This is a genomic window from Pseudomonas sp. AL10, assembly GCF_029960685.1.
Taxonomy (GTDB): Bacteria; Pseudomonadota; Gammaproteobacteria; order Pseudomonadales; family Pseudomonadaceae; genus Aquipseudomonas; species Aquipseudomonas lactis.
The window spans coordinates 1-41,977 of the sequence record NZ_JASBQZ010000045.1 but is presented as its reverse complement, the minus strand read 5'-3'; the positions used below and the strand labels follow the sequence as shown (position 1 = coordinate 41,977).

At 61.0% G+C, this 41,977-nt stretch carries 38 protein-coding genes; 28 read left to right on the top strand and 10 right to left on the bottom strand.

Annotation, left to right across the window (positions count from 1 at the left end):
• Positions 1–163 precede the first annotated feature (163 nt).
• The 5 genes from QK296_RS25480 to QK296_RS25460 all read right to left on the bottom strand — a co-directional run bounded on the left by QK296_RS25480 (position 164) and on the right by QK296_RS25460 (position 4,525).
• Complete coding sequence (locus tag QK296_RS25480; RefSeq protein WP_282391724.1) at positions 164–2,605, bottom strand: penicillin acylase family protein; 2,442 nt, start codon at positions 2,603–2,605, stop codon at positions 164–166.
• 246 nt (positions 2,606–2,851) lie between these two features.
• On the bottom strand, positions 2,852–3,052 hold the full coding sequence (locus QK296_RS25475; protein WP_282391723.1) for an SEC-C metal-binding domain-containing protein: 201 nt from the start codon (positions 3,050–3,052) through the stop codon (positions 2,852–2,854).
• Positions 3,049–3,531 (bottom strand): LEA type 2 family protein, encoded by a 483-nt coding sequence (locus tag QK296_RS25470; protein WP_003189237.1) that lies wholly within the window; start codon positions 3,529–3,531, stop codon positions 3,049–3,051. Before QK296_RS25470 ends, QK296_RS25475 begins: the two co-directional genes overlap by 4 nt.
• A gap of 21 nt (positions 3,532–3,552) precedes the next feature.
• Positions 3,553–4,023, bottom strand: coding sequence for a YchJ family protein (locus QK296_RS25465; protein WP_282391721.1), 471 nt, complete (start codon positions 4,021–4,023; stop codon positions 3,553–3,555).
• A gap of 4 nt (positions 4,024–4,027) precedes the next feature.
• The gene (locus tag QK296_RS25460) at positions 4,028–4,525 is read right to left on the bottom strand and encodes a DUF6231 family protein (protein ID WP_034134824.1); all 498 of its coding nucleotides are present in this window, start codon (positions 4,523–4,525) and stop codon (positions 4,028–4,030) included.
• Positions 4,526–4,704: 179 nt separating this feature from the next.
• Between QK296_RS25460 and QK296_RS25455 the strand changes: the two genes are divergently transcribed.
• The gene (locus QK296_RS25455; RefSeq protein ID WP_032900445.1) at positions 4,705–5,463 is read left to right on the top strand and encodes a collagen-like triple helix repeat-containing protein; all 759 of its coding nucleotides are present in this window, start codon (positions 4,705–4,707) and stop codon (positions 5,461–5,463) included.
• A gap of 103 nt (positions 5,464–5,566) precedes the next feature.
• Here the strand turns inward: QK296_RS25455 and QK296_RS25450 are convergent, their stop codons facing one another.
• Positions 5,567–6,031, bottom strand: a complete 465-nt coding sequence (locus QK296_RS25450) for a CopD family protein (RefSeq protein WP_003189242.1) — start codon at positions 6,029–6,031, stop codon at positions 5,567–5,569.
• Positions 6,032–6,130: 99 nt separating this feature from the next.
• On the opposite strand from QK296_RS25450, the gene dinG reads away from it, so the two are divergent.
• From dinG to QK296_RS25420, 6 genes are all read left to right on the top strand, one after another.
• Positions 6,131–8,275: an ATP-dependent DNA helicase DinG gene (gene dinG, locus QK296_RS25445; protein ID WP_003189244.1), complete on the top strand. Its 2,145-nt coding sequence runs from the start codon at positions 6,131–6,133 to the stop codon at positions 8,273–8,275.
• Positions 8,276–8,363: 88 nt separating this feature from the next.
• The gene (locus tag QK296_RS25440) at positions 8,364–10,661 is read left to right on the top strand and encodes a beta-galactosidase (RefSeq protein ID WP_169855413.1); all 2,298 of its coding nucleotides are present in this window, start codon (positions 8,364–8,366) and stop codon (positions 10,659–10,661) included.
• An 82-nt stretch (positions 10,662–10,743) separates the two neighbouring features.
• Complete coding sequence (locus tag QK296_RS25435) at positions 10,744–11,889, top strand: serine hydrolase domain-containing protein (RefSeq protein WP_057711882.1); 1,146 nt, start codon at positions 10,744–10,746, stop codon at positions 11,887–11,889.
• A gap of 142 nt (positions 11,890–12,031) precedes the next feature.
• On the top strand, positions 12,032–13,189 hold the full coding sequence (locus QK296_RS25430) for an OmpA family protein (RefSeq protein WP_282391717.1): 1,158 nt from the start codon (positions 12,032–12,034) through the stop codon (positions 13,187–13,189).
• Positions 13,190–13,216: 27 nt separating this feature from the next.
• Complete coding sequence (gene pdxH, locus QK296_RS25425; RefSeq protein WP_094775250.1) at positions 13,217–13,864, top strand: pyridoxamine 5'-phosphate oxidase; 648 nt, start codon at positions 13,217–13,219, stop codon at positions 13,862–13,864.
• Positions 13,865–14,129: 265 nt separating this feature from the next.
• Positions 14,130–14,594 (top strand): glycine zipper 2TM domain-containing protein, encoded by a 465-nt coding sequence (locus QK296_RS25420; RefSeq protein ID WP_003189251.1) that lies wholly within the window; start codon positions 14,130–14,132, stop codon positions 14,592–14,594.
• Positions 14,595–14,757: 163 nt separating this feature from the next.
• Here QK296_RS25420 and nhaA read toward each other — a convergent pair whose 3' ends face one another.
• Entirely contained in the window at positions 14,758–15,942 is a 1,185-nt protein-coding gene (nhaA, locus tag QK296_RS25415; protein ID WP_003189252.1) for a Na+/H+ antiporter NhaA, read from the bottom strand.
• Between the two features lie 216 nt (positions 15,943–16,158).
• Between nhaA and QK296_RS25410 the strand changes: the two genes are divergently transcribed.
• On the top strand, positions 16,159–17,253 hold the full coding sequence (locus QK296_RS25410; RefSeq protein ID WP_003189254.1) for a PLP-dependent cysteine synthase family protein: 1,095 nt from the start codon (positions 16,159–16,161) through the stop codon (positions 17,251–17,253).
• A 63-nt stretch (positions 17,254–17,316) separates the two neighbouring features.
• On the opposite strand, the gene QK296_RS25405 is transcribed toward QK296_RS25410, so the two are convergent.
• Entirely contained in the window at positions 17,317–18,315 is a 999-nt protein-coding gene (locus tag QK296_RS25405) for an AraC family transcriptional regulator (protein WP_003189256.1), read from the bottom strand.
• A 338-nt stretch (positions 18,316–18,653) separates the two neighbouring features.
• Between QK296_RS25405 and QK296_RS25400 the strand changes: the two genes are divergently transcribed.
• The 3 genes from QK296_RS25400 (at position 18,654) to QK296_RS25390 (ending at position 21,686) form a co-directional block, all read left to right on the top strand.
• Positions 18,654–19,985 carry a dicarboxylate/amino acid:cation symporter gene (locus tag QK296_RS25400; protein ID WP_003189258.1) on the top strand — a complete coding sequence of 444 codons (1,332 nt, stop codon included), beginning with the start codon at positions 18,654–18,656 and terminating at the stop codon, positions 19,983–19,985.
• Positions 19,986–20,118: 133 nt separating this feature from the next.
• Positions 20,119–21,105, top strand: a complete 987-nt coding sequence (locus tag QK296_RS25395) for an XdhC family protein (RefSeq protein ID WP_034134930.1) — start codon at positions 20,119–20,121, stop codon at positions 21,103–21,105.
• A complete protein-coding gene (locus QK296_RS25390; RefSeq protein WP_057711887.1) occupies positions 21,102–21,686 on the top strand; it encodes a nucleotidyltransferase family protein in 585 nt (194 codons plus the stop codon). The genes QK296_RS25395 and QK296_RS25390 overlap by 4 nt, the downstream gene beginning before the upstream one ends.
• A 656-nt stretch (positions 21,687–22,342) precedes the next feature.
• Here QK296_RS25390 and rne read toward each other — a convergent pair.
• Positions 22,343–25,492 (bottom strand): ribonuclease E, encoded by a 3,150-nt coding sequence (rne, locus tag QK296_RS25385; RefSeq protein WP_282391710.1) that lies wholly within the window; start codon positions 25,490–25,492, stop codon positions 22,343–22,345.
• 766 nt (positions 25,493–26,258) lie between these two features.
• On the opposite strand from rne, the gene rluC reads away from it, so the two are divergent.
• The 3 genes from rluC to QK296_RS25370 are packed head-to-tail and all read left to right on the top strand — an operon-like array spanning position 26,259 to position 28,872.
• Complete coding sequence (gene rluC, locus QK296_RS25380) at positions 26,259–27,218, top strand: 23S rRNA pseudouridine(955/2504/2580) synthase RluC (protein WP_003189264.1); 960 nt, start codon at positions 26,259–26,261, stop codon at positions 27,216–27,218.
• Positions 27,205–27,867, top strand: coding sequence for an HAD-IA family hydrolase (locus tag QK296_RS25375; RefSeq protein WP_003189266.1), 663 nt, complete (start codon positions 27,205–27,207; stop codon positions 27,865–27,867). The genes rluC and QK296_RS25375 overlap by 14 nt, the downstream gene beginning before the upstream one ends.
• Before the next feature lie 21 nt (positions 27,868–27,888).
• Positions 27,889–28,872 (top strand): S49 family peptidase, encoded by a 984-nt coding sequence (locus QK296_RS25370; protein WP_003189267.1) that lies wholly within the window; start codon positions 27,889–27,891, stop codon positions 28,870–28,872.
• Between the two features lie 133 nt (positions 28,873–29,005).
• Here the strand turns inward: QK296_RS25370 and QK296_RS25365 are convergent, their stop codons facing one another.
• Positions 29,006–29,584, bottom strand: a complete 579-nt coding sequence (locus tag QK296_RS25365) for a nucleoside triphosphate pyrophosphatase (protein ID WP_003189269.1) — start codon at positions 29,582–29,584, stop codon at positions 29,006–29,008.
• A 105-nt stretch (positions 29,585–29,689) separates the two neighbouring features.
• Here QK296_RS25365 and QK296_RS25360 point away from each other — a divergent pair, with 105 nt between their 5' ends.
• The 14 genes from QK296_RS25360 to QK296_RS25295 all read left to right on the top strand — a co-directional run bounded on the left by QK296_RS25360 (position 29,690) and on the right by QK296_RS25295 (position 41,701).
• Complete coding sequence (locus QK296_RS25360) at positions 29,690–30,220, top strand: YceD family protein (RefSeq protein WP_003175611.1); 531 nt, start codon at positions 29,690–29,692, stop codon at positions 30,218–30,220.
• A gap of 13 nt (positions 30,221–30,233) precedes the next feature.
• Complete coding sequence (rpmF, locus tag QK296_RS25355; RefSeq protein WP_003179396.1) at positions 30,234–30,416, top strand: 50S ribosomal protein L32; 183 nt, start codon at positions 30,234–30,236, stop codon at positions 30,414–30,416.
• Between the two features lie 4 nt (positions 30,417–30,420).
• Positions 30,421–31,431: a phosphate acyltransferase PlsX gene (gene plsX / locus QK296_RS25350; RefSeq protein WP_003189271.1), complete on the top strand. Its 1,011-nt coding sequence runs from the start codon at positions 30,421–30,423 to the stop codon at positions 31,429–31,431.
• Positions 31,432–31,557: 126 nt separating this feature from the next.
• The gene (gene fabD, locus QK296_RS25345) at positions 31,558–32,496 is read left to right on the top strand and encodes an ACP S-malonyltransferase (protein ID WP_192002004.1); all 939 of its coding nucleotides are present in this window, start codon (positions 31,558–31,560) and stop codon (positions 32,494–32,496) included.
• A gap of 24 nt (positions 32,497–32,520) precedes the next feature.
• Positions 32,521–33,264 (top strand): 3-oxoacyl-ACP reductase FabG, encoded by a 744-nt coding sequence (gene fabG, locus QK296_RS25340; protein WP_120247614.1) that lies wholly within the window; start codon positions 32,521–32,523, stop codon positions 33,262–33,264.
• Between the two features lie 191 nt (positions 33,265–33,455).
• Positions 33,456–33,692 carry an acyl carrier protein gene (gene acpP, locus QK296_RS25335; protein ID WP_003175607.1) on the top strand — a complete coding sequence of 79 codons (237 nt, stop codon included), beginning with the start codon at positions 33,456–33,458 and terminating at the stop codon, positions 33,690–33,692.
• A 110-nt stretch (positions 33,693–33,802) separates the two neighbouring features.
• Positions 33,803–35,047, top strand: coding sequence for a beta-ketoacyl-ACP synthase II (gene fabF, locus QK296_RS25330; protein WP_003189277.1), 1,245 nt, complete (start codon positions 33,803–33,805; stop codon positions 35,045–35,047).
• Positions 35,047–35,862 carry an aminodeoxychorismate lyase gene (pabC, locus tag QK296_RS25325; protein WP_034134970.1) on the top strand — a complete coding sequence of 272 codons (816 nt, stop codon included), beginning with the start codon at positions 35,047–35,049 and terminating at the stop codon, positions 35,860–35,862. Before fabF ends, pabC begins: the two co-directional genes overlap by 1 nt.
• A gap of 1 nt (position 35,863) precedes the next feature.
• Positions 35,864–37,000, top strand: coding sequence for an endolytic transglycosylase MltG (gene mltG, locus QK296_RS25320; RefSeq protein WP_003189280.1), 1,137 nt, complete (start codon positions 35,864–35,866; stop codon positions 36,998–37,000).
• A gap of 19 nt (positions 37,001–37,019) precedes the next feature.
• Entirely contained in the window at positions 37,020–37,652 is a 633-nt protein-coding gene (gene tmk / locus QK296_RS25315; RefSeq protein ID WP_282391702.1) for a dTMP kinase, read from the top strand.
• Positions 37,645–38,634 carry a DNA polymerase III subunit delta' gene (locus QK296_RS25310; protein ID WP_032893125.1) on the top strand — a complete coding sequence of 330 codons (990 nt, stop codon included), beginning with the start codon at positions 37,645–37,647 and terminating at the stop codon, positions 38,632–38,634. Before tmk ends, QK296_RS25310 begins: the two co-directional genes overlap by 8 nt.
• A 62-nt stretch (positions 38,635–38,696) precedes the next feature.
• Positions 38,697–39,482, top strand: a complete 786-nt coding sequence (locus QK296_RS25305; RefSeq protein WP_003189285.1) for a TatD family hydrolase — start codon at positions 38,697–38,699, stop codon at positions 39,480–39,482.
• Between the two features lie 445 nt (positions 39,483–39,927).
• The gene (locus tag QK296_RS25300; protein ID WP_003189287.1) at positions 39,928–40,593 is read left to right on the top strand and encodes a TetR/AcrR family transcriptional regulator; all 666 of its coding nucleotides are present in this window, start codon (positions 39,928–39,930) and stop codon (positions 40,591–40,593) included.
• 139 nt (positions 40,594–40,732) lie between these two features.
• Positions 40,733–41,701, top strand: coding sequence for a radical SAM protein (locus QK296_RS25295; protein WP_003189288.1), 969 nt, complete (start codon positions 40,733–40,735; stop codon positions 41,699–41,701).
• Positions 41,702–41,977 lie beyond the last annotated feature (276 nt).

The following is a 41,977-nucleotide window of genomic DNA, read 5'->3' as shown; positions in this document are numbered from 1 at the left end:
CAAGCCTGCGTTCGGCCAGCGTGGTTTAACGGGGCGCCTGAGATCAAGATCACAAACAGATCAAGAGCAAGATCAAGAGCGGCTCGCTTCGCATCGTGGTTACTCGGCTGCTATCGCAGGCAAGCCACACAGGGTTATCCGGTTTCGTCAGTGGAAACCCGGTTTACTTACCAGGCGTCAGGGTCAACCTTGTCTTGCCGTACACCTTCTCAAAGTTCTGCGGCTGCATCGGAAAGCTCAGATATTGCGCCTTCAACGACGGGTCGATGCCGTTGGCATAGTTCGGGCTGGCCGGGTTGCCGGATTGGCCGATGCCGCTCTGGCCCATCATTGGTTCCGCCTGGCCGAAGTCGATGATCATGCGCAGCGCCGATACTTGGGTCGCGTTGAAATCCTGGCCCCAGGTGTACGGTGCCGGGTTCAGGGTGTTGTGATCGCCACCGCTGGCGAAGGGGCCGCGGATGACCTGGCCGCTGGTGTTTTTCCAGGTGGTGCTGTGCAGCTTGCCCCACTGCCAGGCCTTGTGATCGGCGCCCAATTGGCTGTCGCCAGTAGTGATGGCGGCGGCCAGGGTGCGGGCCAGGATCGCGGGTTTGTCTTCTTTTTGCGCGGTACGCGTGTCATCCCAGAACGGGCTGTCTTCACGGCCCAGCAGGTGGTCGGCGATGGCCGAGTAGGACAGGCTGGCGTTGCTGACGAAGGCTTTCCAGCTGGCGCTGTTTTCCGGGCCGAGTTTGTCGAGGAAGATTTGCCGGGCGCTTTCTTGCAGGAACAGTTCATAGATCGCCGCGTCAGCCGAGGTGGTCGCCAGTCGACCATCGAAGGCCATCAGGCGCTCGAGTGCTTCGCGGGCCTTGGCGCGTTCCGCTGCCGGCAATGCATCGATGGCCTGCTTGAGGGGCTGGGCCATGCCCGGCGCCTGGAACATATTCTTGAGCTTGGCGGCGAAGAGGGTGGTCTGGTCGTATTGCATGGCAATCAGGCTGCGGCTGTCATGCTTGCCGGCGTTAGCCAGTTGCGCCAGGCGTTCGCTGCGTTCCGGTGCATCCCAGGCGTTGGACAGTTGCATGCCGTAGCCACGCGGTGCGGTGCGCTGGTTGGCGGTGCCGATCCAGCCCTGGGCCGGGTCTTGGTCGTACGGGTGCAGCATCGCGTCGGCGTAGCCGTCCCAGTCAAAGCGCGTGTCCCAGCCCGGCGATGGCAACAGGCCTTCGCCTTCTCGGCGGTTGGGGAAGCGGCCGGTGACTTGCCAGCCGATGTTGCTGGCGTCGGCGAAGATCATGTTCAAGGCTATGGCGCGAATCTCGCGGGTGGCATCCGAGGCTTTGCCAGCGTTTTGTGCGCGGGACAGGTCGAAGAATGCATCCAGGCTCTTGTCGTCCTTGAAGTCGGCGGTTTGCAAGGCCAGGCCAAGACCGCTGGTGAGCGCCTGGCTGCTGTTGAGCAGGGCGCCGTGGCGGGTTTCGTACACCACTTCGCGAATCGAGCGCTGGCCCTTGATGAAGAAGGTTTCGTTGCGCACGCCGGCCGGCAGCCATTTGCCGTTGTTCTCGTAGTACAGCGCGTTGCCCTGGCGTTTGACCTTCTCCAGGAACAGGTCCTGGGTGTCGCCCTTGACCGCGCTCATGCTCCACGCCACTTTGCCGTTGAAACCGGAGAGCAGGGTCGGCAGGCCGGCAATCGAAGCACCGGCGGCCTGGTATTTGGGCGCACGAATCTGCACGTAGTTCCACGGCGACGGTGCTTGTGGCTGCGCGGCGATGTCGTTGGCCAACAGGCTCTTGGCGCTGCGGCTGCGTTGCGGGCCAATGGCCCAGTTGCTTGAGGTGGTGACACTCAGGGCGTTGAGGCTGCGCAATTGCTGGCCTACGGTTTCCAGCCCGGCGAGGCCGGTGATCTGGCTCAGGTTGACGCCTTTGAGCTTGTCGGCTTCGGCCAGCGGGACAGGTTCGTCCGGTGCGCTTGGGGTGAGCCAGGCGAGTTTGTCGACGCCGACCTTTTGCGCCAGCACCAGGGACGAGAGCTCCCCCTGCAGGTTGCTCGACTGGCTGAAATTGAGCAGGCAGAACAGCAGCGCCGAATCTTCCGGCTTCCAGTACTCGGGCTTGTAGCCGCTCTGGGCCAGGTCCGCCGGCAGCTTGTCGCGGTAGCGGAACAGGTAGGCGTTGACGCCTCGGGCATACACTTCAAAGAAGCGTTTGAGGCGTGGCGATGAGGCATTGTACAACTCGCCAGCGCTTTTCTTGAGGTTGACCGCCCGCATGAAGCGGTCGACATCCAGCACTTGCGGGCCCGACATTTCCGCCAGACGGCCCTGAGCCAGCAGGCGCAGAGTGACCATCTGGGTGATGCGGTCGCTGGCGTGCACGTAACCGAGGCTGAACAGAGCATCGTGGAAAGTGTTGCTTTCGATCAGCGGCATGCCTTGGGCATTGCGGCGCACCGACACATTCTGTGCCAGGCCCTTGATCGGCTGCACGCCAGCAACGGGCGGCAGGGTGTCCTGGGTGTTCTGGAGCTGGCAACCGGCCAGGCCCAAGGCACTGACCACTGCCGCGGCAACGCCGAACCGGGGAAGAAAATGTAAGAGGGCTGGCGAGGCCATGGCAAAGCTCCTGCGGGGGGTAGCGTCAGTAAAGGCGCTACGTTAGTGAGCGCGGCGAAACGACGCAAGCGGGAGTTTTGGCAATTGCGTGAGAACTTGAAACAGCCGCCCATTGAGGTGGGGGCTGGTTTAAGGCTTTGTAGGAGCGAGCTTGCTCGCGAGAAACCCATGGGCGCTGTGTTTATTCAGGAAACACGCGTAATCGTTGACGTTTTTCGCGAGCAAGCTCGCTCCTACACGTGCGGTTTAAGCGCCGTGGCACTTCTTGAATTTCTTCTCGCTGCCGCACGGGCAGGGGTCGTTGCGACCGACGTCCTTCAACGCATTGCGCACCGGCTCTTGGTGAGCGTGGCCGCAGTTCGGGCCGTGGACATGGCCGTGGTCGTGATCATGGTGGTCATGATCGTGGTTGCAGTTAGGACCATGGACATGGGGTTGCTGTGTCATCGATGTTGCTCCGGAATAAAATCGCCGGGGATTATCTCGCCATTGTGTGCCACCTGCACGTCATTACCGATGAATAATCCGGTTTTCAGTTCGCCTTCCAGACGATAAGGCACGGGCCGGTCGGGATTTTTCAGCATCTGCACCACCTCACGCACCTGTGGCCAGAGGTTGGTGCGCACCGAGACCTTGAAGAATTTATGCCCGCGTGGCGGTACGGTCAGCCACTCGTTGGACTCGCCTTCGGTCAACACCAGGTTGCCCAGGCTGACCTTGTAGACCAGGCCGCGCACGGTCAGGTCGGCGTCGTCGCGGTTGTCCACGCGAAAGTACAGCTTGAATTTCTGCTCCAGCAGCTTGGCCCGTACCACTTCGACCTTGACCAGGGCAACGTGGGGCGGCGGCGCGTCGTCTTCGAACCAGGACGCGCAGCCGGTCAGGCCCAGGGTCAACGCCAGCATCAAGCTATACATCCGAAGCATGGCGTTATCCCCGTCCAGTGATTAGAAGTAGCTGGAACAGCACTTCTTGAATTTCTGCCCACTGCCACACAAACAGGCATCGTTACGTCCGGCCTTCACTTCTACCGTAGGGTCGATGAAGTACCAGCGCCCTTCATTCTGTACGAAAGAAGACTGCTCGCGGTGACTATGTTCACCGGTAGCGTCATGCCAGCGCGCCGTAAAGGTGACAAAGGCGTGTTCCGGCTGGCCGCCGAACACCTCGGAGCTTTCAACCTCCAGGCCCAGCCAGGTGCTTTTGGCACTCCAGGCGGCAATGGCGTCGCGGTCCAGGCCGGCCTGTTGCGCAGGCAATGTAGTGGCGACCAGGTAATCGACCAGGCCCAGCACATAGGCGCTGTAGCGCGAGCGCATCAACGCGCTGGCGCAGGGGGCCGGGTGGCCGGCGTGATAATGGCCGCAGCAGGCATCCAGCAGATTGCCACTGCCGCACGGGCAAATGGATGTACTCATCGGGTTACCACCAATACTTTCCGAAGTTTTCCGGGTTGGCCCAGAAGCGGGCGTTGAGCCAGTCCGGCACCTGTTTATAGTCAAGCAGATCATAGGTAAACAGCGTCAGTACCTGATCATCGCGTTGGAAGCGTTCGCCGGCTTGCAGGGCCAGGGAGAAAAAGTCGGTGTCCTTCCAGTCGCAGGCGCCCAGGTCGGCCAGCACGGCGATGCGGCTGGCATTGAGGTTACGAATGCCACCGAGCAGGGTCAGGCCTTGGGGTTTGGTCAGGTGCTCCAGGCAGTCGACCACCAGCGCGAGGTCAAAGCGCTGCACCGCGAGGTTTTCCGGCAACGGCCCTGGCGGGGCATAGAACACCTCGGTATCCGGGTGCGCAGCTTTGAAGGCATCCAGCGCCGGAAAATGGCTGGCGCCCACTAATAACAGGCGTTTTGGCCTGTGAAGGTCCAGCAGGGCCGCCAAGGCTTGTTGGGGCGTACGGGCAGAAATTCCAGCGGTCATTGCAGATCCTCGCATCAAGACCGTAGAGACTAGCGCGGCTGGGCGCGTGGGCCTAGAGCGCGGCGGTCGATAGCCGCCGGGGGAGAACTGAAGTTTTTTGATCCTTCACTGGCAAATCGCCTGTAGAAGTCGTTACTGTGCGCTCAAAGAAAAATTTGAAAACACTCAGGAGCCCCATGATGCGTAAGGTTTTTCTGCTGGCCCTGTTGGTCAGCCCCGTTGCCCTGGCCCAGAGCGTCAGTGTCGAAACCAATTCATTGATGCGCTTGCCCAGCAGCACCAGCGTGTTGCAGCTCGAGCGTCTGGACGTGGCGGATTACGGCACCTTGCTGATTCCGGCCACCATCAGCCAGGTTACGGTGGATGAGCTGCACTTGGGGCGCGACGCACGCATCACCATTGTTCCCGGCAATACCGCACTGCAAATGCAAGTGCGCGATGCGCAGTTGGAGCACGGTAGCCAGATCACCTCTCGGGGCGCTCCCGGCACCCACGAAAAACCCGCCAAGGCTGGGCGTGACCTGACCTTGCGCATTAACTCGCTGACTGCCGAAGCGCTTTCGGTAGATGCCCGTGGTGGCGCCGGCGCCCAAGGATATGCGGGCCTGGACGGTGCCAACGGCGTTGACCCGGGTTGCACCTGGGGCTCAGCCGGGCGCGGTTTTAATGGCGATAACGGCGGCGATGGCCGGCCAGGGGCGGCGGGCGCGCAGGTACGCCTGGAGTTGCCGCAGGCGTTCCCGGCTGAACAGATCAAGGTCTGGGTCGATGGCGGGCCCGGTGGCCTGGCTGGGGTTGCGGGCAAACCCGGCAAGGGCGGGCAGTCCAAGGGCTGCCTGGTATACCGCGCGGACGGCGGCGAAAAGGGCCGGCCAGGGTTGGAGGGGCAACCGGGGCCGGCTGGGCCTGCGGGGTCTGTGACTATCCAGCGGCTCTGAGTCGCCTGGCCTGACGCTATCGCAGGCAAGCCCGGCTCCCACATTTGGAATGCATTCCAGTGTGGGAGCCGGGCTTGCCCGCGATAGCGGTGTAAGGCTCGCCTCAGAACATCGGCCGAGCCGAAGCCACTGCCACCACCACCAATCCGACAATCAAGTTAATCCCCACCAACTTGCGAATCTGCCCCAGCGCAGCCGCGCCCGCCGGCCAATCTTCAGCTGCCACCGCTGCCTTCAGCTCCGGGAACTTCAACGCCTGGATGCGGATAAACAGCGCCGTCATCACCAGGTACAAGCCCATCATCACCTGCACATAGCGCGGCGCGGTTTCAAAACCACTGAAGCGCAGGTGCAGCAAACCCATGCCGCTGATCGGCAAAAGCACCACCGCCACCCATACCCACACAAAAAAACGTTGAAACACATTTGCCCATAGCTTGAGCCGGGCAGGGCCCTCAAGTGCCGCCATGGCGGCGGGGCGCAGGATCATCCAGGCGAAAAACATACCGCCGACCCAGATCAAGGCGGCCAGTACATGCAGGGTATAAGCGAGGCTAAACGCGGTCATTGTGGTACTCCGTTCTGCGCGGGATTAATTAGCGGGGTATGATAGCGGCCGATCCGAACCACTGAAAATTTATCCAGCGTTTTTTGCGCCCGACTATCCATGATCAGCACTGAACTCAAAACCACGATCCAGGGCGCCTATTCGCGTTTTCTCGAAGCCAAAAGCTTGAAACCGCGCTACGGCCAACGCCTGATGATCGCCGAAGTGGCAAAAGTCCTCGGGGATATCGACACCGACGACGAAGGCCGCCGCGAGGGTGAGCCTGCGGTAGTAGCCGTCGAGGCCGGTACCGGTACCGGCAAGACCGTGGCCTACAGCCTGGCCGCGATCCCCACGGCCAAGGCCGCTGGCAAGCGCCTGGTGATCGCCACCGCCACCGTCGCGCTGCAAGAGCAGATTGTCTACAAAGACTTGCCCGACCTGATGCGCAACAGCGGCTTGAGCTTTACCTTCGCCCTGGCCAAGGGCCGTGGCCGCTACATGTGCCTGTCCAAGCTCGACGTATTGCTGCAGGAAGGCCACGCCCAAACCGCCACCGCCTCCTTGTTCGAAGAAGAAGGCTTCAAGATCGAGGTGGATGAGGTCAGCCAGAAGCTGTTTACCAGCATGATCGAGAAGCTGGCCGGCAACAAATGGGACGGCGACCGCGACAGCTGGCCCACTGCCCTGGAAGACTCCGACTGGGCGCGCCTGACCACCGACCACAGCCAATGCACCAACCGCCACTGCCCCAACTTCGGCCAGTGCGCCTTCTACAAGGCGCGCGAAGGCATGGGCAAAGTGGACGTCATCGTCACCAACCACGACATGGTATTGGCTGACCTGGCCCTGGGCGGCGGTGCGGTACTGCCCGACCCCCGCGACACCCTCTACGTCTTCGACGAGGGTCACCACCTGCCAGACAAGGCCATTGGCCATTTCGCCCATTACACGCGCCTGCGTTCCACGGCCGACTGGCTGGAAACCACCGCCAAGAATCTCACCAAGTTGCTGGCCCAGCACCCGTTGCCCGGCGACTTGGGCAAGCTGATCGAGCAAGTGCCGGAGCTGGCGCGCGAGATCAAGACCCAGCAGCAGTTCATGTTCAGCGCCTGCGAGCAGGTGGCGGACTTCAAGCCCGGTGAAGACGTCGAGGGCCGCGAGCGCCCGCGCCATCGTTTTGTCGGCGGGATGATCCCCGAGCACATGCGCGAAATGGGCATCGAGCTGAAGAAAGGCTTTTCACGCCTCACCGACCTGTTCACGCGCCTGACGGACTTGCTCAAGGAAGGCATGGATGGCGAGGTCAATATCGGCATCGCCAGTAACCAGGCCGAAGAGTGGTACCCCTTGTTCGGCAGCCTGCTGTCTCGTTCCCAAGGCAATTGGGAGCTGTGGACCGCCTTTACCGTCGAAGACCCGGAAGACAACCCGCCCATGGCCCGTTGGCTGACGCTGTCGGAAAGCGGTGCGCTGTTCGATATCGAGGTCAACGCCAGTCCGATCCTCGCCGCCGAAATGCTGCGCCGCAACCTGTGGAACGTCGCCTACGGCTGCCTGGTGACCTCGGCCACGCTGACAGCCCTGGGCACTTTTGACCGATTCCGCATGCGCGCCGGCCTGCCGAAAAAGGCCGTTACCGCCGTGGTGCCCAGCCCGTTTCATCACGCTGACGCCGGCGTGCTGCGGGTACCAGACCTCAAGGCCGACCCACGGGACGCGGCCGCGCACACGGCGGCGATCATTCGCGATCTGCCGTCGCTGGTAGAAGGCTCCCGCGGCACCCTGGTGCTGTTCTCGTCGCGCAAGCAGATGCAGGACGTGTTCGACGGCCTCGACCGCGACTGGCGCAAGCAGGTGTTTATCCAGGGCAACCTGTCCAAACAGGAAACCCTGAACAAGCACAAGGCGCGGGTCGACGGTGGGGATTCCAGCGTGTTGTTCGGCCTGGCCAGTTTTGCCGAAGGCGTGGACTTGCCCGGCGCTTACTGCGAACACGTGGTGATCGCCAAGATCCCGTTCTCGGTGCCGGATGACCCGGTCGAGGCCGCACTGGCCGAGTGGATCGAAGCCCGAGGTGGTAACCCGTTTATGGAAATTTCGGTGCCAGATGCTTCACTGAAGCTGGTACAGGCCTGCGGGCGGCTGCTGCGTACCGAAGAAGACCGCGGCACCATCACTTTGCTCGATCGGCGCCTGGTTACCCAGCGCTATGGCAAGGCGATCCTCAATGCCTTGCCGCCGTTCAGGCGCGAAATTTCTTAAGCCACTGTGGGCGGATTCGCCCACTGCGTGGTCTATCTCATCACTATCGTCAGGCCAGTCATCGGCCGTTTGGGAGAACTTTGTTCGTATGATCCGCACGCTGCCCGCTCTTTTTGCCCTGCTGTTCGCTGCGCCGTTGATGGCGGCGCCCGAGGGGCAACAAACGCTGTTCAACTTCGTCAGGCCTGCCGATGTGGTCAAGGTGGCGACCCAGGACGCCAGCCTGCCGCAATACAACGCCGAACAAACCCCCGAAGGCGAGGTGCTGCGCCGCATCACCTTCAACCCAGCGGCCGAGCCGAGCCTGGTGCTCAGCCCGCAGACGGGGACGTGGGATTGGTCGCAATCGAGTGCCATGAGCCTGCGTATCCAGAGCGCGATGAACTGGGCGCTGACCCTTTACGTCAAGGTGCAGAGCGCCGACGGCAAGACGCTCGTCAGCCGCATCGACCTGCCGGCCGGCCCGGCCCAGACGCTGCTCGTCCCGCTGCAAGCCAATTCCCCCCTGAGCCAGGGCATGAAGGCCGGCCCGCCGATGCCAATGACCGTTGATGGCCAGCGGGTGTTGCTGGCCGCCAGTGCCGGGGAAATCGACCGTAGCCAGGTGGTATCGGTGACCTTGTCGATGCTCAAGCCCAATGCCGCCCAGAGCATCCTGCTGGAGCGCTTCGGTGTGCAGGACAGCGCGCCGGTATTGAAGGCCGCCTACACTGAACTGGTGGATGCCTATGGTCAGTCCACCCGTGCACGCTGGCCGGAAAAGGTCAGCAGCGACGAGCAACTCAAGGCATCGGCTGCCAAGGAACAACAGCAGCTCAAGGCCTGGCTGGCCGAGCGCGACAAGTCCTCCCTGGATCAATACGGCGGCTGGAAAAAGGGCCCGGGCTTCGACGCCAGCGGTTTTTTCCGCACCCAGAAGCGCGACGGCCGCTGGTACCTGGTGACGCCGGACGGGCATCCGTTCTACTCCCTGGGGGTGAACACCGTGGCGCCGGACAACAGCCAGACCTACGTGGCGGGGCGCGAGTGGATGTTTGCGGCGCTGCCCAAGGCCGGCGAACCCTTTGACAAGTACTACGGCAGCGACGACAGCCGCACCGGCAACGGTGCCGGCGAAGGTCGCGGCTTTGGCTCGGGGCGTTGGTACGATTTCTATGCTGCCAACCTGCAACGCACTTACGGCGGTGACGCGTTGGACCAGCCACGCTGGGTGACCCATACCCTTGATCGCCTGCAAGCCTGGGGTTTCAACACCGTGGGCAACTGGAGCGATCCGGACCTGGCCACTGCCGACCGCGTGCCGTACACCTTGCCGCTGTCGATTGTCGGTGACTATGCCAGTATCAGCACCGGCACCGACTGGTGGGGCGGTATGCCTGATCCGTTTGACCCGCGCTTTGCCATGGCCACCGAACGCGCCGTGGCCATCGCGGCACGCGATCACCGTGACGACCCGTGGTTGATCGGCTTCTTTGCCGACAACGAATTGGCCTGGGCCGGCCCCGGCGACGATGCCAAATCCCGTTACGCCCTGGCCTACGGCACCCTGCGCATGACCACCGACGTCCCGGCCAAGCGCGCTTTCCTCAAGCAACTGCGCGACAAATACCGCAATGAAGAAGGCCTTTCCAAAGCCTGGGGCATTCAACTGGCCGGTTGGGAACTGATGGAAGACCCAGGTTTTGAGCCGCCGATGCCTAGCCCTGAGCACCCGGAAATCGAAGCCGACTTCAAGTATTTCCAGAAGACCTTCGCCGATGCTTACTTCAAAACCATCTCCGACTCGCTGAAGTGGCATGCGCCCAACCAGCTGTTGCTGGGCGGTCGCTTTGCGGTGAGTACGCCGGAAGCGGTCGCTTCGTGCGCGCAGTATTGCGATGTGCTGAGCTTCAACATGTACACCTTGAAACCCCAGGACGGTTACGACTTCGCCGCGCTGCGTGCGCTGGACAAACCGGTACTGATCACCGAATTCAACTTTGGCTCTGCCGACCGCGGCCCGTTCTGGGGCGGCGTGACGCAACTGGCCCGCGAAGAAGACCGTGGCGCGGCTTACACCACCTTCCTCAAGCAGGCCGTGGCCGAGCCGTCGATTGTCGGGGTGCACTGGTTCCAGTACCTGGACCAGCCGGTCACCGGGCGTCTGCTGGATGGTGAAAACGGCCATTTCGGCCTGGTCGGCATCACCGATGTACCGTTCCAGGGCTTTGTCGAGACGGTGCGCAAGAGCAACCTGGCCGCGCTCGACCAGTTGGGCCGTGAGGCGCAAAAAGCCAAGGCCACCCAAGCGATGCGTGAAAGTGAAGCCGGCAAGCCGGGGCGCGACGGCAAAGGCGCGGGGCAGGGCGCTGGGCATGCTGGTGGGCACGCTGGGAATGGGCATTGATTCACCGTTGACGGGTTCACAAAACCTACAATGGCTGAAAGAATGGCGACCACTTTTCATGGTGTTTTCCGAGGGGACTTAGGTGCAGATTCAGGGTCATTACGAGCTGCAGTTCGAAGCGGTGCGCGAAGCCTTCGCCGCCCTGTTCGATGATCCTCAGGAGCGTGGTGCCGGGCTGTGCATCCAGGTTGGCGGGCAAACCGTCGTCGACCTGTGGGCCGGTACTGCCGACAAGGACGGTGCCGAGGCCTGGCACAGCGATACCATCGTCAACCTGTTCTCCTGCACCAAGACCTTCACGGCAGTGACGGCCCTGCAACTGGTGGCCGAAGGCAAGCTCAAGCTCGATGCGCCGGTGGCCGATTACTGGCCGGAGTTTGCCGCTGCTGGCAAGGAAACGATCACGCTGCGCCAGTTGCTCTGCCACCAGGCCGGGCTGCCCGCCATCCGCGAAATGCTGCCCACCGAAGCCCTGTATGACTGGCAATTGATGGTCGATACCCTGGCGGCCGAGGCCCCGTGGTGGACCCCGGGCCAGGGCCATGGCTATGAGGCGATCACCTACGGCTGGCTGGTTGGCGAACTGTTGCGCCGCGCCGATGGGCGCGGGCCGGGGGAGTCGATCGTGGCGCGGGTGGCACGCCCATTGGGGCTGGACTTCCATGTGGGCTTGGCGGATGAAGAGTTTTATCGCGTCGCCCATATCGCGCGCAGCAAGGGCACTATGGGTGATGAAGCCGCGCAACGGTTACTTCAAGTAATGATGCGCGAGCCTGCGGCGATGACTACCCGTGCATTTGCCAACCCACCGTCTATTTTGACCAGCACTAATAAGCCCGAATGGCGACGCATGCAGCAGCCTGCGGCGAATGGCCACGGTAATGCGCGCAGCCTGGCCGGGTTTTATAGTGGTTTGTTGGACGGTAGTTTGCTGGAAAGCGACATGCTCGAACAATTGACCCGCGAGCACAGTATCGGGCTGGATAAAACCTTATTGACCCAAACCCGCTTCGGCCTGGGCTGCATGTTGGATCAACCGCAGTTGCCCAATGCCACGTTCGGCCTTGGGCCCCGTGCATTCGGGCATCCAGGGGCAGGGGGCTCAGTCGGCTTTGCCGACCCTGAACATGATGTAGCCTTCGGTTTTGTGACTAATACCCTGGGGCCTTACGTACTTATGGACCCGCGTGCCCAGAAGTTGGTCGGAATATTGGCCGGTTGTCTATAAACCCCTTGCTGTTTCACAATTTTTTGTTACAAAGGCAAGTATAAAAAAGATGCTGAACGACATGTTGTAACTTGAATGTTCTTTTAGCGTCTGTTTAACGGGTCCCGCGACCCCCTGTTTTTTCTCATTTTGTGGATATCTCATGTTATCGAACAAGTCTTTGGCACTGGCGCTGTGCCTCACTATTACGGGTTGTGCACAAACTCCACAAAATGATGCCGAAGGTGGGCATTGGTGGTCATTTGGATCTGACAAAGCGGCAACCAAGGATCCAGTGGCTCAGATCGACGCCAAGCCGGATGCCAAGCCCGACGCCAAGCCCGACGCCAAGCCGACCGCGGGTGCCAAGCCTGTTGAACCTGTCGCCGCTGCAGCAGCGCCTGCCAAGGCTGACACCGGTTACAGCTGGTGGCCGTTCTCCACCAAGAGCGCCGAAGAAAAAGCTGCCGACGCCAAGGCTGACTTGAAAGCCGACCTCAAGGCCGCAACGCCGGCCTCGGACGTAGCGCCTGTCGTCGCCAAGACCGACAGCGAGCCGCGTTGGTGGTGGCCGTTCGAAAGCAAGCCAAAGCCGTTGGCCAAGGTCGACGTGACCAACGTACAAATGCCTGACCCGAAGATCACCCAAGCCTGGCTGGACGAATACGAACCACGCCTGCGTGCGGCCATCAAGGACAGCAACCTGCAACTTGAGCGCCGTGACAACACCCTGGTGGTGATTGCCCCGGTAGACGGTTCCTACAACCCCAAGCGCCCGGCCATGTTGCTGCCGGTGACCCTGGGCCCGTTCACGCGGGTGGCCAAGGCCGTTGAAGCTGACCCGAAAACCGCCGTACTGGTGCTGGGCCACGTTGATGCCACTGGCAGCGCTCCCGCCAGCCAGGCGTTGAGCAAGGAACGTGCGCAGTCCATTGCCTCGATTTTCAGCCTGAGTGGTCTGAAACAGGATCGCTTGATGCTGCGTGGCATGGGCGACCTTATGCCGCGTGCCGCCAACGACAGCAATCAGGGGCGTGCGCTGAACCGTCGCATGGAAATCATGTTCACTCAGCGTACAACGATGTTGGCACTGCTGAGCAAGTACAACTCGGGCAAAACTCCGCCCGTAGCTGAAATGGTCGCGGTGCAGAATGTGCCTGCGCCAGCACCGGCGGCAAAAGCGCCTGCCAAAAAGGCCACGGCCAAGAAAGCGGCCGCCAAGCCAGCGGCTAAAAAGGCTGCGGCCAAGCCGGCTGCCAAGAAGCCGGCTACTGCAAAAGCCAAGGCGGCACCCGCTTCGAACGACCAGGCGAAAAACTGAGCTGTTGAACCACAAGGATAAAGCCGCATGACCCAGGCACTGGCCGATATGCGCCGTGACTACACACGGGACGGTTTGAGCGAGGCCCAGGCCCCGGACGAGCCGTTTGCGTTGTTCCACCAATGGTTTGGCGATGCGGTTAAAACCGAACAGCCGCCAGTGGAGGCCAATGCCATGACGTTGGCGACGGTCGACCATGACGGTCGCCCGCACTGCCGCATCCTGCTGCTCAAGGGTCTGGATGCACAGGGCTTTACCTTCTTCACCAACTATCAGAGCGCCAAGGGTGAACAACTCGCGGCGCGGCCGTTCGCGGCCATGACCTTCTTCTGGCCAACCCTGGAGCGCCAGGTACGCATTGAAGGGCGCGTGGTCAAGGTCACGCCTGAAGAGTCGGATGCTTATTACCAGGTGCGCCCGTTGGGCAGCCGCCTGGGCGCTTGGGCTTCTCCGCAGAGCAAGGTCATCCGTGATCGCGAAGAGCTGCAGGCGCTGCTCAAGGCCACTGAAGAGCGTTTCAGCGATACCCAGCCCGATTGCCCAGAGCATTGGGGAGGGTACCGTTTACTGCCCGAGCGCATCGAGTTCTGGCAAGGCCGCGCCAGCCGCCTGCATGATCGCCTCAACTACCGTTTGCAGGACGGCCAATGGTCCCGCGAGCGCCTGGCGCCCTGAGCGGCACCTTTCGTCATCCCACCTGAATCAACACCGTTGCGTCGAAGTCTTTGTTCAAGAGACTTCGAGCGCTTTCGGCTGTGCGGCTACACTGATCGAGCCGGTTATGGCATCGTTCTGTACCCTGGCTTGGTTACCGTTCGTCGAGTTCTCTGGTGCTGGCAGTCTGTACTCAGGCTGAATGAAAGCAAGTTTCTGCCTGGCGCGCCGTGACACGCGCCAAGTCACAGCGTTTAATGAATACCTGTCCTTTGGAGTTGATGCTATGCGTAAGTCCGTTTTACTAGTTGCCTGCTTTACCACCCTGTCGTTGTTGTTGGGTGGCTGCGCCTCGAGTCTGACCGGCGACTCGTACTCTCGTGATGAGGCGCGTCGTGTACAGACCGTTCGCATGGGCACCATCGAATCCCTGCGTCCAGTGAAAATCGAAGGCACCAAAACCCCAATCGGCGGCGCTGCGGGCGCGGTCATCGGCGGCGTTGGCGGTAGCGCCATCGGTGGCGGCCGTGGCAGCATCGTCACTGCTGTGATCGGCGCAGTTGCGGGCGGCCTGCTGGGCTCGGCCACTGAAGAAGGCCTGACCCGCACCCAGGGCGTGGAAATCACCGTGCGCGAAGACGACGGCAGCATGCGCGCCTACGTACAAGCCGTGCAGGAAAATGAAATCTTCCGCATTGGCGACCGCGTACGCATCATGACCGTCGACGGTACCAGCCGCGTGACTCGCTAAGCCTTAAACTACAGGCGAAGAAAAACCCCCAACCGGGTGACCGGTTGGGGGTTTTTTTGTAGGAGCGAGCTTGCTCGCGAAAAACGTTAACGATAACGATAACGCGTGCTCAATGAACGCGGCGCCTGTAAGTTTTTCGCGAGCAAGCTCGCTCCTACTTCAATCATGCAACGATCGCTTTCTTGCGGCTTGCCATCGCCGTTACCGCATACCCGATAAAGGCTGCCAGGATCGATCCGGTCAGAATCCCCATGCGGTCTTCACCGGCAAACTCACTGGCGCCTGGCACAAACGCCAGGGAGCCGACGAACAGGCTCATGGTGAAGCCGATCCCGCACAGGATCGCCACGCCCATTACCTGGCCCCAATTGGCGCCGCTGGGCAGTGAGGCGATGCCGGTCTTGATCGCCAGCCAGGTGAGGCCGAACACACCGACGGTCTTGCCGATCAACAGGCCGGCGGCGATGCCCATGGGCACGGAGTGGGTGAAGCTTTCCAGGCTGACGCCCGTCAGAGAGACCCCGGCGTTGGCGAACGCGAACAGCGGCAGGATGGCGTAGGCCACCCATGGGTGCAGGGCGTGTTCCAGGCTCAGCAGCGGCGAGGTTTCGGCATTCTTGGTGCGCAGTGGAATGCAGAACGCCAGGGTTACACCCGCCAACGTCGCATGTACACCGCTCTTGAGCACGCACACCCACAGGATCAGGCCGATGATCATATACGGCCCCAGCTTGATCACGCCCAGGCGGTTCATCGCAATCAGCGCAATCAAGCACGCCCCCGCGCCCGCCAGGGATGCGGTGGACAGGTCTGCGGAATAGAACAGGGCAATGACGATGATGGCCCCAAGGTCATCAATGATTGCCAGGGTCATCAGGAACAGCTTCAGCGACACCGGTACGCGCTTGCCCAGCAGGGCTAAAACGCCCAGCGCAAAGGCAATGTCGGTGGCCATAGGGATCGCCCAGCCAGCCAGGGCGGCGGGGTTGTCCTTGTTCAGCGCCCAGTAGATCAGCGCCGGCACCACCATGCCGCCGATGGCCGCTGCGCCAGGCAGCACCACTTGGGAAGGCTTGGACAGGTGGCCATCCAAAAGCTCGCGCTTGACCTCCAGGCCGATCAGCAGGAAGAACAGGGCCATCAAGCCATCGTTGATCCAAAGCAGCGCCGGCTTGGCGATTTTCAGCGCGCCAACCTGTGCAACCACTGGCGTGTCGAGAAAGGCGTTGTACAGGTGCGACAACGGTGAGTTGTTGATAATCAGCGCCAAGGCAGCAGCGGCGATCAACAACAGGCCACTGGCGGCTTCCAGCTGGAAGAAACGGGTGAAAGTGCTACGCAGAGGCAAGGGATGCTCTCCAATCCAGGTTCAATAGGTGGGTACCCTAACCCGTACCGTTAGTTGTTAAAACAAAAGTTATATTCTTATTTGTTATAAGAGATGGCCCGGGACATCGGTGAGCCAAAGACTAGCAATTGTGTGTCCAATTGCGTCGTCACTGTATCTGTGTGGAGTGTAGGAAACATCTTAAGATCACCGCTGAAAACCTTTAGAGAAGCCACCATGAGCGACCACCGTACCTGGGCCCGCGAAGCCATTCGCATCATTGAAGCGGACTTCCAGCGCAGCGCCGATACCCACCTGATCCCGCTGCCATTACCGGGTTTGCCAGGCATCGAGTTGTACTTCAAGGATGAGTCCAGCCACCCCACTGGCAGCTTGAAACACCGGTTGGCGCGCTCGCTGTTTCTGTATGCGCTGTGCAACGGCTGGCTCAAGCCGGGCGCCCCCGTTATCGAAGCGTCCAGCGGCTCCACGGCGATCTCGGAAGCCTACTTCGCGCGCTTGCTTGGCTTGCCGTTTATTGCCGTCATGCCCGCAACTACATCTCAAGAGAAGATCGCCCAAATTGCCTTCTACGGGGGCAAAAGCCATCTGGTCCAGGACCCGACGCAGATCTACGCCGAGTCCGAACGCCTGGCCCAGGAAAGCGGTGGTCACTTCATGGACCAGTTCACCTACGCCGAACGTGCCACCGACTGGCGGGCGAACAACAATATTGCCGAGTCGATCTTCCAGCAGATGCGTTTTGAACAGCACCCGGAGCCGAGTTGGCTGATTTCCAGCCCTGGCACCGGCGGCACCACCGCGACCCTGGGTCGCTATGTGCGTTATCGCCAGCATTGCACGCGAGTGTTGTGTGCCGATGCCGAACGCTCGGTGTTCTTCGATTTCTACCAAAGCGGTGACGCGAGCCTGCGCCTGGACTGTGGCTCGCGGATTGAAGGGATTGGTCGGCCTCGGGTGGAGGCATCGTTTCTGCCGGCGGTGATTGATGCCATGGTCAAGGTGCCAGATGCATTATCCCTGGCGGCCATGCATTACCTGGCGCAGCGTTTGGGGCGACGGGTTGGCGGTTCCAGCGGTACCAATCTGATCGGTGCCCTGATGGCGGCGCAACAGATGAAAGCGTCGGGGGCGTCGGGGTCGATTGTCGCGATCTTGTGCGATGGCGGAGAGCGTTATGCCACGACCTATTATGATCAAGCGTGGCTGGCGGGGCAGGGCTATGAGCTGGAGGGTTTGATCGCGGCTGTAGCAGCAAGTGTCGAACGTGGTGAAGCGCTACCCGATAGCATCCTGCGCGCCAATATCTGACACCCTGCGAAACAGTGTGGGAGCTGGCTTGCCCGCGAACAGGCCCTCCCAGTCGATACACCTCTAACTCTCCTGCGCTCTGTAGGCCCCCGGCGTCAACCCCGTCCACTTCTTGAACGCCCGATGAAACGCCGATGGTTCGGAAAACCCCAATTGTTCGGCGATCTCCTGCAAAGACAAATCCGCCCGCCCCAAGTGGTAAATGGCGATATCCCGGCGTAACTCATCCTTCAATGCCTGAAAACTCGTGCCTTCTTCGCGCAGATGCCGGCGCAGGGTCTGTGGGCTGATGTGCAAGTGCTGGGCGACGGCTTCCAGGTCTGGCCAGGGTGTGCGGTCGCGGCTCAGCAGGCGGCGCAGCTGGCTGCTCAGGCTGTCGCCTTCATCCGGCCTGGATAACAAGTCGGCAGGGGAGCGCTGCAAGAAGTGCTTGAGGGTGCGTTCATCCTGCAACAGCGGCAAGCTCAGGTAGCGGCTGGGAAACACCAGGCTGCTGGTCGGCGCACCGAACACCTGGGGGCAGGGGAACAGCAGGTCGTATTCACCGGCATGGGCCGGCATCGGGTAACTGAAGGTGGCCTGCTGCAGCCGGATACGCTGGCCGATCAACCAACTGCCCAGCCGATGCCAGATCACCAGCAGGCATTCACTGAGAAAGTGGTCCGGGTCCCATAGCTGCGAGTCGTCCAGGCTCAGGCGCGCCATGTCGCCTTCTTTCGTCAGCTGCCAGCGCGGGCCTTGCGGGAACAGGCTATAAAACAATAAGCCGCGCTCCAGCGCCTTTTCCAGCGTGCGGCAATGAATCAGCGCGTGGCACATCATGGCAAAAGTGCCACGTTTGCTCGGCCCTTCGGCAAACCCCAGGTATTCGTCATCCAGCCCCAGCCAGAGCATTTGCAACAAGCGGGTAAATTGTTCTGGAGCGATGCGGGCGCGCGGCTCGGTCAGCAGTTCTGGGGTAATGCCCACCTGGTGCAACACCCCCGAGTAGTCAAAACCGACTCGGCGCGCACCGCCGAGGGCCGCTCGGGCGTAATGGCTGGCGATGGTACGTTCACGCATGCGAGGGCCTCATCCATGGAGTGGCGGATGGTAGCCATCACACGGCGGGGCGACAAGGCGGATATCCGCCAAATTGTAGGACGAGACAGGGTGAGTGGGCGGAAATCCGCCACCTTGTTGCACGCCTCGGAGTCGCCCGTAAAACCCAAGCCCTGATGTCTAAAGGCCTTCAGCGCGTTTAAGCAAAGTGGCACGCTGTTTGCGATAGGGATTACAGCGCAGGCTTGTTCCTACAGGCTTGGCAAACAACAAATCCCTCCAGTGCAGGAGGGTTCGCAATTCAAGTGCCGTGGGCAATGGCGGATATTTGCCACACGGGACGATTGAGGAACTTTGCAATGACGACTCGTCAGCCAATCTACAAATCCCTGTATTTCCAGGTGATCGTCGCAATCGTTATCGGTATCTTGCTCGGCCACTTCTACCCGCAGACCGGCGTGGCCCTCAAGCCACTGGGTGACGGCTTTATCAAGCTGATCAAAATGGTCATCGCCCCGATCATCTTCTGTACCGTGGTCAGCGGCATCGCTGGCATGCAAAGCATGAAGTCGGTGGGCAAGACCGGCGGCTACGCGCTGCTCTACTTCGAAATCGTTTCCACTATCGCTCTGCTGATTGGCCTGGTCGTGGTCAACGTGGTGCAGCCGGGCGCCGGCATGCACATCGACGTCGCGACCCTGGATGCTTCCAAAGTGGCGGCCTACGTCACCGCCGGTAAAGACCAGAGCATCGTGGGCTTTATCCTCAACGTCATCCCGAACACCATCGTCGGCGCGTTCGCCAATGGCGACATCCTGCAAGTGCTGATGTTCTCGGTGATCTTCGGTTTCGCCCTGCACCGCCTGGGTGCCTATGGCAAGCCGGTGCTGGACTTCATCGATCGCTTCGCCCACGTGATGTTCAACATCATCAACATGATCATGAAGCTCGCGCCAATCGGTGCCCTGGGTGCCATGGCGTTCACCATCGGCGCCTACGGTGTAGGTTCGCTGGTGCAACTGGGCCAATTGATGATCTGCTTCTACATCACCTGCATCCTGTTCGTGGTGCTGGTGCTGGGCGCTATCTGCCGCGCTCACGGTTTCAGCGTGTTGAAGCTGATCCGCTACATCCGTGAGGAACTGCTGATCGTACTGGGCACCTCTTCTTCGGAATCCGCACTGCCACGCATGCTGATCAAGATGGAGCGTCTGGGCGCGAAGAAGTCCGTGGTCGGCCTGGTGATTCCAACCGGTTACTCCTTCAACCTCGACGGTACGTCGATCTACCTGACCATGGCGGCCGTGTTCATCGCTCAGGCGACCGACACCCACATGGACATCACCCACCAGATCACCCTGCTGCTGGTGTTGCTGCTGTCGTCCAAAGGCGCGGCTGGCGTGACCGGTTCGGGTTTCATCGTATTGGCTGCCACCCTGTCGGCCGTCGGCCACCTGCCAGTTGCCGGCCTGGCGCTGATCCTGGGTATCGACCGCTTCATGTCCGAAGCCCGTGCGCTGACCAACCTGGTGGGTAACGCCGTTGCCACCATCGTTGTGGCCAAGTGGGTCAAGGAGCTGGACACCGACAAGCTGCAAAGCGAGCTGGCGTCTGGCGGTACCGGTATCTCCGAAACCCGCGAGCTCGATGACCTGGGCGTGGCTGAAGGCCCGGCGCCTGTCGTCAAGTAAGTGGCTGCTGGCGTGAACTGACGCCAACGCTATCGGCAAACGCCCCGACTGGTTCGGGGCGTTTGCGTTTCTGGCGGGATACAACGGATATTTTTGGTTTACAGTGAGCGCGACAGTACTTACCGGAGGCCTGATGGACAGTGTGGATCTGAACGTCCTGCGCAGCGTGCTGCAATGGCGCCGCGCCGGGCAGCGCGTGATGTTGTACAGCGTGGTGCAAACCTGGGGCAGCGCGCCGCGCCCGCCGGGGGCGATGCTGGCCCTGCGCGGTGATGGCGTGGTGATTGGCTCTGTGTCGGGCGGTTGCATCGAGGATGACTTGATCGCGCGTCTGCAGGACGGCCGCTTGCCTGCTGATGGCCCGCCCGTGCAGTTGGTGACCTACGGCGTCACACGCGATGAGGCCGCACGTTTTGGCCTGCCCTGCGGCGGCACCCTGCGGCTCACCGAGGAGCGCGTGGAGGAGTGGGGTTGGGTCGAAGCGCTGCTGGCGCGTTGTGAAGATCATCAGATTGTCGCTCGCGAGCTGAACCTGGCCACCGGCGAGGTGACCTTGAGCGCCGCCAGCAAGACCGACGTGGTGAGCTTCGACGGTGAACGCTTGCGCGCCATCTATGGCCCGCGCTGGCGCCTGCTGTTGATCGGCGCCGGGCAGCTGTCGCGTTACGTAGCGCAAATGGCACGTCTGCTGGATTTCGAAGTGCTGATCTGCGACCCCCGCGAAGAGTTCGTCTACGGCTGGGAAGACCAGCATGGCCGCTTTGTGCCGGGCATGCCCGACGAGGCGGTGTTGAATATTCATACCGATGAACGCACGGCCATTGTCTGCCTCACCCACGATCCACGTCTGGATGACATGGCGTTGCTGACGGCGCTGAACTCCACGGCGTTCTATATCGGCGCCCTGGGTTCGCGGGTCAATACCCAGAAGCGTCGGGAGAACCTGGCTGCGCTGGGCTTGTCGGCGGAGGCCATCGCGCGTTTGCACGGGCCGATCGGCCTGCACATCGGCAGCCATACGCCGGCGGAAATTGCGCTGTCGCTGATGGCGGAAATTGTTGCGATCAAGAACGGGGTGGCACCGATGCAGAAAAAGCCGTTGGCAGTGGTGGCCGAGTGACGGTGACCGCAATTGTGCTGGCGGCGGGGCAGGGCAGTCGTTTTCGGGCTGAAGCTGGAGCTGATCAAGACAAGTTGCTCGCCGCGTGTGTGGGGTTGGATGGGGTTACCCGACCGGTTATCGAGCAGGTCCTGGTGAATCTGCCGGCGACGCTTGTTGAGCGCTGGGTGGTGACCTTGCCGGAGCGCCGTGAGGTGATTCGGTTGGCTGAGGCGCATGGTTGCAAGGTCCTGCTTTTGGAATCGGCCGGGATGGGCGACAGCATTGCCGCAGCTGTTGCCGCCAGCGCTTGGGCAGAGGGTTGGCTAGTGGTGCTGGGGGATATGCCGTTTATTCGATCCGCGACGGTTGAGCGTGTGCTGGCCGACCCGGGGAGAATCACTGTGCCGGTGCATGCCGGGCAGTTTGGACATCCGGTGGCTTTCGCGCGTGTATGTGGGCCTGCATTGATGGCGTTGACCGGGGACCGTGGCGCGAAGCCTTTGTTTGCGCAAGCGCAGGTGCGGGGCGTGCAGGTGGATGATCCTGGCGTGCTGTGGGATGTGGATGTGCCGCAACGGTTGAGTTTTACCCCAGGTTAAGTGTGGGAGTTGGCTTGCCTGTGATAGCCATAGGTATCTACACAATTTAGAGCTGACGCTGGACCTGTGGCGAGGGAGCTTGCTCCCGTGACGGACTGATAGCTGGCGCTTATCTACCTGACACGCGACCATCCAAATGTGGGAGCTGGCTTGCCTGCGATAGCGGCCTGGCAGTCAACACCGTTGGACCGGGTACATATCCGTTATTTAGGTAACGGCCACTTAGGGTTCCGCTCTGACAGCGGGTCACTTTGGAAAAGCCCCAAAGTAACCAAAGGGCTCTTGCCCCACCACTCGGCACCTCGCTTGGGCTCGGTGTGCCCGAACGCAGGCTTGAATCCGTGGGCCGCCGCCACGCGCCATCCATGGCGCGGGGCGGCTAACCCGGCGTCCTGCCGGGTTACCCACGAATTCAAGCCTGCGTTCGGCCAGCGTGGTTTAACGGGGCGCCTGAGATCAAAAGCAGAGCAAGATCAGGAGCGGCTCGCTTCGCATCGTGGTTACCGTTGGGTGGCAGATTCGAGATGTTTGTCGATTGAACCGCCGCTATCGCAGGCAAGCCAGCTCCCACAGTGATTGCATTTCAAATCGAGATAGCCAGCCATAAAAAAGCCCCGCCTGATCACTCAGGCGGGGCTTTTTAGTGGCGGTTGGAATCAGGCGAGGGGTTTAGGCTCGTGTTCTGCTTCCTGGGCCTTGTGCTCTACCGCCTGGGCTGCGGCTGCAGCAGCTTCGGCTTCCTTGCGGCGACGACGCACTTCACGTGGGTCGTTCGGCGCACGGCCGTTCTCGGTGAGGGCGCTTGCAGGTGCGGCTTCAACCACAGGGGCGGCCACTTCGGCAACCACCGGGGCTTCAACTTCAACCACGGGCGCAGGCTCCGCAACCGGCGTCGGCTCAACCACTGGGGCTGGCTCGGCGACGACTTCAGCAACCGGTGCCGGTGCTTCTTCTACCACTGGGGCAGGTGCTGGCGCTTCAACCGGGGCAGCCGGTTCGGCGGTCCACTGGAAGGCGGTCTGTTCTTCGCGAACTTCACGCACGGCCGGGGCTGCTTCTTCGACCACCGGAGCTTCTGCAGCCGCTTCGACTACTGGCTGAGGCTCAACCGATGGAGCTGGTTCAACGGCAACCGCTTCGGTTTCTGGCTGTGCATCGCGAACCGGGGCAACTTCCACTTCCGCAACCACTGGGGCTTCGACAGGGGTTGTGGCTTCAACCACTGGCGCTTCAACAACCGGCGCTTCGACCGCTGGGGTTTCGGCGGCTGGCGTTTCTACGGCAACAGTGTCTTCGACGGCAGCGGTAGCGCGTTCGGCTTGCTCGTGGGCCTGGGCTTCAGCGGGGGCGCTGATGACCGAGCTGGCAACGGCAGCGGTAACGGCTAAGCCGGCAGCCAGTTCGGCGCCTGTTGGCTCGTTGTTGGCAGTTTCTGCGTTCTCGCCGGTTTCTTCCGAACCTTCGATTACGTTGCCGTTGGCATCACGCTGACGCTCACGACGGTTGCTGCGACGACGCTGGCCACGGGAGCGGCGGCGTGGACGATCGCCTTCGGCGTTGTCCTGGCCGTCTTCCTGCAGTTGCTCTTCGCCGGTCAGTACTTCTTCTTCGCTGGCGGCAGCGGCTTGCTCGGCGCGTGGTTGACGCTCTTCACGTGGCGGGCGCGGTTGGCGCTCTTCACGGGGGGCGCGCTCTTCACGCGGCTGGCGGGCCGGGCGTTCTTCGGCGGTAACGGCTGCGGCAGCGGCAACGGCAGGTGCCGCGTCCAGAGGCTCGCGCAGTTCACGCACACGTTCTTCACGCTCGCCACGTGGCTTGCGGTCTTCACGTGGAGCGCGTGGGGTACGTGGGGCGCGCTCTTCACGCGGTGCACGTTCTTCACGGGCTACGGTCGGGGTGTCTTCACGGGCTTCGCGAGGCGCACGCTCTTCACGTGGTGCGCGGTCTTCACGCGGGGCACGTTCTTCGCGAGGCTTGCGCTCTTCGTCACGGCGGCCGTTGCGGTTACGGCTCTGCTGGCGACCGTTGCGACGTTCTTCGTTGCGCGCCGGGCGCTCGGCGGCAGGTTTTTCAACCACAACCGGGGCAGCAGGCTCTTCCTTGGTGGCGAACAGGCTGACCAGCGACTTCACCAGGCCCTTGAACAGGCTTGGCTCAGGCAGGGCGGCTGGCGCAGCAACCGGGGCGGCGGCTTCGGTCGGTACCGGTGCGTTGGCGCGGGCCGGCGCAGTCTTCACCGCCGCTTCCTGGCGAACCAGGGTGCGGGTCGCAGCGGCTGGCTGGACTTCTTCGACTTCGGCGGCAGCTGCGGCGATTTCATAGCTGGACTGGCCGCTGTGGGCTTCCGGGCTGTCATCACGCAGGCGCTGGACTTCAAAGTGCGGCGTTTCGAGGTGATCGTTCGGCAGGATGACGATACGGGCACGGGTGCGCAGTTCGATCTTGGTGATCGAGTTGCGTTTTTCGTTGAGCAGGAAGGCTGCAACCGGAATCGGCACTTGTGCGCGAACTTCGGCGGTACGGTCTTTCAGGGCTTCTTCTTCGATCAGGCGCAGGATCGCCAGGGACAGCGATTCAACGTCACGAATGATGCCGGTGCCGTTGCAACGCGGGCAGACGATGCCGCTGCTCTCGCCCAGGGATGGACGCAGGCGCTGACGGGACATTTCCAGCAGACCGAAGCGCGAGATGCGGCCGACTTGCACGCGAGCGCGGTCAGCTTCCAGGCATTCGCGGACTTTCTCTTCCACGGCGCGCTGGTTCTTGGCAGGGGTCATGTCGATGAAGTCGATGACGATCAGGCCGCCGATGTCACGCAGGCGCAGCTGGCGGGCGATTTCTTCAGCCGCTTCCAGGTTGGTCTGCAGGGCAGTTTCTTCGATGTCGCTGCCTTTGGTCGCACGTGCCGAGTTGATGTCGATGGACACCAGGGCTTCGGTCGGGTCGATTACGATGGAGCCGCCGGAAGGCAGTTCGACCACGCGCTGGAAGGCGGTCTCGATCTGGCTTTCGATCTGGAAACGGTTGAACAGTGGCACGCTGTCTTCGTACAGCTTGATCTTGCTGGCGTACTGCGGCATTACCTGGCGAATGAAGGTCAGGGCTTCGTCCTGGGCTTCAACGCTGTCGATCAGCACTTCGCCGATGTCCTGGCGCAGGTAGTCGCGGATGGCGCGGATGATCACGTTGCTTTCCTGGTAGATCAGGAACGGCGCGGAACGATCCAGGGACGCTTCTTTGATAGCGGTCCACAGTTGCAGCAGGTAGTCGAGGTCCCACTGCATTTCTTCGCTGCTGCGGCCAAGGCCGGCAGTGCGCACGATCAGGCCCATGTCGGCCGGTGCGATCAGGCCGTTCAGCGCTTCACGCAGTTCGTTGCGCTCTTCGCCTTCGATGCGACGGGAAATACCGCCGGCACGTGGGTTGTTCGGCATCAGTACGAGGTAACGACCGGCGAGGCTGATGAAGGTGGTCAGGGCTGCGCCCTTGTTGCCACGTTCTTCTTTTTCGACCTGGACGATGACTTCCTGGCCTTCGCTCAGGACGTCCTTGATGTTCACGCGGCCTTCGGGGGCTTTCTTGAAGTATTCGCGGGAGATTTCTTTAAGGGGCAGGAAGCCGTGGCGCTCGGAGCCGAAATCGACAAAGGCAGCCTCAAGGCTTGGTTCGATGCGAGTGATACGGCCTTTATAGATGTTGGCCTTTTTCTGCTCGCGTGCACCGGATTCGATGTCCAGGTCGTAGAGGCGCTGGCCATCTACCAGTGCAACACGCAACTCTTCGGGTTGAGTTGCGTTAATCAGCATTCTTTTCATGTTGTACCGTCGGTTTCCGGGCTGCCGGAAACGGCGTTCGGCACACACGACTTCTCACGGTCGGTGTCAGGTGCGTCAAGAGTGGTTGGCCACTCCAGTGTCCAGCAAAATCGGCCAATTGGGCCGGTATCGCGACGGACGCGTCCTGCTCGTTAGCGGTGGTGACAAAGGCACCACTTCAACAAAAGCTAAGGTCAGGAGGAGGAATCAACCGGCGACTGTGGACGAGATGAAGCGTCTAAAACAAGCCTAGTGCTACACAGTCCGACGGTTGTGCATCTCCACCCTACACGTATCCCTGATAATTCGGGTGCTGCCGCGCGCAGAATCCGCAGCGGGTTGGCATTTACCGTGTACTCCAATGGGGAGTCCACGCTCATGGCTAAACAAGACTAGGTGTGGGCGGTTGCGCTCTCACTCAGCTCTTAACAGGCGTTGTTTCCGAAGCATTCGCCATGGTCTGGCTCAAAACTGACTGCACTTTGTGAACTGGCCGTAAATATCGGCGCAAAAGGCGAGTATTCACTCTGCTTTCTGCACTCGCTTCAGGCCTCATGTCACCTGCGCTTGTTACAATCTTGAGCCTTCCTGGGTGGCGAAAGCCCCGTAGGACGGCCTCGCGTCCTGATGAATTGCGATGGTCAGGGCCGGCAGTTTGCCGCATGTCCTCTGTCCAGGCCGCTTTTGGCGGCGTTCGCGACTATAGCAGTAATGATTAAGTGCTTCAATTCCATAAAAAATTGTTATCATCGCCGCCATGACGACTACCGCCCCCCCGACCCCCAGCGTCCAGCTGCTTGAGGTCTCGCCGGAATATGCCGGCCAACGCATCGACAATTTTCTCCTGGCCAGGCTCAAAGGCGTGCCCAAGACCTTGATTTACCGCATCTTGCGTAAAGGCGAAGTGCGCGTGAACAAGGGGCGCATCAAGCCTGAATACAAGCTGCAGGCGGGCGATATCGTCCGTGTGCCGCCCGTGCGCGTGCCTGAGCGCGACGAGCCGGTGCCGCTGGCCCAGGGCCTGTTGCAGCGCCTGGAAGCGTCGATTGTGTTCGAAGACAACAAGCTGATCGTGATCAACAAGCCCTGTGGCATTGCGGTTCACGGTGGCAGTGGCTTGAACTTCGGCGTGATCGAAGCCTTTCGTCAGTTGCGCCCCGATTGCAAGGAGCTGGAGTTGGTTCATCGCCTGGACCGCGACACGTCTGGCCTGCTGATGATCGCCAAGAAGCGCAGCATGTTGCGCCATCTGCACACCGCCCTGCGTGGCGATGGCGTGGACAAACGCTACATGGCGCTGGTGCGCGGCAACTGGGCCAGCTCGATCAAGAGCGTGCGTGCGCCGTTGCAAAAGAGCAACCTGCGCTCCGGCGAGCGCATGGTCGAAGTGGATGAGGAGGGCAAAGAAGCCCTGACCCTGTTCAAGGTGCTGCGCCGCTTCGGGGACTTTGCCACCATGGTCGAGGCCAAGCCGGTGACCGGGCGCACCCACCAGATTCGGGTGCACACCCTGCATGCAGGTCACTGCATCGCCGGTGACACCAAGTACGGCGACGAGGATTTCTCCAAGGAAATTCGCGATCTGGGCGGTAAGCGGCTTTTCCTGCACGCCTACATGCTCACCGTGCCGCTGCCCGATGGCGGCGAGCTGAAACTGCAGGCGCCGGTCGATGAAATGTGGGCCAAGACCGTGGAGCGTTTGAGTGTCGCACCTTGACTACAAGCTGCTGATCTTCGATTGGGACGGGACGCTGGCCAATTCCATTGGCCGCATCGTCGAGTCCATGCACATGGCCTCGACCCGCTCGGGCTATGAGTTGTGCACGGACCTGGCAGTCAAGGGCATTATCGGCCTGGGCTTGCCTGAAGCCATTCGCACCCTGTACCCCGACATCAGCGACGCCGAGCTGGTAGCGTTTCGCGAGCACTACGCCGACCACTACATCGCGCTGGAAGCTACGCCTTCGCCGCTGTTTGAAGGCGTGGTGCAATCGCTGGAAGCGTTTCGTGCCCTGGGGTATCACCTGGCGGTCGCCACCGGCAAGGCTCGTCGCGGCCTGGACCGTGTGCTCAAGGCCCACGGCTGGGAAGATTACTTTGATATCACCCGCGCTGCGGATGAAACCGCCAGCAAGCCCCACCCGTTGATGCTGGAGCAGATCCTTGCGCACTGTGGCGTAAAGCCGCGTGAGGCATTGATGGTGGGCGATGCGTCTTTCGACCTGATGATGGCGCGCAATGCGGGCATGGACAGCGTCGCCGTCAGCTACGGCGCCCAGTCTGCCGAGGCATTGCAGCAATACGAACCGAAACTGACGATTGATCATTTTTCCGAACTGCAGGCCTGGCTCAGCCGGGCCCGATAAGTCTTTGCTGGGGTTGATGGCATGAGTGACGAGTGGAAAGCGCCTGAAAAGGCCGAGAGCAGTGATGATAAAAGCTGGAAGCTGCTGGAAAAGACCCTCCTGGCCAGCGTCCAGGAACAGCGGCGTTCGCGGCGCTGGGGGATTTTCTTCAAGCTGCTGACCTTTGTGTACCTGCTTGGGATGCTGGCGCTGTTCAGCCCGCTGATGGACATGGAAAAGAGCGCCACCCGCGGCAGTCATTACACCGCCTTGATCGAGGTGCGCGGCGTGATTGCCGACAAGGAGCCCGCCAGTGCCGACAATATCGTCACCAGCCTGCGCGCGGCCTTTGAGGACCCCAAGGTCAAAGGCGTGGTCCTGCGTATCAACAGCCCAGGCGGCAGCCCGGTGCAGTCGGGCTATGTGTATGACGAGATTCGTCGTCTGCGCGCCTTGCATCCGGATACCAAGCTCTATGCCGTGATCTCCGACCTGGGTGCCTCGGGCGCCTATTACATTGCCAGTGCCGCAGACCAGATCTATGCCGACAAGGCCAGCCTGGTGGGTTCTATTGGTGTGACCGCGGCCGGTTACGGTTTTGTCGGTGCTATGGAGAAGCTGGGGATAGAGCGTCGCACCTACACCTCGGGTGAGCACAAGTCGTTCCTCGATCCTTTCCAGCCGCAGAAGGCGGATGAAACCGCGTTCTGGCAGGGCGTTCTCGACACTACTCATCGTCAGTTCATCGCCAGCGTCAAGCAGGGCCGTGGGGATCGTCTGAAGGATAAAGACCATCCAGAGCTGTTCTCCGGCCTGGTCTGGTCGGGTGAACAGGCGTTGCCGCTGGGCCTGATCGATGGCCTGGGCAGTGCCAGTTCGGTGGCGCGGGATGTGGTGGGTGAGAAGGAGTTGGTGGATTTTACGGTTGAGGAATCGCCGTTTGATCGCTTCTCCAAGAAGCTCGGTGCCAGTGTGGCGGAGAAGCTAGCTCTGTATATGGGCTTCCAGGGGCCGTCCCTGCGCTGAAACCTGAAGGCTGACATAGCTCAAAATGTGGGAGCGGGCTTGCTCGCGAAGGCGCTGGATCAGTCGCACTTGTATTGGCTGACACTCCGCTTTCGCGAGCAAGCCCGCTCCCACATTTGGTTTTGCAGTGTTCTTAAGGGATTTTCACGCCTTCGGTCAGCAGCATGTCCACCAGCCGAATCAGTGGCAGTCCTATAAGGCTGGTCGCATCCGGCCCGTCCGTGCTCTGGAATAAGCTCACACCCAGTCCCTCTGCCTTGAAGCTGCCCGCACAGTCATAAGGCTGCTCGATCCGCAGGTAGCGCTCAATACGTTCTGCATCCAGTTCGCGCATGTGTACTGTGAACGGCACGCAGTCCACCTGGCAGTGCCCAGTCTCGCTGTTGAGCAGTGCCAGGCCAGTAAGGAAGCTCACGCGCTTGCCGCTGGCGGCCAGCAGTTGCTCGCGGGCGTTTTCGAAGGTGTGGGGCTTGCCGATGATTCGGCCTTGCAGTGCAGCGACCTGATCCGAGCCAATGATTAAATGGCCCGGATGGCTGGCGGCGAGGGCACGGGCTTTTTGCTCGGCCAGGCGCTTGACCAGTTCGATGGCGGACTCATCCGGGCGGTGGCTTTCGTCGATATCCGGCGAGCTGCAGGTGAATGGCAGGTGCAGGCGGCTCAGTAATTCCCGGCGATAGACCGAGCTGGACGCGAGTAATAAAGGCAGCATATACGTCTCCTCAAGGCAGTCGCCGATTCTAGCGACGTGACCGGCTGACGCACAGGGCTGAATTTCCTTTGACATGGCCGGGTGCATCCCTATAATGCTGCGCCTATGTTGAATGACCCGATTCCACCTCACGTTGACCCGCGCAAATTGGCTGATCGTGGCACCACCCTTCAAGGTGAAGTGCTGCTGGCCGATTTGGAGAGACTCTGCGACCCGCTTTCCGACACTGTCGGTACGGTGCAGGCGAAATTCGTTTTTGAACGAGATGAACGTAAATCTGTGGTAATCCACAGCGTTATCGACACCGAAGTCAAAATGGTTTGCCAGCGTTGTCTTGAGCTGGTCACCCTGCCGATCCACAGCGAATGCAGTTATGCTGTGGTGAAAGAGGGTGCGAATACCCAGTCGTTGCCGAAAGGTTATGACGTGCTGGAACTGGGCGAAGATCCATTGGATCTGCATGCACTGATCGAGGAGGAGCTTTTGCTCGCCTTGCCCATTGTGCCTGCTCATCATCCGGAAGAATGCCAGCAGCCGGAGGGTCTCGATGACGAGGCCGAGCCGAGCGAGGACGAGGTAACGCGGTCCAACCCGTTCAGTGTATTGGCGCAGTTAAAGCGTGACCCAAACGTTTAGGAGTTAATCAATTATGGCTGTTCAGCAGAACAAAAAATCCCGCTCCGCCCGTGACATGCGCCGTTCGCACGACGCTCTCGAGGCTAGCACCCTGTCTGTGGAAAAGACCACTGGTGAAGTTCACCTGCGTCACCACGTATCGCCAGAAGGCGTATACCGTGGCCGTAAAGTGATCGACAAGGGCGCTGACGAGTAATCACTTGTCTGCTCAAGTCATCGCGATTGACGCAATGGGCGGGGACTTCGGTCCCCGCAGCATTGTTCAGGCCTGCATTGCCAGCCTGTCTGCCACGCCCTCGCTGCACCTGACCCTCGTCGGTCAACCCTCCCTACTTGAAGAACTGATTGCCAGCCATCCGGCGGTGGATCGCGCGCGCCTGACGATTACGCCAGCCAGCGAAACCATTGGCATGGATGAAAAGCCGGCGGTTGCCCTGCGTGGCAAACCCGATTCTTCAATGCGGGTGGCCCTTGAGTTGTTGCGTGATGGCAAGGTGCAAGCCTGTGTCAGTGCCGGCAACACGGGCGCGTTGATGGCCTTGTCGCGGCATGTGCTCAAAACCTTGCCGGGTATTGATCGGCCGGCCATGGTGGCGGCGATCCCGACGCAGAAGGGCTATTGCCAACTGCTGGACCTGGGCGCCAATGTCGATTGCAGCGCCGAGCACCTGTTGCAGTTCGCCATAATGGGTTCGGTGGCCGCCGAGGCGCTCGGCGTAGCCCGACCCAGGGTGGCCCTGCTGAATATCGGTACCGAGGACATCAAGGGCAACCAGCAGGTCAAGCTTGCCGCCACCTTGTTGCAAGGCGCGCGGGGTTTGAACTACATCGGCTTTGTCGAGGGTGATGGTTTGTACCGCGGCGAAGCTGACGTGGTGGTGTGCGACGGCTTTGTCGGTAATATCCTGCTCAAGTCCAGCGAAGGCCTGGCAACTATGATTGCCACGCGTATTGAAGCTTTGTTCAAGCGCAACCTGGCGTCACGTATGGTGGGTGCCCTCGCGCTGCCCCTGATGCGACGCCTGCAGGCCGACTTGGCGCCGGCACGGCACAACGGTGCAAGCTTTCTTGGCTTGCAGGGTATTGTGGTGAAAAGCCACGGTTCGGCCGGTGTGCTGGGCTTTCAAAGTGCAATTGCGCGGGCCCTGATCGAGATTCAAGAGAACCTGCCGCAACGCTTGCACGGCCGTCTTGAGGATCTGTTGCCTTAGGCGAATTGGCCCGGGAGTGCTTAAATGTGACCGGCCAGTTCAATTGACCATCCAATCTGTCAGTTTCGTTCGCTCCCACCGTAGGCGCGAGCATTTTTGACGACCAGATCATTAGGGGCTTGTTACATGTCTACATCCCTCGCATTCGTCTTTCCAGGGCAGGGTTCGCAGTCCCTCGGCATGTTGGCCGAGCTGGGCGCGCAATTTCCGCTGATCCTGGACATCTTCAAGGAAGCTTCCGACGCCCTGGGTTACGACCTGTGGGCACTGACCCAGCAAGGGCCGGAAGCGCTGCTCAACCAAACCGATAAAACCCAGCCGGCCATCCTGACCGCCTCGATCGCCCTGTGGCGCTTGTGGCTGGCAGAAGGCGGCGCCCGCCCTGCATTCGTCGCGGGTCACAGCCTGGGCGAGTACAGCGCCCTGGTGGCTGCGGGCAGCCTGACCTTGGCTGAAGCGGTCAAGCTGGTCGAGCGTCGTGGTCAACTGATGCAAGAAGCCGTTCCGGCCGGGCAGGGCGGCATGGCCGCTATTCTGGGCCTGGACGACGCGGTGGTGATCGAGGCCTGCGCCGAAGCGGCGCAAGGCGAAGTGGTCAGCGCGGTGAACTTCAACTCCCCAGGTCAGGTGGTGATCGCCGGCGCCAAGGCAGCTGTCGAGCGTGCCATCGAAGGTTGCAAGGCCCGTGGCGCCAAGCGAGCGTTGCCATTGCCGGTGAGCGTACCGTCCCACTGCGAACTGATGCGCCCGGCTGCCGAGCGTTTTGCCGAGTCTATCGCGGCCATCAACTGGCAGGCGCCGCAGATCCCGCTGGTGCAGAACGTCAGCGCGGCCGTGGCCGGCGACCTCGACACCCTCAAGCGCGACCTGCTGGAGCAACTGTACAAGCCGGTGCGCTGGGTTGAATCGGTCCAGACCCTGGCCGCCAACGGTGCCACCGAACTGGTCGAGTGCGGCCCGGGCAAAGTCCTGGCCGGCTTGAACAAGCGCTGCGCCGACGGTGTGTCGACCGCCAACCTCAATACCCCTGAAGCCTTCGCTGCCGCTCGCGCGGCACTGGCCTGAATCCCGTACTTAGGAGAAGCCTGCATGAGTCTGCAAGGTAAAGTTGCACTGGTTACCGGCGCAAGCCGTGGCATTGGCCAGGCCATCGCCCTGGAGCTGGGCCGTCAGGGCGCCGTTGTGATCGGCACCGCCACCTCCGCCTCGGGCGCCGAACGTATCGCCGCGACCTTGAAGGAAAACGGCGTGCAAGGCACCGGTCTTGAACTGAATGTGACCAACGATGAGTCCGTGGCTGCCGTACTGGCCCAGATCACTGCTCAGTTCGGTGCGCCGGCTATCCTGGTGAATAACGCCGGGATCACCCGTGACAACCTGATGATGCGCATGAAAGACGACGAGTGGTACGACGTGGTCGATACCAACCTGAACAGTCTGTTTCGCCTGTCCAAGGGCGTTTTGCGCGGCATGACCAAGGCGCGTTGGGGTCGAATTATCAATATTGGCTCCGTAGTGGGTGCCATGGGCAACGCAGGCCAAGTAAACTATGCCTCTGCCAAGGCCGGCCTGGAAGGTTTCAGCCGCGCACTGGCGCGTGAAGTCGGCTCGCGGTCGATTACGGTCAACTCGGTGGCCCCTGGGTTCATCGACACCGATATGACCCGCGAACTGCCGGAAGCACAGCGCGAAGCCTTGCTGACGCAGATTCCGCTGGGCCGTCTGGGCCAGGCCCAAGAGATCGCGAATGTGGTCACTTTCCTGGCATCTGACGGTGCGGCATACGTGACTGGGGCTACAATCCCGGTTAACGGCGGGATGTACATGAGTTAAATTGTGACGGATCGCTTCAAAAAAATGTCATACGAGCTGTCTAAAATCCGTTATAAAGCTGCAACTTAATTTATAGGCAGGTGGCCGACCGGGTACAGGGTGAAGCTTTCAGTTGAAAAGCTGAAATGGCTTTCTATACACTTACCCACTGGCCAGCTGCCTGAATTTGTCCATTAGGAGTTAAACAAGGTATGAGCACCATCGAAGAGCGCGTCAAGAAAATCGTCGCCGAGCAACTGGGCGTTAAGGAAGAAGAAGTGGTCAACACTGCTTCCTTCGTAGAAGACCTGGGTGCCGATTCCCTTGACACCGTTGAGCTGGTGATGGCTCTGGAAGAGGAATTCGAGACCGAAATCCCGGACGAAGAAGCTGAAAAAATCACTACTGTTCAAGCTGCCATCGACTACGTTACTAGCCACCAGGCGTAATAGTTTGTAGTCGTCGCTTGCTGTCAGGGAAAAACCGCACTGCTGTAACGGCGTGCGGTTTTTTCTTTAGCGGCGATGAAAAGTGTCGTCATTAGAAAAAGGAGAGTGCTGTGTCGCGTAGACGCGTCGTAGTCACCGGTATGGGTATGTTGTCGCCACTGGGTACGGATGTGCCGAGCAGTTGGGAGGGCATTCTGGCTGGCCGCAGTGGTATTGGTCTGATCGAACACACGGACCTTTCTGCCTATTCCACCCGTTTTGGCGGCTCGGTAAAGGGCTTCAATGTCGAGGAATATCTCTCGATCAAAGAGTCCCGCAAGCTCGACCTGTTCATTCAGTACGGCCTGGCTGCCGGTTTTCAGGCGGTGCGTAACGCTGGCCTGGAAGTCACCGACGCCAACCGTGACCGCATCGGCGTGGCCATGGGTTCGGGTATTGGCGGTCTGACCAATATCGAAGAAACCAGCCGTACGCTGCATGAGACTGGCCCACGTCGAATTTCACCGTTCTTCGTACCGGGCTCGATCATCAATATGATTTCCGGCTTCCTGTCCATCCACCTGGGGGCACAGGGACCTAACTACGCAATCGCCACGGCGTGCACCACCGGCACCCACTGCATTGGCATGGCGGCACGCAACATCGCGTACGACGAAGCTGACGTGATGATCGCCGGTGGCGCCGAAATGGCCGCGTGCGGCCTGGGCATGGGCGGCTTCGGCGCGTCCCGTGCGCTGTCGACCCGCAATGACGAGCCGACCCGTGCCAGCCGTCCGTGGGACAAAGGCCGTGACGGCTTCGTGCTGTCCGACGGTGCCGGTGCGCTGGTGCTTGAAGAGTTGGAGCACGCCAAGGCGCGTGGCGCCACCATCTACGCCGAACTGATCGGTTTTGGCATGAGCGGTGACGCCTACCACATGACCTCACCGCCGTCCGACGGAGCGGGTGCTGCGCGTTGCATCACCAATGCCCTGCGCGATGCGAAGGTCAATCCCGACCAGGTGCAGTACATCAACGCCCATGGCACTTCGACCCCGACTGGCGACCTGGCGGAAGCCGAGGCCATCAAGTCGGTGTTCGGTGAGCATGCCTACAAGCTGGCAGTCAGCTCCACCAAGTCCATGACCGGCCACCTGTTGGGTGCGGCGGGCGCGGTCGAGGCGATCTTCAGTGTGATGGCAATCAGGGATCAGGTCGCTCCGCCGACCATCAACCTTGACGAGCCTGACGAAGGCTGCGACCTGAACTTCGTGCCCCACGAAGCGCAACCCATGCCGATCGACGTGGCGATTTCCAACTCGTTCGGTTTCGGTGGCACCAACGGTTCCCTGGTGTTTCGCCGGTTCGCCGAATGATGCACAGCTGGGTCGACGGTCAGCCAGCGGACAACGTGCCCCTGAAAGATCGCGGCCTGGCGTATGGCGATGGGGTCTTCGAGACCATCGCCGTCAAGGCCGGGCAGCCGTTGCTGCTCGACCGTCACCTGCAACGCCTGGAAGAGGGTTGCAGGCGTTTGGCATTGGTGGTGGATCACGGGTTGATTCGCCACGAAGTGCTGACCTTCGCCACTGCCCTTGGCGACGGGATTCTCAAATTGATCCTTACCCGTGGCGACAGCTTGCGCGGTTATGGCATCAACCCTGGCGCGCCGGTGCGCCGCATCTTGCAGGGCAGTGCGCCCGCTGTTTACCCACCCACTCATGAAGTCGAAGGCGTGCGCCTGTTTGCGTGTGCCACGCGTTTGGCGCAGCAGCCGCTGCTGGCCGGTATCAAGCACCTCAATCGTTTGGAGCAGGTGATCGCGCGTGCCGAATGGCAAGATACCGAACATGCCGAAGGCCTGATGCTGGACATGTCTGGTCGGGTGATCGAAGGCATATTCAGCAACCTTTTCCTAGTGCGCAACGGCTTGTTACTAACCGCTGATCTGAGCCGTTGTGGCGTTGCCGGCGTAATGCGCGCCGAAGTGCTGGCCCAGGCACAAGCGCTGGGCGTCCCGGTGGCCGTGGCCGACATCAGTATTGAGCAATTGCAACAGGCCGATGAAGTCTTCGTCTGCAACAGCGTATATGGCATTTGGCCGGTGCGTGGCTGCGCTGCGATGAGCTGGCCGGTTGGGCCGCTCACCCGTAAACTGCAGGGCATTGTTCGCGCGTTATTGGATATTTGAGTTGATACGAAAACTGGTGTTACTGCTGCAGATCAGCCTGGTCTCGGCGGCGTTGCTCGTGGGCTTTTCGGCCTGGAAACTCGACTCTGCCCTCAAGCAGCCCCTGAAGCTGCCTCAGGAGCAGTTACTCGACGTACCCGCTGGCGCTACGCCGACGGGCACCTTCAATCGTCTGGAAGCCGACGGCGTGCTCGACGATGCCTTTTGGCTGCGCCTGTACTGGCGCTTCAACCTCGAAGGCCAGCCGCTGCACAGCGGTGAGTACCGCATGAGTCCGGGCCTTACCGCTGAGGGTTTGATCGGCCTGTGGCAGCGCGGCGAAGTGGTGCAGTACAGCCTGACCTTGGTGGAGGGCTGGAATTTCCGTCAGGTGCGCACCGCCCTGGCCAAGCATGAAAAGATCGTGCAGACCCTGGCGGGCCTGACGGACAGCGAAGTGATGGATAAGCTCGGCCACCCAGGTGTGTTTCCTGAGGGGCGGTTCTTCCCCGACACCTACCGTTTTGTTCGCGGCATGACCGATGTCGAATTCCTGAAAAAAGCCTACAACCGCCTGGACGATGTACTCGCCCAGGAGTGGAGCAAGCGGGCTGCCGACGCGCCCTACACCGACCCTTACCAAGCGCTGATCATGGCGTCGCTGGTGGAAAAGGAGACCGGTGTGCCCCAGGAGCGCGGGCAGATTGCCGGTGTGTTTGTGCGTCGCCTGAAGATCGGTATGCTGCTGCAGACCGACCCCACCGTGATCTACGGCCTGGGTGAGCGCTACAACGGTAAATTGACCCGGGCCCACCTCAAGGAAGCCAACCCCTACAACACCTACATGGTCGCCGGCCTACCGCCTACGCCCATCGCGATGGTCGGCCGCGAGGCGATCCATGCCGCGTTGAACCCGGTGCCGGGCAGCAGCCTGTATTTCGTCGCCCGTGGCGATGGCAGCCATATTTTCTCGGATAACCTGGATGCGCATAATGCCGCCGTGCGTGAGTTCCAGCTCAAGCGCCGTGCCGATTACCGTTCCAGCCCGGCCCCGGTGGTGAAACCGCTGGAAGATTCGGCACCTTCCAGCGATGCACCCACCCCCGACGCACCGATCGAGCCCGCGCCGGACACTACCGCGCCGCAAAGCCCGCAATGACTCTGACTAAGGACTGCCTGTGACTGGCTTGTTTATTACCCTGGAAGGCCCGGAAGGCGCCGGCAAAAGCACTAACCGTGACTACCTGGCCGAGCGCCTGCGTGCGCAGGGCATCGAGGTGGTGCTGACCCGTGAGCCGGGCGGTACGCCTTTGGCTGAGCGCATCCGTGAAGTCCTGCTGGCCCCGGGTGACGAGCCGATGAACGCGGACACCGAGTTGCTCCTGGTGTTTGCCGCCCGGGCCCAGCACTTGGCCGAAGTGATTCGCCCAGCCCTGACGCGGGGTGCCGTGGTGATCTGCGATCGTTTCACGGATTCCACCTACGCCTACCAGGGCGGGGGGCGGGGCTTGTCCATGGAGCGCATCGCCACCCTGGAAACCTTCGTGCAAGGCGATCTGCGCCCCGACCTGACCCTGTTGTTCGACCTGCCGGTGGAAGTGGGCATGGCCCGCGCCAGTGCGCGGGGCCGCCTGGACCGTTTCGAGTTGGAAGGCCTGGCCTTTTTTGATGCGGTGCGCAGTGCTTTTCTGCAGCGCGCCCAGGCTGAGCCCGCACGTTATTACCTGTTGGACGCCGCCCAGCCGCTGAGCCAGGTGCAACAGGCGATCGACGCGCTGTTGCCCACCCTGTTGGAGCGTAACCGTGGCTGAGTCCTACCCGTGGCAGGACGGACTCTGGCAGCAACTGGCAGGGCGCGCCCAGCACGCCCACGCCTATCTGCTGCATGGGCCGGTGGGCATCGGTAAACGCCACCTCGCCGAACGCCTGATGGGCAGCCTGTTGTGCCAACGCCCAGTCAACCTGGAGGCGTGTGGCGAGTGCAAGTCCTGCCTGTTGCTCAAGGCCGGCAGTCACCCGGACAACTATGTGCTGGAACCCGAGGAAGCGGATAAGGCCATCAAGGTCGACCAGGTGCGCGACCTGGTCAGCTTCGTGGTGCAGACCGCGCAGATGGGCGGGCGCAAAGTGGTACTGATCGAGCCGGTCGAGGCGATGAATATCAACGCGGCTAACGCCTTGCTCAAAAGTCTTGAAGAGCCGTCCGGCGATACCGTGCTGTTGCTGGTGAGCCACCAGTCCAGCCGCTTGTTGCCGACCATTCGCAGCCGTTGCGTGCAGCAGGCTTGCCCGTTGCCCAGCGAAGCCATGAGCCTGCAATGGCTGGCGCAGGCCTTGCCGGAATGCAGCGCGGAAGAACGCGGCGAATTGCTGACCCTGGCGGCCGGTTCGCCTTTGGCGGCAGTGAAGCTGCAGGCCCAGGGCGTGCGCGAACAGCGTGCACTGGTCGTGGATGGCGTGAAGAAACTACTCAAGCAGGAACTGTCCGCCACGCAACTGGCCGAAAGCGCCTGGAAGGACATTCCGCTGTTGCTGCTGTTCGACTGGTTCTGCGACTGGTCCAGCCTGATCCTGCGCTATCAGCTTACCCAGGATGAGAGCGGCCTGGGCCTGGCGGATATGCGCAAGGTCGTGCAATACCTGGCGCAAAAAAGTGCCCAGGACAAAGTGCTCAACATCCAGGACTGGATCCTCGCCCAGCGTCAGAAAGTCCTCGGCAAGGCCAACCTCAACCGCGTGCTGTTGCTCGAGGCATTGCTGGTGCAGTGGGTAGGCCTGCTCGGGCGCCGTTAAATTCCGTGGCCGACGGGTGTATCGTTGGCCCTACCTCTTTTGTGACTTAAGCCCTGATTCCTATGCTCGTAGATTCCCATTGCCACCTTGATCGCCTCGACCTTGCCCAGCACGGCGGCTCCCTCGACGCCGCCCTTGAAGCTGCTCGCCAGCGTGGGGTAGGGCACTTCCTGTGCATTGGCGTCAGCGCCGACAACGCCGCCGACGTCAAAGCCCTGGCTGATCGCTACGCCGACGTCGATTGCTCGGTGGGCATTCACCCGCTTGACCTCAAGCCTGGCGAAGCCCCGGCGCTCGATTGGTTACTGGGTGAACTCAACCACCCGCGGGTCGTGGCTATTGGCGAAACCGGCCTGGACTACCACTACGAGCCTGAAGCTGCCGAGTTGCAACAGGCCTCGTTCCGCCTGCACCTGCAAGCCGCCCAGCAGACGCGCAAGCCGGTGATTGTCCATACCCGAGGCGCCCGTGCCGATACCCTGGCCTTGCTGCGTGAAGCCGCGTTGCCGCAGGCTGGCGTGCTTCATTGCTTTACCGAAGACTGGGACATGGCCAAGGCGGCCCTGGACCTGGGGTTCTATATTTCCCTGTCGGGCATCGTCACCTTCCGCAATGCCGACGCGCTGCGCGATGTGGCCCGCCAGGTGCCTGCCGACCGCCTGTTGGTGGAAACCGACTCGCCGTACCTGGCACCCATCCCCCATCGCGGCAAGCCGAACCTGCCCGAATATGTACGTGACGTGGCTGATTACCTGGCGATGCTGCGCGGTGAGCCTTACGAGCGTTTTGCCGAGCAGACCACTGAAAACTTCAAGCGCCTGTTCCCGCTGGCTCACGTAGCAGGTTAAAGCGGCCGAATCGCAGGCAAAAAAAACCCGGGTTCTGGGGGGTGAATCCGGGCTAAGACCATTAGGAGTAAAACAAGGGCACGCAGTCCGTCGGTACCCAGGTCGACGCGTCACTTGGGGGAGATGTCGCGCCGACAGTTGAAGTATTGACCACTATCTCATTCAGTCCAGTCGTGATTGATCGTTTTTTAAACAGATTTGGAATACGCCGCCTTCGCTTGAGTTCTCATTGCGCTGATGGGCGGGTTCAGATGTTGCGTATTATTTCTGACTGATAACCACGAAATCGTTGGCGCATTGAAAGTTATGTGCCTGGCGGGTTCACATAGACATTGCCCAACGACCGTTCAGTCGGGATAATCCCTCGCATCGGGTAAATCGTATCGCCACGTATCCATGGCGCTGCGCAACCCTCCCTATTTCCGACCTTTGCAGACTCTTCCTCATGCACAAAGAACCCCGTAAGGTCCGTGAGTTTCGCCGCCGTGAGCAGGAAATTCTCGACACTGCGCTCAAGCTGTTCCTCGAACAAGGTGAAGACAGCGTCACCGTCGAGATGATTGCGGATGCCGTGGGTATCGGCAAAGGCACGATCTACAAACACTTCAAGTCCAAGGCCGAAATCTACCTGCGCCTGATGCTCGACTACGAGCGCGATTTGAACGAGTTGCTGCACTCGGCCGATGTCGACAAAGACAAGGAAGCCCTGTCCCGCGCTTACTTCGAGTTCCGCATGCGTGACCCGCAGCGCTATCGCCTGTTCGACCGCCTGGAAGAGAAGGTGGTCAAAGGTCACCAAGTGCCGGAGATGGTCGAGGAACTGCACAAGATCCGCGCCTCGAACTTCGAACGACTGACCCTGCTGATCAAGGGCCGTATCAGCGAAGGCAAGCTTGAAGACGTGCCTCCGTATTTCCACTACTGCGCCGCCTGGGCCCTGGTGCATGGCGCTGTGGCGCTGTACCACTCGCCATTCTGGAGCAATGTGCTGGAAGACCAGGAAGGTTTCTTCCAATTCCTGATGGACATCGGCGTGCGCATGGGCAACAAGCGCAAGCACAGCCCGGAACTGCCGGGCGCCGAGAAGAGCGGCGAAACCCCTGCCACGTAAGTTATTCGCCACAGTGATGGCGCAATGATTTGCTGCCAGGCGCAGTAACCCAGGAATATACTCAGGCAAGGACCTTGCTAAAAGCTGAGTTATGAGTCAGCTTTTAGCGCGCCCGAATTATCCTCTGCCGGAGTGATCCATGATCGTTGATCGTCAAGGCAGGCGTTTTCGCAATTTGCGGATCAGCCTGACTTCAGCCTGCAACTATGCGTGTACCTATTGCGTGCCCGACGGCAAGCGGCTGGTGGCTGCCCAGGATGAACTGTCGGCCCAAGCCATGGCCCGGGGCGTGGCTTACCTGATCGAAGCGGCGGGTATCGAGCGCTTGCGCATTACTGGCGGTGAGCCGCTGGTCAGCCCCAAGCTGGAAGCCTTCATGGGCGCGGTAGGGCAGATGGGCCTGAGCGACATCAGCCTGACCACCAACGGCCAACTGCTGGCGCGCAAACTGCCGTTGCTGGTGGCTGCCGGCATTCGGCGCATCAATGTCTCCCTCGACACTCTGGATGCCGACGCTTTCCGCAGCATCGCCCGTGGCGGCGACCTGGCCACGGTGCTCGATGGCATGGATCAGGCCAGTGCTGCCGGGATCAAGATCAAGGTCAACATGGTGCCTTTGCGCGGCCAGAACCTGGACCAGGTGATGCCGCTGCTCGATTACTGCCTGCAGCGTGGTTACGAGCTGCGCTTTATCGAACTGATGCGCATGGGCCACCTGGCTAAAGACTCCAACGCATTCCTGCAACAGTTCGTCAGCTTGCAACAGCTGCTCAGCTTGATCGGCGAGCAACATGAATATCTGCAAGCCAACGCGCCCGTCGATGCGACAGCGGTACGTTATGAAGTGCCGGGCAAGGGCTTCTTCGGCGTGATCGCCAACGAGAGCGTACCCTTCTGCCGCACCTGTTCGCGGTTGCGATTGTCCTCCACCGGTTGGCTGCATGGGTGCCTGTCGTCCAGCAATCGCCATTATGTCGGTGACTTGCTCGATCAACCTCGTCACCAGGCGTTGCCGGCGTTGCAGGGCTTGTTGATGAAAGCCTTGGCTGACAAGCAGGAAGTGGCGTTTTCCGGCGGTGCCACGATCATGAAGATCATCGGCGGCTGATCCCGTTTTAATTCAGTTGCACATCAGTGGTAGGAGCTGGCTTGCCAGCGATGCTTATAGATCCTTCACAGCTTTCTAGGTTGTAGCCACCGACGGTCACCACGATGCGATGCGAGCCGCTCTTGATCTTGCTTTTGATCTCAGGCGCCCCGTTAAACCACGCTGGCCGGAATTCGACAGGGACTTGGGGGGGGAACCGGCAGGGATGCCTGTTTAGCCGTCCCGCGCCATGGATGGCGCGTGGCGGCGGCCCCCCAAATCACTGGCGGATTACGG

Bases quoted from the DNA above. Each gene is read 5' to 3' on its own strand.
- pabC (WP_034134970.1), top strand. From the start codon at position 35,047: ATGCACAGCTGGGTCGACGGTCAGCCAGCGGACAACGTGCCCCTGAAA.
- rne (WP_282391710.1), bottom strand. From the start codon at position 25,492: ATGCTGATTAACGCAACTCAACCCGAAGAGTTGCGTGTTGCACTGGTA.
- QK296_RS25470 (WP_003189237.1), bottom strand. From the start codon at position 3,531: ATGCTTCGGATGTATAGCTTGATGCTGGCGTTGACCCTGGGCCTGACC.
- QK296_RS25475 (WP_282391723.1), bottom strand. From the start codon at position 3,052: ATGACACAGCAACCCCATGTCCATGGTCCTAACTGCAACCACGATCAT.
- QK296_RS25365 (WP_003189269.1), bottom strand. From the start codon at position 29,584: ATGCTGCCTTTATTACTCGCGTCCAGCTCGGTCTATCGCCGGGAATTA.
- fabG (WP_120247614.1), top strand. From the start codon at position 32,521: ATGAGTCTGCAAGGTAAAGTTGCACTGGTTACCGGCGCAAGCCGTGGC.
- QK296_RS25465 (WP_282391721.1), bottom strand. From the start codon at position 4,023: ATGAGTACATCCATTTGCCCGTGCGGCAGTGGCAATCTGCTGGATGCC.
- QK296_RS25300 (WP_003189287.1), top strand. From the start codon at position 39,928: ATGCACAAAGAACCCCGTAAGGTCCGTGAGTTTCGCCGCCGTGAGCAG.
- rpmF (WP_003179396.1), top strand. From the start codon at position 30,234: ATGGCTGTTCAGCAGAACAAAAAATCCCGCTCCGCCCGTGACATGCGC.
- dinG (WP_003189244.1), top strand. From the start codon at position 6,131: ATGATCAGCACTGAACTCAAAACCACGATCCAGGGCGCCTATTCGCGT.
- QK296_RS25400 (WP_003189258.1), top strand. From the start codon at position 18,654: ATGACGACTCGTCAGCCAATCTACAAATCCCTGTATTTCCAGGTGATC.
- QK296_RS25370 (WP_003189267.1), top strand. From the start codon at position 27,889: ATGAGTGACGAGTGGAAAGCGCCTGAAAAGGCCGAGAGCAGTGATGAT.
- QK296_RS25430 (WP_282391717.1), top strand. From the start codon at position 12,032: ATGTTATCGAACAAGTCTTTGGCACTGGCGCTGTGCCTCACTATTACG.
- QK296_RS25440 (WP_169855413.1), top strand. From the start codon at position 8,364: ATGATCCGCACGCTGCCCGCTCTTTTTGCCCTGCTGTTCGCTGCGCCG.
- QK296_RS25420 (WP_003189251.1), top strand. From the start codon at position 14,130: ATGCGTAAGTCCGTTTTACTAGTTGCCTGCTTTACCACCCTGTCGTTG.
- QK296_RS25480 (WP_282391724.1), bottom strand. From the start codon at position 2,605: ATGGCCTCGCCAGCCCTCTTACATTTTCTTCCCCGGTTCGGCGTTGCC.
- acpP (WP_003175607.1), top strand. From the start codon at position 33,456: ATGAGCACCATCGAAGAGCGCGTCAAGAAAATCGTCGCCGAGCAACTG.
- QK296_RS25450 (WP_003189242.1), bottom strand. From the start codon at position 6,031: ATGACCGCGTTTAGCCTCGCTTATACCCTGCATGTACTGGCCGCCTTG.
- QK296_RS25410 (WP_003189254.1), top strand. From the start codon at position 16,159: ATGAGCGACCACCGTACCTGGGCCCGCGAAGCCATTCGCATCATTGAA.
- QK296_RS25405 (WP_003189256.1), bottom strand. From the start codon at position 18,315: ATGCGTGAACGTACCATCGCCAGCCATTACGCCCGAGCGGCCCTCGGC.
- QK296_RS25360 (WP_003175611.1), top strand. From the start codon at position 29,690: ATGTTGAATGACCCGATTCCACCTCACGTTGACCCGCGCAAATTGGCT.
- pdxH (WP_094775250.1), top strand. From the start codon at position 13,217: ATGACCCAGGCACTGGCCGATATGCGCCGTGACTACACACGGGACGGT.
- QK296_RS25295 (WP_003189288.1), top strand. From the start codon at position 40,733: ATGATCGTTGATCGTCAAGGCAGGCGTTTTCGCAATTTGCGGATCAGC.
- QK296_RS25455 (WP_032900445.1), top strand. From the start codon at position 4,705: ATGCGTAAGGTTTTTCTGCTGGCCCTGTTGGTCAGCCCCGTTGCCCTG.
- rluC (WP_003189264.1), top strand. From the start codon at position 26,259: ATGACGACTACCGCCCCCCCGACCCCCAGCGTCCAGCTGCTTGAGGTC.
- QK296_RS25305 (WP_003189285.1), top strand. From the start codon at position 38,697: ATGCTCGTAGATTCCCATTGCCACCTTGATCGCCTCGACCTTGCCCAG.
- QK296_RS25395 (WP_034134930.1), top strand. From the start codon at position 20,119: ATGGACAGTGTGGATCTGAACGTCCTGCGCAGCGTGCTGCAATGGCGC.
- QK296_RS25460 (WP_034134824.1), bottom strand. From the start codon at position 4,525: ATGACCGCTGGAATTTCTGCCCGTACGCCCCAACAAGCCTTGGCGGCC.
- fabD (WP_192002004.1), top strand. From the start codon at position 31,558: ATGTCTACATCCCTCGCATTCGTCTTTCCAGGGCAGGGTTCGCAGTCC.